This is a genomic window from Colwellia sp. SU-HH01217 (genome assembly GCF_057543495.1).
Map to the genome: position 1 here is coordinate 1 of NZ_BAAJLX010000004.1, position 57,671 is coordinate 57,671.

Annotated in this window: 50 protein-coding genes (1 of these 50 running past the window's edge); 10 read left to right on the forward strand and 40 right to left on the reverse strand. The window is 37.8% G+C overall.

From position 1 onward, the window contains the following. Positions 1–668: hypothetical protein (locus AC27G3_RS06675; protein WP_487119983.1), on the reverse strand; the 668-nt coding region annotated here is incomplete at its 3' end. A gap of 155 nt (positions 669–823) precedes the next feature. On the opposite strand from AC27G3_RS06675, the gene AC27G3_RS06680 reads away from it, so the two are divergent. Both AC27G3_RS06680 and AC27G3_RS06685 read left to right on the forward strand, forming a co-directional pair. Continuing rightward, positions 824–1,408: a TetR/AcrR family transcriptional regulator gene (locus tag AC27G3_RS06680; protein ID WP_487119984.1), complete on the forward strand. Its 585-nt coding sequence runs from the start codon at positions 824–826 to the stop codon at positions 1,406–1,408. Positions 1,409–1,635: 227 nt separating this feature from the next. Further along, positions 1,636–2,256, forward strand: a complete 621-nt coding sequence (locus tag AC27G3_RS06685; RefSeq protein ID WP_487119986.1) for an MlaC/ttg2D family ABC transporter substrate-binding protein — start codon at positions 1,636–1,638, stop codon at positions 2,254–2,256. A gap of 216 nt (positions 2,257–2,472) precedes the next feature. Here the strand turns inward: AC27G3_RS06685 and nhaD are convergent, their stop codons facing one another. From nhaD to AC27G3_RS06700, 3 genes are all read right to left on the reverse strand, one after another. Next, on the reverse strand, positions 2,473–3,849 hold the full coding sequence (gene nhaD, locus AC27G3_RS06690; protein WP_487120402.1) for a sodium:proton antiporter NhaD: 1,377 nt from the start codon (positions 3,847–3,849) through the stop codon (positions 2,473–2,475). Positions 3,850–4,118: 269 nt separating this feature from the next. Further along, a complete protein-coding gene (locus AC27G3_RS06695) occupies positions 4,119–4,694 on the reverse strand; it encodes a CBS domain-containing protein (RefSeq protein ID WP_487119988.1) in 576 nt (191 codons plus the stop codon). Positions 4,695–5,012: 318 nt separating this feature from the next. Then, positions 5,013–5,261, reverse strand: a complete 249-nt coding sequence (locus AC27G3_RS06700) for a hypothetical protein (RefSeq protein ID WP_487119990.1) — start codon at positions 5,259–5,261, stop codon at positions 5,013–5,015. A gap of 519 nt (positions 5,262–5,780) precedes the next feature. On the opposite strand from AC27G3_RS06700, the gene AC27G3_RS06705 reads away from it, so the two are divergent. Together AC27G3_RS06705 and AC27G3_RS06710 are read left to right on the forward strand one after the other, a co-directional pair. Continuing rightward, the gene (locus AC27G3_RS06705; RefSeq protein WP_487119991.1) at positions 5,781–6,758 is read left to right on the forward strand and encodes a DUF1852 domain-containing protein; all 978 of its coding nucleotides are present in this window, start codon (positions 5,781–5,783) and stop codon (positions 6,756–6,758) included. A gap of 62 nt (positions 6,759–6,820) precedes the next feature. Beyond that, positions 6,821–7,849 (forward strand): methionine synthase, encoded by a 1,029-nt coding sequence (locus AC27G3_RS06710; RefSeq protein WP_487119993.1) that lies wholly within the window; start codon positions 6,821–6,823, stop codon positions 7,847–7,849. Positions 7,850–7,993: 144 nt separating this feature from the next. Here AC27G3_RS06710 and AC27G3_RS06715 read toward each other — a convergent pair whose 3' ends face one another. Then, positions 7,994–8,824 (reverse strand): sulfite exporter TauE/SafE family protein, encoded by an 831-nt coding sequence (locus AC27G3_RS06715; protein ID WP_487119995.1) that lies wholly within the window; start codon positions 8,822–8,824, stop codon positions 7,994–7,996. A gap of 265 nt (positions 8,825–9,089) precedes the next feature. Between AC27G3_RS06715 and AC27G3_RS06720 the strand changes: the two genes are divergently transcribed. Further along, complete coding sequence (locus AC27G3_RS06720; RefSeq protein WP_487119997.1) at positions 9,090–9,974, forward strand: LysR family transcriptional regulator; 885 nt, start codon at positions 9,090–9,092, stop codon at positions 9,972–9,974. A gap of 14 nt (positions 9,975–9,988) precedes the next feature. Here AC27G3_RS06720 and AC27G3_RS06725 read toward each other — a convergent pair whose 3' ends face one another. The 10 genes from AC27G3_RS06725 to trmJ all read right to left on the reverse strand — a co-directional run bounded on the left by AC27G3_RS06725 (position 9,989) and on the right by trmJ (position 17,486). After that, positions 9,989–10,150, reverse strand: coding sequence for a diguanylate cyclase domain-containing protein (locus tag AC27G3_RS06725; RefSeq protein WP_487120403.1), 162 nt, complete (start codon positions 10,148–10,150; stop codon positions 9,989–9,991). A 64-nt stretch (positions 10,151–10,214) separates the two neighbouring features. Further along, entirely contained in the window at positions 10,215–10,553 is a 339-nt protein-coding gene (gene fdx / locus AC27G3_RS06730) for an ISC system 2Fe-2S type ferredoxin (protein WP_487119999.1), read from the reverse strand. 6 nt (positions 10,554–10,559) lie between these two features. Beyond that, the gene (gene hscA, locus AC27G3_RS06735; protein WP_487120001.1) at positions 10,560–12,419 is read right to left on the reverse strand and encodes a Fe-S protein assembly chaperone HscA; all 1,860 of its coding nucleotides are present in this window, start codon (positions 12,417–12,419) and stop codon (positions 10,560–10,562) included. A gap of 45 nt (positions 12,420–12,464) precedes the next feature. After that, positions 12,465–12,992, reverse strand: a complete 528-nt coding sequence (gene hscB / locus AC27G3_RS06740; RefSeq protein ID WP_487120002.1) for a co-chaperone HscB — start codon at positions 12,990–12,992, stop codon at positions 12,465–12,467. Between the two features lie 135 nt (positions 12,993–13,127). Further along, positions 13,128–13,451 (reverse strand): iron-sulfur cluster assembly protein IscA, encoded by a 324-nt coding sequence (gene iscA / locus AC27G3_RS06745; RefSeq protein WP_487120004.1) that lies wholly within the window; start codon positions 13,449–13,451, stop codon positions 13,128–13,130. 10 nt (positions 13,452–13,461) lie between these two features. After that, a complete protein-coding gene (gene iscU / locus AC27G3_RS06750) occupies positions 13,462–13,845 on the reverse strand; it encodes a Fe-S cluster assembly scaffold IscU (protein WP_487120006.1) in 384 nt (127 codons plus the stop codon). Positions 13,846–13,871: 26 nt separating this feature from the next. Next, the gene (locus AC27G3_RS06755) at positions 13,872–15,086 is read right to left on the reverse strand and encodes an IscS subfamily cysteine desulfurase (protein ID WP_487120008.1); all 1,215 of its coding nucleotides are present in this window, start codon (positions 15,084–15,086) and stop codon (positions 13,872–13,874) included. A 34-nt stretch (positions 15,087–15,120) separates the two neighbouring features. Beyond that, on the reverse strand, positions 15,121–15,636 hold the full coding sequence (gene iscR / locus AC27G3_RS06760; protein ID WP_487120010.1) for a Fe-S cluster assembly transcriptional regulator IscR: 516 nt from the start codon (positions 15,634–15,636) through the stop codon (positions 15,121–15,123). Between the two features lie 214 nt (positions 15,637–15,850). Next, a complete protein-coding gene (gene cysE, locus AC27G3_RS06765) occupies positions 15,851–16,651 on the reverse strand; it encodes a serine O-acetyltransferase (RefSeq protein WP_487120012.1) in 801 nt (266 codons plus the stop codon). 25 nt (positions 16,652–16,676) lie between these two features. Next, positions 16,677–17,486: a tRNA (cytosine(32)/uridine(32)-2'-O)-methyltransferase TrmJ gene (gene trmJ / locus AC27G3_RS06770; RefSeq protein ID WP_487120014.1), complete on the reverse strand. Its 810-nt coding sequence runs from the start codon at positions 17,484–17,486 to the stop codon at positions 16,677–16,679. Between the two features lie 406 nt (positions 17,487–17,892). Here trmJ and suhB point away from each other — a divergent pair, with 406 nt between their 5' ends. Both suhB and cobA read left to right on the forward strand, forming a co-directional pair. After that, positions 17,893–18,696, forward strand: a complete 804-nt coding sequence (gene suhB / locus AC27G3_RS06775) for an inositol-1-monophosphatase (protein WP_487120016.1) — start codon at positions 17,893–17,895, stop codon at positions 18,694–18,696. A 218-nt stretch (positions 18,697–18,914) separates the two neighbouring features. Continuing rightward, positions 18,915–19,724, forward strand: a complete 810-nt coding sequence (cobA, locus tag AC27G3_RS06780) for a uroporphyrinogen-III C-methyltransferase (RefSeq protein WP_487120018.1) — start codon at positions 18,915–18,917, stop codon at positions 19,722–19,724. 82 nt (positions 19,725–19,806) lie between these two features. On the opposite strand, the gene AC27G3_RS06785 is transcribed toward cobA, so the two are convergent. Next, a complete protein-coding gene (locus tag AC27G3_RS06785; RefSeq protein WP_487120020.1) occupies positions 19,807–21,078 on the reverse strand; it encodes a DEAD/DEAH box helicase in 1,272 nt (423 codons plus the stop codon). 335 nt (positions 21,079–21,413) lie between these two features. Between AC27G3_RS06785 and AC27G3_RS06790 the strand changes: the two genes are divergently transcribed. After that, on the forward strand, positions 21,414–22,022 hold the full coding sequence (locus AC27G3_RS06790; RefSeq protein WP_487120022.1) for an outer membrane beta-barrel protein: 609 nt from the start codon (positions 21,414–21,416) through the stop codon (positions 22,020–22,022). 119 nt (positions 22,023–22,141) lie between these two features. Here the strand turns inward: AC27G3_RS06790 and lgt are convergent, their stop codons facing one another. From lgt to AC27G3_RS06815, 5 genes are all read right to left on the reverse strand, one after another. Continuing rightward, positions 22,142–22,936 carry a prolipoprotein diacylglyceryl transferase gene (lgt, locus tag AC27G3_RS06795; RefSeq protein WP_487120024.1) on the reverse strand — a complete coding sequence of 265 codons (795 nt, stop codon included), beginning with the start codon at positions 22,934–22,936 and terminating at the stop codon, positions 22,142–22,144. Between the two features lie 307 nt (positions 22,937–23,243). Continuing rightward, positions 23,244–25,454: a M20/M25/M40 family metallo-hydrolase gene (locus AC27G3_RS06800; protein WP_487120026.1), complete on the reverse strand. Its 2,211-nt coding sequence runs from the start codon at positions 25,452–25,454 to the stop codon at positions 23,244–23,246. A gap of 73 nt (positions 25,455–25,527) precedes the next feature. Beyond that, entirely contained in the window at positions 25,528–28,074 is a 2,547-nt protein-coding gene (locus AC27G3_RS06805; protein ID WP_487120028.1) for a M4 family metallopeptidase, read from the reverse strand. 554 nt (positions 28,075–28,628) lie between these two features. Then, on the reverse strand, positions 28,629–29,720 hold the full coding sequence (locus tag AC27G3_RS06810) for an AI-2E family transporter (protein ID WP_487120030.1): 1,092 nt from the start codon (positions 29,718–29,720) through the stop codon (positions 28,629–28,631). A gap of 50 nt (positions 29,721–29,770) precedes the next feature. Then, complete coding sequence (locus tag AC27G3_RS06815) at positions 29,771–30,430, reverse strand: potassium channel family protein (protein WP_487120032.1); 660 nt, start codon at positions 30,428–30,430, stop codon at positions 29,771–29,773. A gap of 312 nt (positions 30,431–30,742) precedes the next feature. On the opposite strand from AC27G3_RS06815, the gene AC27G3_RS06820 reads away from it, so the two are divergent. Continuing rightward, positions 30,743–31,180, forward strand: coding sequence for an META domain-containing protein (locus AC27G3_RS06820; protein ID WP_487120034.1), 438 nt, complete (start codon positions 30,743–30,745; stop codon positions 31,178–31,180). Between the two features lie 8 nt (positions 31,181–31,188). Here AC27G3_RS06820 and AC27G3_RS06825 read toward each other — a convergent pair whose 3' ends face one another. From AC27G3_RS06825 to queA, 19 genes are all read right to left on the reverse strand, one after another. Further along, positions 31,189–32,505, reverse strand: a complete 1,317-nt coding sequence (locus tag AC27G3_RS06825; RefSeq protein ID WP_487120036.1) for a tetratricopeptide repeat protein — start codon at positions 32,503–32,505, stop codon at positions 31,189–31,191. Positions 32,506–32,513: 8 nt separating this feature from the next. Continuing rightward, on the reverse strand, positions 32,514–33,119 hold the full coding sequence (locus AC27G3_RS06830) for an energy transducer TonB (protein WP_487120405.1): 606 nt from the start codon (positions 33,117–33,119) through the stop codon (positions 32,514–32,516). A 29-nt stretch (positions 33,120–33,148) separates the two neighbouring features. Further along, a complete protein-coding gene (locus AC27G3_RS06835; protein WP_487120038.1) occupies positions 33,149–33,562 on the reverse strand; it encodes an ExbD/TolR family protein in 414 nt (137 codons plus the stop codon). A gap of 81 nt (positions 33,563–33,643) precedes the next feature. Then, positions 33,644–34,171, reverse strand: coding sequence for a MotA/TolQ/ExbB proton channel family protein (locus tag AC27G3_RS06840; protein WP_487120040.1), 528 nt, complete (start codon positions 34,169–34,171; stop codon positions 33,644–33,646). 2 nt (positions 34,172–34,173) lie between these two features. Then, on the reverse strand, positions 34,174–35,559 hold the full coding sequence (locus AC27G3_RS06845) for a MotA/TolQ/ExbB proton channel family protein (protein WP_487120042.1): 1,386 nt from the start codon (positions 35,557–35,559) through the stop codon (positions 34,174–34,176). Between the two features lie 25 nt (positions 35,560–35,584). Further along, positions 35,585–36,376 (reverse strand): DUF3450 domain-containing protein, encoded by a 792-nt coding sequence (locus tag AC27G3_RS06850; RefSeq protein ID WP_487120044.1) that lies wholly within the window; start codon positions 36,374–36,376, stop codon positions 35,585–35,587. Between the two features lie 445 nt (positions 36,377–36,821). After that, the gene (locus tag AC27G3_RS06855; RefSeq protein WP_487120046.1) at positions 36,822–37,301 is read right to left on the reverse strand and encodes a hypothetical protein; all 480 of its coding nucleotides are present in this window, start codon (positions 37,299–37,301) and stop codon (positions 36,822–36,824) included. 377 nt (positions 37,302–37,678) lie between these two features. Continuing rightward, on the reverse strand, positions 37,679–39,001 hold the full coding sequence (locus AC27G3_RS06860; protein ID WP_487120048.1) for a M20 metallopeptidase family protein: 1,323 nt from the start codon (positions 38,999–39,001) through the stop codon (positions 37,679–37,681). Positions 39,002–39,118: 117 nt separating this feature from the next. Beyond that, positions 39,119–39,280 (reverse strand): YqaE/Pmp3 family membrane protein, encoded by a 162-nt coding sequence (locus tag AC27G3_RS06865; RefSeq protein WP_487120050.1) that lies wholly within the window; start codon positions 39,278–39,280, stop codon positions 39,119–39,121. Between the two features lie 291 nt (positions 39,281–39,571). Next, positions 39,572–42,256: a TonB-dependent receptor domain-containing protein gene (locus AC27G3_RS06870; RefSeq protein ID WP_487120407.1), complete on the reverse strand. Its 2,685-nt coding sequence runs from the start codon at positions 42,254–42,256 to the stop codon at positions 39,572–39,574. A gap of 194 nt (positions 42,257–42,450) precedes the next feature. Next, positions 42,451–45,270, reverse strand: coding sequence for a hypothetical protein (locus AC27G3_RS06875; RefSeq protein WP_487120052.1), 2,820 nt, complete (start codon positions 45,268–45,270; stop codon positions 42,451–42,453). Between the two features lie 207 nt (positions 45,271–45,477). Next, entirely contained in the window at positions 45,478–46,299 is an 822-nt protein-coding gene (locus tag AC27G3_RS06880; protein WP_487120054.1) for a PhzF family phenazine biosynthesis protein, read from the reverse strand. Between the two features lie 333 nt (positions 46,300–46,632). After that, positions 46,633–48,108 (reverse strand): serine hydrolase domain-containing protein, encoded by a 1,476-nt coding sequence (locus tag AC27G3_RS06885; protein ID WP_487120056.1) that lies wholly within the window; start codon positions 48,106–48,108, stop codon positions 46,633–46,635. A gap of 238 nt (positions 48,109–48,346) precedes the next feature. After that, positions 48,347–49,510 carry a helix-turn-helix domain-containing protein gene (locus tag AC27G3_RS06890; RefSeq protein WP_487120058.1) on the reverse strand — a complete coding sequence of 388 codons (1,164 nt, stop codon included), beginning with the start codon at positions 49,508–49,510 and terminating at the stop codon, positions 48,347–48,349. 591 nt (positions 49,511–50,101) lie between these two features. Continuing rightward, positions 50,102–51,049 (reverse strand): protein translocase subunit SecF, encoded by a 948-nt coding sequence (gene secF / locus AC27G3_RS06895; protein ID WP_487120060.1) that lies wholly within the window; start codon positions 51,047–51,049, stop codon positions 50,102–50,104. 23 nt (positions 51,050–51,072) lie between these two features. After that, positions 51,073–52,920 (reverse strand): protein translocase subunit SecD, encoded by a 1,848-nt coding sequence (gene secD / locus AC27G3_RS06900; protein WP_487120062.1) that lies wholly within the window; start codon positions 52,918–52,920, stop codon positions 51,073–51,075. 137 nt (positions 52,921–53,057) lie between these two features. Beyond that, positions 53,058–53,393, reverse strand: coding sequence for a preprotein translocase subunit YajC (gene yajC, locus AC27G3_RS06905; protein WP_487120064.1), 336 nt, complete (start codon positions 53,391–53,393; stop codon positions 53,058–53,060). Between the two features lie 82 nt (positions 53,394–53,475). Further along, positions 53,476–54,591: a tRNA guanosine(34) transglycosylase Tgt gene (gene tgt, locus AC27G3_RS06910; RefSeq protein ID WP_487120408.1), complete on the reverse strand. Its 1,116-nt coding sequence runs from the start codon at positions 54,589–54,591 to the stop codon at positions 53,476–53,478. A gap of 102 nt (positions 54,592–54,693) precedes the next feature. Then, entirely contained in the window at positions 54,694–55,740 is a 1,047-nt protein-coding gene (gene queA / locus AC27G3_RS06915; protein ID WP_487120410.1) for a tRNA preQ1(34) S-adenosylmethionine ribosyltransferase-isomerase QueA, read from the reverse strand. A gap of 215 nt (positions 55,741–55,955) precedes the next feature. Here queA and aceK point away from each other — a divergent pair, with 215 nt between their 5' ends. Beyond that, positions 55,956–57,671: the 5' portion of a bifunctional isocitrate dehydrogenase kinase/phosphatase gene (aceK, locus tag AC27G3_RS06920; RefSeq protein ID WP_487120066.1), read on the forward strand. Its footprint extends 18 nt past the window's final position; 1,716 of the gene's 1,734 nt are visible here — the first part of the coding sequence; the start codon lies at positions 55,956–55,958; its stop codon lies off the right edge, out of view.

Below are 57,671 nucleotides of genomic sequence, written 5' to 3' on the forward strand. Positions count from 1 at the left end.
CCATTCAACGCAAACATGCTTAACTGAATGCTGTTGTTTCGAATAGGGGCTTTTTCTTTAGCAACAAAACTAGTGTTTTCATCCATTAACTTAATACATTTTCTTACCAATGATGCATATGTTGCAGACAATGGCTCAACTTTGATACTCACGTTATATGGCGCTTCTTTTCGCTTCATATCAACATGTAATGGTTGGCCCATTGTGATTTGATGAAATGCTAGTTGTGCGTGATCTATAGTTGGTGCAAATAAAAAGTGATTTCGTTTAATAGTATCTTGCTGCCAACTGTCTTTGTTAGCAGTCAGTGTCCCTGTTTTATATATAACGTCATCTATTTCTTTAGCCCAATAACGACTATTTTCATCAATATAAAGAGACTTGATTTGAAAGAATGGTAGGATTAATCCATCATCATCAGTAATTAGGCTTAACTCTCCTGAGTAAGTATTGTAAAAATCATCATCAGCACTAAAAGTCAATTGACAAGATGTGGCACTGGTAATTTCTGAAGCAGATTTCAGATATCGACCAAAGTGAAGCTTACCTGTGTTATCTCGTATGTCGAATTGAAACTTACTTTTAAGTTCAATAGATTCTGGAACAGTTGATTCTGCATTTACATTTGACGCTAATAAAAGGGAGAAGAGCAAAGTCCTTTTTTTCATGTGATTTCCATTCTAGTTATTTTGGATTTTTGAACTGCTCTAATAGCATTGGACACTTTGATAAAGGATAATAACCTAAACAGACGAACTTGCAACATACCGCTCGGTTGGTTATTATTCAGCTGTTATCAAACCATTGAATTAAGAGCTGTAAAATGAGTGATGCTGAGCAAACCCGTCAAAAGATTTTAGAAGTTTCTGCCGATGAAATTCATCAGCATGGCTTTAAAGCGACTAGCTTGTCTATTATTCTTAACCGATGTGGTATTTCTAAAGGTGCGCTGTATTATCACTTTACCAACAAAATAGAATTAGGTTATGCGGTATTTGAAGAAATATTTGTGCCCGCTTTTCTTGAAACATGGCAACCAGCGCTAGCGGCAGATGATCCTATTGATGGTTTGTGTGAATTCTTTACCTCTATGTGCGAAGAAATGACTTGTAGCGAAGTTGTTTGTGGTTGTCCATTGAATAATCTATGTGAAGAAATGGCGAATGTAGATGAAGGCTTTCGACTGCGTATTTTAGCGATGCAAGAAAAACTCAATCAATTAATTATTGATGCATTAACCGACTTTAAGCCCCAATTAAGAGATGACATTGCCTTTAGCCAAGTCGCCTATTTTATTGTTGCTACTTTTCACGGCTCTACCAGTTTAAGTAAAAGCTCACGAAACAAAGTGTTGTTTGAACAAGTAATCACTGAACTTTGTCTTTATTTACAAAACCTTAAAAAATAATTTGTATCGAAAAAGTTATTCCCACTCATTGATTCTCTGCGCTCATATTCCTATTTAGTATAAATTAAGCTAAAAAACATTTACAAACCAGTTACAAACCAACCGGTCGGTGTTATTATCGCTTTTAATTTAAACCGAGCGGTCGGTTTACAGTAAAAATACGACACAAATTTGTTTTTGCTTTCGTTTAGCAACAACCATTAACTTATTAAATTGGACAATACACCATGCTAAAGCTCATGCAACACTACCATTATATTTTGCTCATCATTATTACATTAGTTATCAATTCGGCACAGGCGAGCAGTCAAGAAATGTCTCCATACATCGTACTTGAAAATACAGGAAATCAACTTTTTGCTCGTATTTCATCAAGCCAATCTGAAATCAATAAATTTCCAGAATATATGAGAGTGATTATTGAAGAAGAGCTAATGCCTTCAATCGACTATAAATATGCCGCGTATAAAATTTTAGGCAAACATTTATCTAAAACCACTAAAGAACAACGCGCCGCCTTTGTTGAGTCAATCAGAAGTTATTTAATTAGAACCTACGCAACAGCACTCACTCAATATAAAAATCAACACGTTATTTTTGAACCACAAAAACCAACAAACGGTAAACGCATTGTCGCTATCAATACTAAAATTATTGACAATGATCGTCCTGACATTGATTTAGTATTTAAAATGCGTCAAAACAAAAAAACAAAACAATGGAAAGCCTTTGACATGGTAGTAGAAGGGATTTCACTTTTAAGCTCTAAACAAGCTGAAATAAGCAGTAGAATAACCAAACAGGGAATAGATCAAGTAACGATAGAGTTAGCATCTATCGCTAAATAGCATCTAGTAGTTTGTCCTTTCAGAAAAACGTAGCTGGATTACCTAAACAGTAATCCAGCGCTAGAATAACCTAACGAACTATTTTCACTCTATAGTTTTTGATTAACAAGGTTACCTCTGAAAACACAGAACCTGTACACTGCTAGTAAACTAAAAAGGATAACAACATTGAATGCTATTACCCCTTTAGACAATACGATCTTCGTTTTTTAAATGTTAACCATTAATTAAAAAATGCACGTAAATACTTGCGCCATAACCTAAAGCAATCGCCCAACTCCATTTAAGGTGACCAATAAACGAATACTTACCTTTAGTTTGTCCCATTAACGCAACGCCTGCTGCAGAGCCAACAGAAAGCAAACTCCCGCCTACTCCTGCAGTCATAGTGACTAAAAGCCATTGTTGAAGGTCCATTACCGGATGCATGCTAAGCACAGCGAAAACAACGGGAATATTATCAATAATTGCAGACAATACACCGACAGCAATATTGGCATACGTTGGGTTCCAATGAGTATATAAAGCTTCGGAAACTAAACTTAAATAGCCCATAAAACCAAGGCCACCCACACACATTACCACCCCATAAAAGAATAATAATGTATCCCATTCGGCACGTGCTATTTTATCAAAAATATCAAAAGGCACGATATTACCTAATCGCTTCAAAGCTTTCTCATCTTGGGTTATTTGAGCTTTAGTCCTTTTTTTGTTTAATGACCGAGGTAAACTTTTTCTTAAATAAAAACCTAAAAACTGTAAATATCCTAAGCCCATCATCATGCCTAATACGGGAGGCATATTGACAAGACTATGAGTAAGCACAGAGGTTGCTATCGTTAGAACAAACAAAAATATGATACGTTTAGCCCCACGTTTAATCACAAAATCATCATCGATGATTGGTGCCGATTTTTCATTAGAAATAAACAAACTCATAATTACCGCAGGCACTAAAAAATTAACGAATGATGGGATAAGTAAAACAAAAAATTGTTCAAATTTTACTAATCCTGCTTGCCATATCATTAAGGTAGTAATATCACCAAAAGGACTAAATACACCACCAGCATTAGAGGCTACAACAATATTAATACAGGCAATATTAATAAACTTTAAATCTTTAGGCGCCACTTTCAGTACAATCGCGCACATCAACATCGCGGTAGTTAAGTTATTGGCAAAGGATGAAATAGCAAAGGCTAAAAACCCCGTTACCCAAAACAAGCTACGTAAGCTTAGTCCCTTAGATATCATCCAAATGCGTAAGCTATCGAATACCCCTCGTTCTTCCATAGCGTTTATATAGGTCATTGCGACCAATAAAAACAGTAGTAACTGAGCATACTCCAGTAAATTATGATTAAACGCTTCTTCTGCCGCTAATGGCATTCCATGTTGTGTATAAACCCAGCCAATAATTAACCAAATAATACCTGCAGCCACTAGCACAGGTTTTGATTTTCTTAAATGAATGAACTCTTCACCGATTACCAATAAATAAGCAATAATAAAAATAGTTAATGATGTTAAGCCGAAAACAGAGCTAGTGAGATCAATCTCCCCAGCTTTAGCAGCCATTACAGGCATTGAGGTTAAAAAAAGTAAGACAGTGGATATGATTTTTTTCAAAATTTTTCTCTGGTAGTTAAATTAATTTTCAAGTTAGTTTGAGAGGAAGTGATAATATTCACTAAAGCATTATTGGCATTATTTCATGTTAGTTAACTACCTAGTTTTAAATAAGCATTTATTAAAGTAGGGGCTTAGCATTCTTAGCAGTTAATTCAGAGAAATTCATTTAAAATCAGCTAAATAATACTAAGGCTCCCTACACTGTATAAATTCAAGAGCTTAAGTTAATTTACAATCTCAGGCTGATGAATCGCACTAAATATCTTGCTAAAAGAAGTTCCCATATCAATTTCTACAGGTAACTTTAATGTTCTTGCTATATCGCTAGAAGATATTACCCCTCGAATATGGTGATGCTTTTTATCCAGTACTAAACAATGTCGAACTCTATGGTTTTGCAAAGCATTTACTACATCTGCCACTGTCGCTTCTTGTAATGCAGCAAAATCAAAAGCATGAAGAGTGTTTCTCGTTAGCATTAAATCACTAACTCGTAACTCACTACGTGCTATGCCTTTACTGATTTCATGGATAATGTTCTGTTCTTGTAACTCATGTGTGCTTATTATTCCTAAAAAATCACCATCTTTAGATATAACAATTTTCATATGAACGTGAGCTTCTCTCATTAACTTAAGGGCATCTACAGCTAAAGTTCTCGCCTCGACCGTTAATGGGTTAAGCTCATGAAAATCGGTAAATATACTTTCAGCAGGTGAATCAAGCGTAATATCGTGCCATTGCTCAGGCGTTACAATTTTGTCTATTTTTTCCAGATCAACTAATGCTAAATTTTTCATCATCATCTCAATTTTATATATTGAGGTATGTTTTAATGTTTTAACTGAGCAGCTATTACTAAATTCTTTTGAGCTTTCATGTTGATGAAGCTAATGATTTTTTGAAAACGTCTACTCAAGTTCATTAAAACTCTACCTTTTTTAAAAGAAATTTTGGCTTGGCAATAAAATAATATTAAATTCAAAATCAATAGTAGCCAAAACAATAAAGGACAAAGGTAAATGTTTTCATGTAAGCGTAAAACTGAGTACTTCAACTACCAACTCAAATTACTGCCACTTTCATAATGATTTAATGAACACGCTTAACATGAAACATTAGATCAAAGGTGGAGCTCGTTGATTGGTATAATCAAGAAATAGATCTTTTAGGTAAAACTTCTCAAAAGAGGGAGCAACTATTGCTAAGCAATTTACTGATATTTGCTGTTTAGCAAGCGATAAATAAAACTGAGGTTCATTATCAAGCTCGTCTTCTAACGATAAATCAAAACTAAATTGAACACCTGACGTCAAACTATTTTTATCAGCAATAAAAGCATTTTGCTCAGCAAAAGAGTGAGTCATTACTATTATTGATAAAGCGGCTAAAAGCCTAAGTATTGATTGGTAATTCATAGTTTTAATTTTAATGTAGGCTATGAAAATAGTAAATTAACTATTAGCAATAAGATATGTCATATTATAATTCAGGATCTGATTTTTACAACTGAGTTCGCAATATCATAAACTAAAGAAGCCGCTGTTAACGCGGGTAGGCTAACTTTAATTGGCTTTATTTAAGTTAAGCTAACTAATCTTCCTCTTCAATAAAATAGTAATGTCCCTTTAAACAATACCAACCAAGGTATATGAGTAAATTTCATCTATTAATGAAATAAAATCAATTTTATTCATCAATCGTTCCGCGTATAAATCACCTTATGTTTTCATTTACACCAACTTGGTAATGATTTCTTCATGACATTTATGATCAATATTACAACAGTGTAAGTGCTCTATTAGCTGACCAAAACTAATTAATCTTGAGAACATTTCGCAGGAATAAAAATTGGTTTACTTTCAACAACAGGATACCTAATCACAATGAGTAAAGATTTTACATTTTCTATTAAAAGCATTTCTTTTGATGAAAACTATCAACCCGCTAACAATACGCGCATCACAACTAATTTTGCAAATTTAGCGAGAGGAACCAGTCGTGGAGATAATCTACGTAGGGCGTTAAAGATGATAGATAATAGCTTTAATGCCCTAGCGCATTGGGATAACCCAAAAGGCGATCGCTACTCTGTAGCGCTCGAAATCATATCTGTTGATATGAAAGTGAAAAACAATGATCAAAGTTTTCCGTCAATAGAAATATTAAAAACCAATATAATTGATCATAAAACTAATAAACGCATTGAAGGTGTTGTCGGCAATAATTTTTCTTCTTATGTACGAGATTACGACTTTAGCGTATTGCTGCACGATCATAACAAAAACCTGTCAAAATTTAGTATTCCAGATAATTTTGGAGAGCTACATGGAAAGCTCTTCCAATATTTTGTTAATTCAAGTAGTTACAGTAAAAACTTTAACAAGCCTCCTGTAATATGCCTAAGTGTTTCTGATAACAAAACGTATCATCGAACTGAAAATCAGCACCCTGTACTAGGCGTTGAATATCAGCCAAATGAATCGTCTTTAACCGAACAATACTTTAAAAAAATGGGCTTGCAGGTTCGCTACTTTATGCCTCCTAATAGTGTTGCCCCTTTGGCTTTTTATTTTTTTGGTGACTTATTAAATGATTACACTAGCCTTGAGTTAATAAGCACAATTAGCACGATGGAAACATTCCAAAAAATATATCGCCCTGAAATTTATAATGCGAATGCGGTTGCAGGAAAGTCTTATCAACCTAACTTAAAGAATGTAGATCATTCATTAACTCAAATTGTTTATGACCGGGAAGAACGAAGCAAGCTAGCTAATGAGCAAGGAAAATTTGCTGAAGAAAACTTTATTAAGCCTTATCAAACAGTACTCGAACATTGGTCGGCCAACTACGCACAATAACGCATTAGCACTTTTACAATACACCGTTAGTTAAAAACACTTAACAAATAAGACAATTTATTATGAATACATTATTACCAACATCAATTGCAGGCAGCTTACCAAAGCCCTCTTGGCTTGCAGAGCCTGAAACTCTATGGTCGCCGTGGAAATTAAAAGGTGAGGAGCTTATTGCTGGCAAACAAGATGCGTTACGGTTGTCACTACAAGATCATCAACAGGCAGGTATAGATATTGTGAGTGATGGTGAGCAAACACGCCAACACTTTGTCACTACTTTTATTGAAAACCTTAACGGTGTTGATTTTGAAAAGCGTAAAACGGTAAAAATTAGAGATCGTTACGAGGCAAGTGTCCCCACAGTAATTGGCCCTGTCTCTTTATCAACGTCTGTGTTTTTAGAAGATGCCAAATTTTTACGACAACAAACCAACCAGCCGATTAAATGGGCTTTACCGGGCCCAATGACGATGATAGATACGCTTTATGATAACCACTATAAAAGTCGAGAAAAACTTGCCTGGGAGTTCGCCAAAATACTTAACCAAGAAGCCAAAGCATTAGAGGCTGCAGGTGTAGACATTATTCAGTTTGATGAGCCAGCATTTAATGTGTTTTTTGATGAAGTTAATGAGTGGGGCATCGCTTGTTTAGAAAGAGCGGCTCAAGGCCTAAAATGTGAGACTGCAGTACATATTTGCTATGGTTATGGCATTAAAGCCAATAACGACTGGAAGAAAACCTTAGGCTCAGAATGGCGACAGTACGAAAAGGCTTTTCCAAAACTACAAGAATCTACTATCGATATCATCTCACTCGAATGCCATAACTCGCATGTACCTATAGAATTACTTGCACTTATTCGTGGAAAAAAAGTTATGGTTGGAGCGATTGATGTGGCGAGTAATACCATTGAAACACCTGAAGAAGTAGCTGAAACCTTGAGAAAAGCTCTGCAATTTGTCGATGCAGATAAACTTTACCCTTGTACTAACTGTGGAATGACTCCCCTATCGCGAAAAGTCGCACAAGGTAAATTAAAGGCATTGAATTTAGGCGCCGACATAGTAAGAAAAGAGTTACTTGCCTAAAGCCACCTGTTTCTCGTATTAATCAAGAAACAAGTAAAACAAGGGGCTGTTGCCCCTTAAGATTTTGTCATATAGCGTAACTTGCACCGTCACACCACACAAACAGCTCACAAACAATATAACAATTATGATCATATGAAAGGGTTAAAGAAAAATTTGCATTAGCATACGCAAACCCGTTAATAGTAATACTATCGCAAACACTTTCTTCAACTTTACAGCATCTAATTTCGCAGCAATCGATACACCTACAGGAGCGAAAAACACCGTTAACGGCACAATACAAATAAAACCAATTAAATTCACTAACCCCAATGTTCCTGCTGGTGCATCACTTGGTGTGCTGCCAATTAATAACATAGTTAATGCTCCAGGCAACGAAATAATTAAACCTATAGCCGAAGCAGTACCAACAGCCTTATGCGCTGGATAGTTGTATAAAGTAAGTAATGGCACAGAAATAGTGCCGCCTCCAATGCCAACCATCGCACTGAAAAAACCTATTGACGTGCCAATAGCCATTTGGCCGGGTTGGTTAGGTAATTGCTGAAATATTGCTGATTTTTTCGTTCTAAACAGCATATTTAACGCAGACAGTGTTGCGATTACGCCAAAAAGCAATGTAAGTAAACTACCGTTAACTCGGGTCACCAGAAAACTTCCAGCTAAAACTCCTATTAAGATAAATATTGACCAACGCTTTAATAGTTCAAAATCTACATTACCTTTGAGATGGTGAGAGCGAATAGAGCTAATAGAGGTTGGCACAATAGTCGCTAAAGAAGTCGCGGTAGCAATTAACATTGCTGACTCTGGTGAAACGCCAAAACTCTGAAATAAAAAAAACAACACAGGAACAATAACAATACCGCCACCTACGCCCAATAATCCGGCTAAAATCCCGGCAAATACACCAGTACCAGCTAATGCTAAAACGGTAGAAAAATTACCCGTTATAAATTCAATGATATTCATTAATAACTTCTTTTATTTTAATGTTTGAAAGCTCACTCACAGCACGAAAGTTCGCATGTTTTATCAGGTAGGTAACTTACAAAGAACACGAATAATCGACCGATTAACTGACCATCGCCTATAACAGTCAATTTAGGAACTATTGGTCTTTAAAAAGTTTTACTACATATAATCAATTAATTTTAAATCTATATGACTCATAAATAAAAGTGATATAATTTCATTAATTAGTGAAAAGTGCTCATAATTAAAGTTGGTGTTAGCAATGTTGGAAAGGATCCATTTAGAAATACTCACTGCAATAAAAGAACATGGAACTTTAACAAAAGCCGCCGATTCTTTATATTTATCTCAATCAGCATTAAGTCATAGTATCAAAAAACTAGAAGGCCAAATAGCTACCCCTATATGGAAAAAAGAAGGCAGAAATTTACGACTAACGGCTGCTGGGGAGCGTATTCAAACATTAGCGAATAGAGTTTTACCTCAATTTACACACACCGAACTTTTATTAAACCAAATTGCGAAAGGTGAAATGGGCTCGTTACGAATAGGTATGGAGTGTCACCCCTGTTATCAATGGCTACTTCGAGTAATACAACCCTATTTAGTTCAATGGCCAGATATCGATATGGATGTGAAGCAGGAATTTCAGTTTGGCGCTTTAGGTGCACTTCTGAGCTATGAAATCGATGTACTTATTACACCAGATCCACTATTTAAGCCTAAAATTGATTATATTCCTGTGTTTGATTACGAGCATAGACTCGTCGTTTCAGAGACTCACAAACTAGCAAAACAAAATGCTGTGCTGCCACAACAATTAAGTGAAGAAGTGTTGCTTAGTTACCCAGTGGAACCACTTAGGCTTGATATATTTAGCCAATTTCTTAACCCTGCAAAATGTTCAGTGAAAAAACATAAATATATTGAAACCACTGAAATAATGTTACAAATGGTAGCGGCAGGTCGTGGAGTTTGCGCTTTGCCAGGATGGCTAGTAGATGAATACTCAAAGTCAATGCCTATTAAAAGTATCCGTTTCGGAGAAAAAGGGATAAATAAGCAAATTTTTATCGGCATTCGCAAAGACGAGCATAAAATTAGTTATTTAAACGACTTTATTACCCAAGCTAAAAATACAAAATAGCTAGCTAAAATCATTTACTGAAACCATTGGCATTGGTAATGATTCATACATTCTCTTTTTCCAACTTCACTAAGCATAGCGTCACCAGCAGAATGCGATAAACTATCATTAATCGGCTTAAACTTATTGAGATCAAGAAATAGATTCAGTATTGAGACATTAAGAATTTTAAAAATTCACAAAAAAGGGTAATAACATTGCAGCTATTACCCTCTATTATATACTCTAAATCAAAGTCAATTAATGATTTTCAGATACCATATTTACTGTATATTTAGGAATTTCAACAACTAAATCTTCGTCAGCTACAATAGATTGGCAGCTTAAGCGAGATTCAGGCTCTAAACCCCATGCTTTATCAAGCATATCTTCTTCAAGCTCATCACCTTCTTCGAGTGAGTCAAAACCTTCTCTGATAATGACGTGGCATGTAGTACAAGCACACACTTTTTCACACGCATGCTCAATATCAATATGGTTTTCTAATGCAATATTTAAAACACTATCGCCAGTGTTTGCTTCTACTACAGCCCCGTCTGGGCATAATTCTTCGTGGGGTAAAAATATAATTTTTGGCATTGTCGATTAAACCTCGTCTACAGAGTGACCGCTTAGAGCGCTACGAATGGACGAGTCCATACGGCGCTCTGCAAAGGTAGCGGTGGCGTCATTTAATATTTCGATGGCCGCTTCAATATCGTCAGCAACATCACTAAGCGCTATTTTTTCTAATGATAAAATAGCATTTTCAATAACTGTAATTTCTTCTTTTGATAACAAGTGGCCGTCGTCAACTAACGCGGCTTGAATCGACTCAATAACACGAGAGGCTTCAACTTGCTGCTCTTTAACCATACGAGCTTGAATATCACCCTTAGCGTTTGTCATAGAATCGACAATCATTTCTGATATTTTCTTATCATCTAAACCAAATGATGGTTTAACTTCAATTCTTGACTCAACACCTGTGGACTTCTCCATTGCGCTAACTTCTAATAAGCCATCAGCATCCACTTTAAAGGTAACGCGAATATGCGCAGCACCAGCGGCCATTGGTGGAATACCGCGAAGCTCAAAACGCGCTAAAGATCGGCAATCTTCAACTAACTCACGTTCACCCTGTAATACATGAACAGCCATAGCTGTTTGACCATCTTTGAAGGTGGTAAATTCTTGTGCTTTAGCCACAGGAATTGTGGTGTTTCTATCTATTACTTTTTCCACTAAACCACCCATGGTTTCTAAACCAAGTGAGAGTGGAATAACATCTAACAGCAGCATATCAGAATCAGGCTTATTGCCAGCCAATATATCAGCTTGAATAGCAGCGCCAATAGCAACAACTTTATCAGGGTCGATTGATGTTAATGGTGTTTTCTTAAAGTGTTTTTCTACTTCACTACGCACTAATGGTGTACGAGTAGAGCCCCCCACCATTACCACTTCGATCACATCATCAACACTAATATCTGCATCTTTTAATGTACGTTTACACGCTCGAAGTGTTTTATTAACTAAAGCGGCAATTAAACGATTAAAAACGTCTTTAGTTAATGTCATCGACCATGGTTTGTCATCAAGTGTTAATTTAATTTCTACACTTTCTTTTACGGACAACTGCTCTTTGGCAATACACGCTTGCTGTGTAAGTTGGCGCTCTAACGATGTTGATAAGGGTCTTGTTAAGTTTGCTTGCTCAACAATATGGTCAACCAAAGCTACATCAAAATCATCACCGCCGAGTGCAGAATCACCACCAGTAGCTAATACTTCAAATACACCTTTGTTTAGTCTTAAAATTGAGATATCAAAAGTACCACCACCTAAATCATAGATAGCAATAACACCTTCTTGTCCAGAATCTAAGCCATATGCAACAGCCGCGGCGGTTGGCTCGTTCAATAGTCGAAGAACATTTAAACCAGCAATTTTTGCCGCATCTTTTGTACTTTGACGTTGTGCATCATCAAAGTGTGCTGGTACTGTAATAACAACACCTGTCAGTTCACCACCTAATGCTTGTTCAGCACGTGTATTCAAACTTTTTAATATTTCGGCAGACACTTGTATCGGATTAATTAAGCCTTGGCGTGTTTGTATTTCAGGATGGTTTTCATCGCCATCAAAAGTATAAGGTAAAGAGGGATATTTGTTTTTAATATCCTTGAGTGAGCGACCAATTAAGCGCTTTGCCGACACAATAGTATTTTCAGCATCACTGACCGCATAAGCTTGCGCTTGTTCGCCCACTAATACATCTGATGTTTGATAACTAACAATAGAAGGAATAATATCCTCGCCTGCTTCATTAGTTAACGTTTGTGCTTCGCCACTTTTTACACTAGCAACTAAAGAGTTTGTGGTACCTAAGTCAATCCCTGCTGCTAATCTATGTTCATGAGGAACAGTACTAAGTCCAGGTTCTGCAATTTGTAATAAGGCCATATTTATATCTTTTGTTTGTTGTTTCTGCTGTTTGCTAGCAAGGAGTTAATCGTCAAATAAAAGTTCTTCTAAGCGTTCGAGTTCTACATGCAATTTTTGGTAAAATTTAAGCTTGCGTAGATCTTCACTCGCTAATTTGTCAGCGTCTTGAGTATTTTCATTTAACTTAAGCTGTAGTGCATTAAATAATAATGAAAACTCACTATCGAGTACTTGATTAACGTCAAAAATAGCAGCATCTTTATCTTCTGAATGCTTAACGTCTTCTAGCATTTCCCGTAATTCCATTTGACGCATCAAAAATTGATTATCGCTAAAAGAGGCTTGTTCGCTGGGCATATCAGTGCCGCGTAATTTCAACATATACTCAGCACGCTTTAAAGGGTTTTTCAATGTTTGATAGGCGTCGTTGATCATCGCCGACTTTTGAACAGCAAGTAACTTTTCTTGATCAGATGAATGAGCAAAGCGATCGGGATGAACAGCTTTTTGCAATGTTTGATAAACCTCTGATAGCTTATTGCTATCTAAAGTAAAGGTGGCTTGTAAACCAAAAACTTGGAAATAATTCAAAACAAACTCGTTTATATCTTTGTATTTAAAACCTAAAAATCGACCAGGTGGCCGACTTTTAATGTGTAAGTTAATTAAACGCTCATTAATCAATAAACGAGCGCTCGCTTAACTACACGACTTGTTTAGATAAAGTTAAACGTTAAAACTTTCACCACAACCACACTCGCCTTTTGCGTTTGGATTGGTAAATTTAAAACCTTCGTTTAACCCATCTTTAACAAAGTCTAATTCGATACCATCAAGGTAAACCAAACTTTTTGCATCGATAATAACGTTGACGTTTTCAATGTTAAACATTTGATCGTCTTCATTTAAATCATCTACAAATTCAAGTACGTAGGCCAAGCCAGAACATCCAGTCGTTTTAATACCTAAGCGTAAACCAAGGCCTTTGCCTCGATTTGCCATAAATGATTGAACACGCTCTGCTGCGGCAGAGGTCATGGTTACTGACATGTTATACTACCTAACCTTGATGTTTACTTTTGTAATCTTCAATTGCTGCTTTAATAGCATCTTCCGCTAAAATTGAGCAATGAATTTTTACGGGTGGTAAAGCTAACTCTTCTGAAATATCAGTGTTTTTAATTGCACCTGCTTCATCAATAGACTTGCCTTTAACCCACTCAGTAACTAACGAGCTTGACGCAATAGCTGAGCCACAACCGTAAGTTTTAAACTTAGCATCTTCGATAATGCCCGTATCTGAAATTTTTAACTGTAATTTCATTACATCGCCACACGCTGGTGCACCAACCATACCAGTTGCTACTTGTGGATCTGCTTTATCAAATGAACCTACGTTGCGTGGATTTTCATAATGATCAATAACTTTTTCTGAATAAGCCATGTTGCTCTCCTCTGGACTATAACGCTCTAGTGAGCAGCCCACTCAATAGAATCTAAATCAATACCGTCTTTAAACATTTCCCAAAGCGGTGACATATCGCGTAAATGACCAATCGATTTTTTAATTAAATCAATGGCAAAATCAATTTCTTCTTCTGTGGTGAAACGGCCAAAACTAAAACGAATTGAACTGTGTGCCATTTCATCATTTAAACCTAATGCACGTAGTACATAAGAAGGCTCTAAACTAGCTGAAGTACAGGCTGAACCAGACGATACAGCTAAGTCTTTAAGTGCCATAATTAACGATTCACCTTCAACGTAGTTAAAACTAACGTTTAGGTTACCTGGATAGCGCTTATCCGCGTCACCGTTAATGTAAACTTCTTCCATTTCATTGATACCGTTCCATAAACGATCTCTCATGGCCGTTACATGTGCTAAATCTTTAGCCATGTCTTGTTTTGCTAAGTGGAATGCTTCACCCATGCCAACAATTTGATGAGTAGGTAATGTACCACTGCGCATACCACGTTCATGACCACCACCATGCATTTGCGCTTCTAAGCGAATGCGAGGCTTACGGCTTACATATAACGCGCCCATGCCTTTAGGACCGTATATTTTGTGCGCTGAAAAAGACATTAAGTCGACTTTCAAGGCTTGCATGTCGATGTGAATTTTACCGGCACTTTGTGCGGCATCAACATGGAAAATAATTTTACGTGCACGACACATTTCGCCGATTTCGTTAATATCTTGAATAACACCAATCTCATTGTTTACGTGCATAATGCTAACAAGAATTGTGTCATCGCGCATTGCCGCTTCAAGCTTATTTAAATCGATTAAACCGTTGCTTTCAGGATCAAGGTAAGTAACTTCGAAGCCTTGACGTTCAAGCTCACGACAAGTATCTAAAACAGCTTTATGCTCTGTTTTAGAGGTAATAATGTGCTTACCTTTTTTATCATAAAAATTAGCTGCGCCTTTAATCGCTAAGTTATTTGACTCAGTTGCACCTGAAGTGAAAACAATTTCACGAGGGTCGGCGTTAATTAAATCGGCAACTTGATTACGAGCAATATCTACCGCTTCTTCTGCTTGCCAGCCGAATTTATGTGAACGCGACGCAGGGTTACCGTAAATGCCATCAGTGGTCATAAACTGAACCATTTTATCAGCCACGCGTTGGTCTACTGGTGTTGTTGCTGAATAATCAAAATATATTGGAAGTTTCATTGATTAGCTCTCTCTAAAAATTTCTATACGCTGGCTATTGCCATTCGTGAATAATGTTTTTGGTTGCAATAACAGTTTGTAAAACATCTGATTGTTTTTTCTGTTTATTGGCGATAATGCCGTCTTGCCTTAAGGACACAGACTTCACTTCTCTTTGTTCAACGAGTTCTGACAAAGAAATACTTTGTAAAAAATCTTCTATGCGATGACTGAGTCCTTCCCATAAATTATGAGTTAAACATTGCTCACCGCCTTGGCAATTTCCTTTTCCTGAACAACGAGTTGCATCAACACTTTCGTTAACTGCGCTAATCACGTCGGCAACAGCAATTTGAGCTGAACACTTACCTAAACGATAACCGCCACCGGGACCACGCACGCTGCTTACTAAACCATGTTTACGTAAGCGAGAAAATAATTGCTCTAAGTAAGATAATGAAATGCCTTGTCGTTCAGAAATGTCTGCTAACGGCACAGGCCCTGATGCTGCGTGAATAGCAACATCTAGCATAGCTGTAACAGCGTAACGACCTTTTGATGTGAGTTTCATTTTCTTACCTGCATTTAACTTAATTTATCCGTTAACTATTCTATAGGGTTATATAAATTAGCGGCGCAATTTTACATAACCCTATAGAATAGTCAATTAAATACCCTAGCAATTTACTCAGGTATTTTAACTCAGAGAAAAAATGAGTCAACTAATACTTGAGTATTTTAGTCAAGTATTAATAATAAATGTTAATTTTAGATAAATTTAAGAGCTAAATTTCAGGGTCGAATGACTCTATAATATCTTCTCGACGTTTAGCTGCAGCTTTTTCGTCTTCAACAAACTCTCCTACCCGTAGTTCTGGTAGAGATTCACTACAAACGTTTCCGCCTAATTGATTAATCTCTTTACACAAGTCTTCGACTTTACTATCCATTAAATGCATATGATCAATCATTCTGCCAATGGCTTTTGCTACCGGATCATCTGTGGCTACTGCATAAGCATCAAAGCCTAATTTTTTCGCCATCGCTTGTCTGTTATCGTCTTTTTCACTAGCTTTACTATTTACAATGCGACCAGGTATGCCAATTACGGTTGCCCCGTCTGGCACATCTTTCACCACAACAGCATTAGAGCCAATACGCGAATTTTCTCCGATCATTAAAGGTCCTAATACTTTTGCACCCGCCCCAATTACCACATTGTTTCCTAAAGTAGGATGACGTTTACCAGCACTCCACGAAGTACCACCTAACGTTACGCTATGATAAATCGTGCAATCGTCGCCTATTTCGGCTGTTTCACCAATAACAATTCCCATACCATGGTCAATAAAGAATCGTCGGCCTAAAGTTGCACCTGGATGAATTTCAACACCGGTAAGCCAGCGAACCAGTGTTGATATTGTTCTTCCTAGCCATTTAAAACCTCGACACCAAAACCACTTAGCCAAACGATGCCCCCAAATAGCATGCATTCCAGGGTAATTAGTTAATACTTCAAATACAGTGCGGGCTGCGGGATCTCTATCAAAGACACTATTAATATCTTCTTTGATACGGCTAAACATGTTGCTTCCTTTTTACTTTCTAAGATTAATCTTTATCTTTGGCGGCTCTTTCTACTGAGGCTAAAATACCGCGCATCATTTTAATTTCTTTAACATCCGGGCGTGCACGATTAAATAAACGGCGTAGCTTAGTCATAATTAATCCAGGATGACTCGGTGTAATAAAACCAGTTTTTTTCATTGCTTGTTCAAAGTGAGCATAAAAACGTTCGGTCTCTTCAACAACAGGGTATTCTTCATCATCAGCTGTTTCATTGACTTTTTTATCCGTATATTGGGCATTTTCTTCAGCAAGAAAACTGGTTCGTACTTCGTAACTTAACGTTTGTACCGCCATCGCTAAATTTAATGAACTATATTCAGGGTTTGCTGGTATTTGTACATGAAAATGACACAACTGCAGCTCTTCGTTACTCAAACCACTGCTTTCACGACCAAAAACAATAGCGACTGGATAATCGTGCGCTTCTTTAATCAGCTTTTCGCCACAACCTCTTGGCTCTAGCATTGGCCAAGGCAGAGTTCGAGAACGTGCACTTGTTCCAACAACTAAACCACAGTCAGTTATTGCTTCTTCTAAAGTGTTAACTACCTTAGCACCATTTAATACATCCGACGCACCTGCTGACAAGGCTTGCGCTTGACCATTAGGTAACTCGATAGGGTCTACTAAAACCAAATCGGTTAACCCCATGGTTTTCATAGCACGAGCGGCTGAGCCAATATTTCTGCAGTCTGAAGTATTAACTAATACTATACGAACACGATCTAATAATGAGCCTGTAACGGTGTTATTTGTATTTTCTGAATTTGTGTCTATTGTTGAACTTGTCATTGTAACTATCTAGATGGCTAAAACTGCTAGCAATATTAACATAGAACAGTAACGAAGTGACGAGAAAAAATCAGCTCATTTACCTTATTTCGCTAGCCGATTTGTGAATTTGATAGTTAAATTGCTTATAAGTGAAAATTCACCCAAGTAAAATTATAATTTTATTATTAAAAATCAATAACTAGCATTACACACAAACATAAAGTTATGAAAATAAGAGGAATAAATTTTTCGCTAATAGCTTATTATTTTATAGTTTGCTATAATCTGCGCCGCTTGATTTTCGTGATTGGCTTTTATCTTGATTAGCTTTTTACTTTACTTCATCTTACTCGATTAAAATGAAGCTATAATTGCAAGCATGTTCTTTGACAATCACATATACACCAAAAATAGGTAGGCTATTATGCATCCAATGTTAAATATTGCTGTGCGCGCTGCACGCGCTGCAGGTAAAGAAATTGTTCGTGCTTTTGAACAACTTGATAAGGTTGAAATACAATTAAAAGGCACTAATGATATTGTTACTAATGTTGATACTGACGCTGAGCATATCATTATCGAGACTATCCGTAAGTCTTACCCTAAACATACTATTATTGGTGAAGAATGTGGTTTGTTAGAAGGTGAAGATAAAGACTATCAGTGGATCATTGATCCTCTTGATGGCACTACTAACTTCATTAAAGGTATTCCTCATTTCTCTGTTTCTATTGCTTTAAAAGTTAAAGGCAAGCTTGATCAAGCTGTTATATATGATCCAATTCGTGGCGAACTTTTCTCGGCAAGCCGTGGTAAAGGTGCTCAATTAAATGGCTTCCGTATACGTGTTAACAAAGCGAAAGAATTAAACAGTTCAGTGTTAGCAACAGGCTTCCCATTTAAACAAAAACAACATACCAACGCTTACATGAATATGTTTCAGTCATTGTTTCTAAAAACAACTGATATGCGTCGTGCGGGATCAGCGGCACTAGATTTAGCTTATGTCGCAGCTGGTCGCGTTGATGGTTTCTTTGAAATTGGTTTAAAACCTTGGGATACCGCAGCAGGTGAATTACTAGTGATTGAATCTGGTGGCCTAGTAACTGATTTTGTTGGTGGACATAACCACGAAAAATCAGGCAACATTGTTGCTGGCAGTAGCTTAATATTAAAAGATATCTTAAAAGATATTCGTCCACATTTAGGTGACGCGCTTTCTAAGTAGTTTATCTATCAATAAAAAGCGCCTCAGGGCGCTTTTTTTGTCTCTATAATTCTTATAAAGAGCTGTTGAACTCACTGACGATTTTTTTCACTCCTCGAATTTATATAACCAAACCTCTCATATAACTAAATGAAATATAAAATCTTAAATTCCTGCTAGGAATGCATAGTAAAAGTAAGATACACTCTTTATATAACGTAAATGAGAGCAAAATCCCCGTGCAACATTCTTTTAAAGATTACATTAAAAACCATAAACAAGACTTTATCTCAGGAGAGGTTGCTCTTATTGGCGCAGGTCCAGGAGATCCTGACTTACTCACCATGCAAGCTTACCGATTTATTCAACAGGCAGAAGTCGTTATTTACGATCGGTTAGTTAGTGATGCCATCATGGCTTTACTTCCTGACAATTGCCAACGGGTTTACGTAGGGAAAAAGCAAGCAGATCATCGTGTTCCACAAGAAGGAATAAATCAGTTGTTAGTCGACCATGCTAAACAAAATAAACGCGTGGTGAGGCTAAAAGGTGGTGACCCTTTAGTTTTTGGTCGCGGTGGTGAAGAAGCACAATACTTATTAGCCAACAAAGTTGCTTGTCATATCGTGCCCGGTATGACCGCAGCTTCAGCGTGCACAAGCTATGTTGGTATTCCCTTAACACACAGAGAAGTAGCACAAAGCTGTACCTTAATTACAGGCCATGTTAAAGATTGTGGAGAATTAGCTCTGCCGTGGCAAACATTAAATGATGCAAAACAAACGGTGGTATTTTACATGGGAGTGAAAAGCTTACCTGTTATTGCCAAACAACTAATCAATGCAGGTCGCAGTCCTTCAACGCCCGCAGCCTTAATCAGAAAAGGAACGCAGCCTGATCAACAAGTATTTCGTGCGCCGTTAAATGAGCTTGAAGAGTTAGTTATTAGTAAAAAAATTACACCGCCAACTCTGATTGTAATTGGCGATGTAGTGAATACTTTTGATGAAAAGCATTTGAAAAACTTAGGTTATTTATCGGCCAGTTAAATGCTTTTCAATAAAAAATAGCTCAATAAAAGATTCAATAAAATAGCGCTTAAGGTAGCCCCCCAAAAGCGCTATTAAATAATTATCTTCTTCTTACTGGCTGATGACCTCTTGAGTTTTCAGCACTTCGTTGACCATCTTTATGCTCAACTTTGTTCGCCTTAGGCTTTTTAGGTTTCTTTTTCTTCATCGGTTTTAAAGCACGTGACGGCGCTAATTCGTTAACAGGTAAAAACTTAGCAATTGGTTTGCGATCGATGATCTGTCCGATTAAACGCTCTACATCACACAATAATTTATGTTCATCCGCGCACACTAACGAAACAGCTTGTCCACTGCTACCTGCACGACCCGTACGTCCTATTCTATGAACATAATCCTCTGGTACATTAGGTAATTCAAAGTTTACTACTTGTGGCAGCAAGTCAATATCAATACCGCGAGCAGCAATATCTGTTGCCACTAATACTTGCACAGAACCATCTTTAAAAGCAGCAAGCGCTTTAGTACGAGCACCTTGACTTTTATTGCCATGAATTGCTGCAGCTTTAAGTCCTTCAGCTTCTAAATGTCGGGTTAATTTATTCGCGCCATGTTTGGTTTTAGTGAATACTAAAACTTGTTGCCAATCATGCTCTTTTATTAAATGAGTGAGTAAAGCGGGTTTACGTTTTTTATCAACAGCAGTGATCCACTGTGTTACTTTTTCAGCTGTGGTATTACGTGGGCTAACAGAGATCTCTATTGGATCATTAACCAACCCTTTACCTAACTCACGTATTTCTTTTGAAAAAGTCGCTGAAAATAACAAGTTCTGGCGCTTTTTAGGTAAGGCTGAAATAATTTTTTTAATATCACGAATAAATCCCATATCTAGCATGCGATCAGCTTCGTCTAAAACAAGCACTTCTAGTTCGGTAAATTTAATGGCGTTTTGGTTATATAAATCAAGTAATCTGCCAGGAGTTGCCACTAAAATATCCACCCCTTTTCGCAAGCGCATCATTTGAGGGTTTATTTTTACCCCGCCATAAACTACTGCAGAGTTTACTTGAGTATACTTGCCATACGTTTCCACACTTTCTAATATTTGTGCGGCTAATTCGCGTGTTGGTGTTAACACCAAAGCACGCGCTTGATTCGCTTTTGCTGGCTGTCCTTTAGCTAATCTATCTAATAAAGGCAGAGTAAAACCCGCCGTTTTTCCTGTTCCAGTTTGCGCAGCAGCCATTACATCACGGCCTTCAACAACGGCAGGAATAGCCTGTTCTTGAATAGGTGAAGGTTTTTCATAGCCTTGTTCGCTAATGGCTTTAAGTAGAGGCTCTGATAAGCCTAATGAAGTAAAACTCATAAAATTATCTCTGTTTCGTTATTTGTACAATGATTTTTATAGCGTTATAGCTATAAAGTGAGTTGTATCAACACAGCAATAATTAAAGGCTGATACCATGAAAGTGCGAGGGCGTGCAGCATACAGGAGTTAACATGTTAGCGCAATCTAAGCCTGATAAACGTAGTTTTTTATCTGACTTTGCAATACCCATTATTTAATTTCAATAACTATCCTTTATCTTTTTTGTATATTTACTTTACATATACAATCCCCTAGAATCTCCCCTGCTTTAACCACAGCATAGCCAATTACTGGTATCTTCCGTGGTCATTATTTATATAAGGATATAAAACATGAATAAAACGCTTAAACTTTCCTCACTTTTTGCTGCATCATTACTTTCGAGTAGTTGTGTATTAGCAGAGCAAGCTCCAAAATGGGATTTTGTACAAGCAACCTATGCGACGATGGAAATGGATGATCTAGACATCATTGATTTAGCTGGTTTTGGCTTAACTGGTTCAAAACTTATTAATGAAAATTTCTTTATTAGCGCAAATTATCAACAACTTTCTGATAGCACTGTCGTTTATAATAGTAAAATTAAACTTGATATGAACATTTTATCTGCAGGTATCGGCTATCGTCATGGTTTATCTTCAAATACAGATGTTTTCGGTATTTTAGCATTTGAACGTGCTGATCTCACCGCTTCATTTAATGGTTACAAGGAAGACGAAGATGATACTGGTTACAGTTTATCCGTTGGTGTACGCTCTATGATTACAGACTCATTTGAACTGAGTGGTTCAGTTGCGTATGTTGATATCGCAGATGAAAGTGAAACTGGACTTTCAGCCAATGCATTCTATCACTTCAATGCTAACTTTTCAGTAGGTGCTGCATACAGTATTGCTGATGACGCTGACACAATAAGTGCTTCAGTACGTTATTCTTTTTAACTAATATCTTTAGTTATCTGCTGTAATAAATGAATTTTTATACCCTTTTATTACAGCAACTTACCTAGTAAACTCCATTAAAGATTCAATAGCAAATAATCAATAACTGACTAAGCTTTTTATCCAGTTTTTTCTTTTTTACTGATAATAAACGCTCTGATCACTAACGCTAATCCGACAAGAAAAAATGGAATACTCAGTAATTGTCCCGTAGAAAAAGTGAGTTCGCTGCTATAAGCTGCTTGCTTAATTTTCACAAACTCAATAGCAAATCTAGCGGTAAAAATTAGCACTAAAAAACTACCTAACAAAGCTCCTGAATAGTCTTTAATTTTCGTCAAACGATAGGCAAGAAACAATACAGCAAAAATGCTTAAGTAAGATAAGGCTTCATACAGTTGTGCTGGGTGTCGAGGTAAGTTATCGATTCTTGAAAAAATAACCGCCCAAGGTACATCGGTTTGAATACCAATGATCTCAGAATTCATGAAATTACCAGTTCGAACAAAAAAACCAAACAAAGCAGTTGATATGGCAAGTCTGTCTAACAGCCACATAAAAGACATTTTATATTTTTTTTGATAAAAATAAGCAGCAATGATAACCCCTAATCCACCGCCATGGCTAGCTAAACCACCTTCCCAAATCGCCAGTATTTTTAAAGGGTTACTTAAATAATAACCTGGATCGTATAACAAACAATGCGCTAACCTTGCGCCAACGACTATGCCAACGACCGCATACATTAATAAGTTATCTAAAGACTCTACATCCATTTTCTCTTGAACATAACACCATTTCAACACTTGCAAACCTGACAAAATGGCAAGGGCAAACAATGCACCGTACCAATGTACAGTAATCGGCCCTAAAGAGAATAAAACCGGATCAGCATTCCAAACAAAAAATTCCACTAAGTTGACTCTCACATTAATAATTAACTAAAGGCGAAATATTATTTTATTGCATTGCGCATAAAATTTATCTTACCAAATAAGGCAAGCAGCTTAATAGGCATCACAACTAAAGTCCATTAATTCTCAGGTGTTAAATCTTATTAACGACAGCAATTTTGTAAGTTAATATTTAAAGATAAAAAGTAACTTCTTTTCTTAAGTTATACCAATTCCAATAATTTTATTCTCACTCAGCGAAACATAATGAACTGGGTATTAAATAAAAAGAGGAGCTAAAGCTCCCCTGATCTATAAACTTTTTAAACTATGGATTAGCTTCTAAAGTCAAGGTTAAACCAGAAACTGCTTGATAACCGTATACATCAATGTACCAAGTTCCTTCAGCTGGTGCGCTAAAGCTGCAACTTTCTGAATTACCATTTTTATATGGACGACAATCGTAAAGTGACGTTGTTGACTGTGCACCATGACGAATATACAAGTCAGCATCTCCTGTACCGCCTGAAATGCTAATGGTCATGTCCGTGTAACCTGCTGGTATTACTTGGCTGTAACGTTGCCATTGACCTTGTGAAATCGACACATTATCAACCGAATCGTAAATAGGATCATTGTTTCCAGTTGACCCTTCTGTGTAAGAACCCGTTAACGATAAGCCAGCAAATGTTGAGTAAGCTTTCAAGCGTACATAGTAAGTGCCACCTGAAGAAGTCACTGCACAAGACTCACTATTGCCATTTTTATAAGGTCGACAATCGTAGTTTGAGTCAGTAGGTGCTGAACCAAACTTAACATACATGTCAGCATCGCCCGAGCCACCACTCATTACAAAACTAATATCACTCGCGCTTTGAGGAACATCCATAGTAAACACAAGCTCTTCACCTGTAGCAGCATTCAATTCAGTTTTACTAACACCATTTTCTAACATGGTGTCATTCGGGGGAACCGTAGAATCTTCAACAAAACTACCTATTAAACTCAGGCCACTAATTGCGCTCCATGCCTCTACTAACACATAGTAAGTACCTACTTGAGCATTACTTATGCTACACGTTTCACTGTTACCACTTGAAGTACTTTTACAGTCTGAAGTAGTTAAACTAGGTTTTGCACCAAATTTGACATACAAGTCAGCATCGCCCGTACCGCCCGTTGTAGTAAACACTAAATCTGTTGCATTTTCAGGTACGGTAAGCGTATAAAACAATTGCTGTTTGGCACTTCCTGAAATACCCATTTTGGCGACGCCGTTTTCTAATACATCATTGCTAGGCGGTATATCGCCTTCCATATTTCCTTTTGCAAGTTCTCCAAGGTATGCCATTGATAATTTAGAAAAATTCTCCATATGATTAACATCATAAGTATCATCTTCACTGGTATGAATTTTACCATTAATATCATTCATATTAGACTCAAAAGGCATAGATGCCGCATAACCTTCATTGTGCCATGACGCATGATCAGAACAACCATAACCACATTGATCAAAACCATAATTAACGCCAGGAAGATAGGTATCAATTAATTGCGCCAAAAATTGATTCTGTCCGTTATTGGTATAATCGGTCATAAAGACAATGTCTTTGTCAGCCGTTCCTTTGTGAGCACTCATATCAAACTGCACAACACCAACGACATTTTTACCTTCAGCCTTATAACTTTGCGCTATAGCTTTTGAACCTCTTAACCCTACTTCTTCCGCGGCATAAGCAATAAACTTAATGGTTCGTTCAGGTTTGTACCCTGTCGCAATTAGCGTGCGTAAACTTTCGGTGAGCACTGCAATGCCTGAAGCGTTGTCGTCTGCTCCCGGTGATTTTCCAGTGGAAGGGTTTGATTGATTAATAGAATCAAGATGTCCGCCAACAATTACAATTTCTTCAGCGTTTGTCGTACCTTCAACCGTCGCAATTACAGACGACTGTATCCAACTATGTTGAAAAAGTTCAACATTAATATCATTTCGCTCGCTTGCCATACTCGCCCATTGGTTTTTTAACCAAATTGCCGCGTCAGCACCTGATTGCTGTGTGTAATAACGGTTATGGTAACTGGCTAAGCTGTCAATGGTATCGCCAAGATTGCTGACAGATAACGCTTCTAATAACGTATCTACAGTTACTGCATTATTAATGGTGTAGTTCATGGCAACCATTGGCATAACTTGCGATGTACTGTGTGTGTAGGCCTGAGCCTCTGCTAAACTTTCATGGTAAACAAAACCGCCACAACGATTAAATTTATCATGCATAAATTCACTTAAACGATCAATTTGCGATGCCGATAAATGAGCGACTGTTGTTGTTGTTGAGGTTGACGCGCTAAAACCAGAAAGGTTTTCAACTGGTTTTAAATTAATAAAATCACTGTACTGAGTATCAATTAACTGTGCGGCATCTGAACCTATCGAAATCCATACTTTGTCTTCCACTTGTTCTGTTTGACTATTAGCAAAACTTGAAAAAACGGAAACGCTTATCAAGCAAAATCCAGTAAATAAATTTTTCATACTTAATTCCCTGCACTTAAATTTAAAGAAAAAAAAGAGGAGCCTAAGCCCCTCTTACCTTTTAGTTTTACTTTTATGGGTTAGCTTCTAAAGTTAACGTTAAACCAGAAACTGCTTGATAACCGTATACATCAATGTACCAAGTTCCTTCAGCTGGTGCGCTAAAGCTACAGCTTTCTGAATTACCATTTTTATATGGACGACAATCGTAAAGTGACGCTGTTGATTGTGCGCCATGACGAATATACAAGTCAGCATCTCCCGAACCACCTGAAATGCTAATGGTCATGTCCGCGTAGCCTGCTGGCATTACATGTGTATAACGTTGCCATTGACCTTGTGAAATTGACACATTATCAACCGAATCGTAAATAGGATCATTGTTTCCAGTTGACCCTTCTGTGTAAGAACCCGTTAACGATAAGCCAGCAAATGTTGAGTAAGCTTTCAAGCGTACATAGTAAGTGCCACCTGAAGAAGTCACTGCACAAGACTCACTATTGCCATTTTTATAAGGTCGACAATCGTAGTTTGAATCAGTAGGTGCTGAACCAAATTTAACATACATGTCAGCATCGCCCGAGCCACCACTAGTGATAAAGTTAATATCACTTGCGCCAGCTGGTACTTCCATAGTGAAAACAATATCACTGCCTGCTGAAGCGCCTACATTAGATTTAGTGACACCGTTTTCTAATACAGTATCATTTGGGTTAGTGGTTGAGTCTGGTGTGAAACTACCTGTTAAGCTAACACCGCTAATCGCACTCCATGCTTCAACCATGACATGATAAGTACCCGCTTGCACATTGTTTATAGTACAATTTTCTGTATTTCCACTAGATGTGCTCTTACAGTCTGAAGTATTCAAACTTGGTTTTGAACCAAACTTCACGTATAGATCAGCATCACCACTACCACCAGAAGTAGTAAAGCTTAAATCAGTTGCTCCTGCTGGAACCTCTAATGTGTAGAAATTTTGTTGTTTAGCAGTTCCTGAAATTCCAGTAATGGCGACATCATTTTCTAATACATCGTCTGTTGGCGTTGTGCCACCATCCGGACAAGTACCTACCCCAACTGCACACCATGCAGTTTCTACAGCGGTTTTTTCAGTTTCACCGTATAAATCAATTGCAGCTTGAGCTGTAGCTGCGCGTGCGCCAGCAAAATTTGTGTTTTGGCTCATATAAGTAACTAATGCGCGATAAAAGATTTTTTCAGCTTTTAACATGCCAATACTAGGTACTTGTGCTGTTGACTTATTACGTGGATGAGTTCCGCCATCAACTAAAAGTACATAAGCAAGGTTAGCAATACCTGAGTTACCATGAACGCCACCTTGATCATTATTATTATTTGGGTTACTCACGTAAGGAATACGATCAGGCCACCAATCTGTTGAATAATTATCCTGTGTAGGATTATCCATGTATCTTAGTGCTTTGCCCGGTTGGTTAATGTATAAGCCATCACCTAATAACCACGTTGACGTTGTTGTGCCATTTTTATAGCTTTCTGCTGATAAACCTAAAATATCAGACCAAGCTTCGTTTAATGCACCTGAGGCATTGGCATAAACTAAATCTGCAGTTTTGTCAGTAATACCATGGGTAAATTCATGACCAATAATGTCAAAATCTGAAGTAAAATCGTTTAAACCACTTGATGCTTGACCGTACATCATTTGACTACCCGTCCAATAAGCGTTAACAACCCCCATATCAACACTAGAAACTAATGCCATACCATTGTTATCTAACGAATCACGACCAAATTTACTTTGATAATAATCATAAACCTTTGAAGCACCGTCATGTGCTCGCTGAGCCGCCGCATTGCTGCCACAACTTTGATTATTAGTACACACTAAGCTTCCTGGTGCCGAATTAGCAGAACCACCATTTAAGGTGTAAGTACGCCAAGACTTAGCTGAATGAATTTGAGGATCACGCGTTAGTACGTCAAAGTTAGTCGCATCAAAATAGATGAAGTCGCGGCCGAAATCTGCTCCGCCATTATCCCAAGAAACCTCAATACGGTAAGCAAGTTTGGTTTCATCATAAAATGGTAAATATACGTATACTAATTCAGGTTCACCAGACACGTCACCAATACTTTGCGCTGCAGCCATAGCTTTATTAGCACTACTGTTTCGAGAGCTGCTCATCACCGAAGCCATACTCGCTTGTTCTTGATGTGCTAAATGTCCCGTCACCGAGTACACATCACCTGAACCACTGCCATTACTTAAAATACCTGCATTTGAATCAGCATGAATGATCATACTGGTTCCGTATACTTTAAGGCCGTTAATGGTTTGGTCAAAATGTGTATGACTTTTTCCTAATTCATCAACCCACTGGCGGCGAACTTTAAAATTTTCATTACCATTAGCGCCAAACTCTGGCTGACTATCAATTATTGACTTTAATGTTTGAATAGCTGAGTTATTTGACATGGTGCCAAGCTCACCAGTGACAAATGAAGGGTTACCATTTGCCGTTTGCGTTTGAATATTCATTGACGTTACGTCAGTTGCCAAAACGTTAAATGATGAAGCGGCAAGTGTAGCGCCCACCATTAACGATAGCCTTGTAACTTTGTAATTTTTATTCATTTTGTGCTTCCTATGATTTGAGAGGTTCAATTGAGTAGTGCATTCAATTGCCATTTTTATTTATTTATTAAGAGGACTGTCCCACTTAAGAAATTTGTAATCAGTCTTCGCTGACCAAATCAAACTAGCAGTAAATATTTTAATTAACAAAATATTTACAATAAATTCACAAATAAAAAACAACAGCAAATGTAACGAAATGTGTCCACAAAAAGATTGCAGATTGTATAAACATATAAACAACTATTTTTCATAAGCTTAAAGCCTATAAGTAAAATTGCATGCATTATCTTGTCACTAAAAAATAGACAAATAGCACAAAATTTATCAGATAAAATCGACCGAAATTTATAACAAAAAGAGCATACTCGAATAAAAAACACTCAAAACAAGACCAAAAAATGAACAAAACTCAAATAAGTTGAACATAATGGATTAAAGACTTTATTGAAAATCACGCATTAAAAAAGCGCAATATTAATATTAATATTGCGCTTTTATGGCGATATTTATAGGCGTTATTTACACGCCATTATTTACACGCCATAGGGAGGCTAGCTTTCTTGTTTAATGATCTCTTTTGTATGCGCTAACCAATCCATCATTAACTGATAACCTAACGCTAACGCGACTGCACCGACAAACAAACCTATAATTCCTGCCCATAGCATTCCACCAATCGCACCAAGTAAAATAACGAGCATGGGAATATCCATACCACGCCCTAAAAATAATGGCTTTAAAAAAGCATCGCTGCTGCTAACAATAATACTAAAAATTAAGAAAACCACCGCAGGTGTCGTATCAGCTACTGAAAAATAATAAGCCGCAATTGGCCCTAAAATAATAATTGGCGGTAATTGCGCAATAGCTAACATAAGAACAGCTATAGCCCATAACCCAGCGCCTGGAATACCGGCAATCATTAAACCAGCGCCTGATAGTAGCGATTGAATAGCAGCCACACCTAACACGCCAGTAGCTACGCTGCGAATAGTCGCTATTGTAGTGTCTATCGTTCTTACTCCCGACTCATCCATTAAACGAATCATTAGCGCGCTGATCCCTTTATGGCAAGCTTGCGATTTCGTCATAAAAACAGCGGCAATAATTAACGACACAATAAATTGCAAGATACCGCCACCTAAGCCAATTACAGCTTTTAACACCCAAGCTGATGCATGCTTGACTTGAGCTCTATATTGTTCTGCAACTTTCGCCAAATCTTCTGAAGAATTCTGCCAAAACACATACGTTTGTTCGCCAATTAGTGGCCATTCTTTAACGCTTTCATTCGGTCTTGGAATTTTCAAAGTCCCATCTTCTATGCCCGTGTATATCGTATGAGCAGAATCAATAGAAGAAGAAGATAATTGAATCGAAGGTAAAGCAATCATCGCGATACCTAATATTGCAATTACCGTAGATGCTAATGCTTTTCTACCTTTCAGTATTGATGTCAGTTTCTTATGAACTGGGAACAATGCCACTGCCATAATTGCCCCCCAGATCACTAATAAAATGAAAGGTTCAATAATTTGAAAACACCAGAAAAGTATCAGTGTTATAGCCGCTAACTTTATAGCGATATCAATAATTCGACGATTAAACTCTCGACTACTGTCAACAGGTTGTTCTTGACTCATACTTGCCTCTTCTATTTTTAATTATTTGGTGTAATACAGTGTGTAAAAAATTAGCGCTTATTCGATACCGCTGACATATGCGAACCCACTAAGCTAGCCACTAAAATAGCTAAATAAAACTGCCCAACAACGGCTTCTAAGTATACTAAAAATCGTGCCACTGGCTGAGTAGGCGAAATATCACCGAAACCAACGGTTGTTAAGGTAATAAATGAAAAGTAAATAAAATCAGGAAATAAAGTGAACCACTCTTTGCTATTTTCTAAGCTTAGAAAGGCGCCCTCAAATGATAACTGCATAAGGGTATAAAGTATTGCCCAAATAAGTCCCATTAATAAATACAAACAGATAGCGCCTAATATTTTATTTCCATCAACATCTCCAGTAAATAATACCTGCTTTGCGGTTTTATGGGCAGTAATAACAAAGAAAACGAGCAGGGAAAACAAATGCAGATGATCTAAACCTCTCATATCGAGCCAATAGCTTAACAAAGCAATGATCACAATTGCACATGGAAATATTAATGCCCGACGAAAAAGCAATCGCTCAGATTCTACTCCCCAAACAGCAACAATAAGTGTAAGTACCATAGTCGACTGCATTAAATGTTGAACAGAATGTGAAAAAAATTGTTGCGCGAGTGCAGTACCGAGTAAAAGAAGTATCAATGAAAAAGTTAAATAAACGAAGTTGTCGTTTTTGCTCATTTTTTTCAAGAGATTACCTTAACAGTTTTAATTATTTTTTAGATTCTACATGGTCTTATAAAAGATTAATAGCTACAAAACTCCATGTTAATAAACGATTTTAGAATAAGTGAGCCAGTCGGTTGTGCTTTAAAAATCATCAGGTTAAATTAGATTTATAGAAGCTATCTAGTTGAAATCTTACTGCGTTGTCAGCTCTATTTGTGACACAATCATGAACAGCCCTTAATATTTAACTGTTTGTTGTAACAATTTTTTCGAAAGCACAACAAGTACAAATCATTCAAACTTACCCTTAATTTGAGGTTACCCATGAAAAAACAAGTCATTTTACTACTATGTACTGCCGGCATATTTTTAGGTTGCACTAATAAAACCAATACAAATTTAACTTTGGTATCAGAACAAAGTTTGCAAGGGTCTTGGCAAGTGGAGATGATAGATAACTTACCCGTGATGGATCGCAGTCCTGCAACGCTAATATTTAATGAAAATGGTCGGTTAGCAGGTAATAGCTCTTGTAATAGAGTCACGTCAAGCTATCAGTTATCAACAGATAACAAAGCAAATACCAGCAAATTAACACTTGGTCAATCTGCTGGTACAAGAATGATGTGTACTAAAGCGCAAATGCATCAAGAGCAACGTTATTTAGAAGCTCTCCCTAAAGTCACGCAAGTTAGCATTGAAAACGGTATTTTAACACTAACTGATGATAATCAGCATATTCTGTTTAAAGCCAGTAAATAGCCACTTACCTATCTTAGCATTGCCAAGCGTTGTGCTTGGCCTTGCTCTCGATCAACATAATGAAACCATTGTTGAGCGGTTTTTTTCACTTGATTATATTTTTGCGCTTGGGTAAAAGCAATTTTTGATAACTCATATTTCTTCAAGTTAAAGTTCGCCATTCCTTCAACTAAATACATAGTACCCGTTTGTGCTTTAAAGCTGTCTCCATTATCTCTTTGTAATGCTTTTTTAGCCGAGTTTATAGCATATTCCCATTGCTCTAAATTTAGGTAAGCTTGGGCTAGTTGAGCGTCAAATTTACCAGAGTCTGCAATATCCGACGCTTTAATTAACACGGGGATCGCTTTTTCGTCATCTTTCGCGGCGATATAAGCTTGTGCCAACAGGGCTAAATACTTTTCTTCGGCGGTTACCACACCACTAGCAATCGACTCTTCTAATAACTTAGCCGCTTTGTAAGGCACATTATGAAAACGATAAAGTTGTGCGAGGGTTAAAATATCTGATGATTTAGTGATATACCCTGCTTGCCACGCAGCTTCCATAACCGCTAATTGCTTATCTTCTTGATCAATTTCGCCGTACATTGCACTTAATTGTAACCAATATTCAGCTTTTGAATAATGTCTAACAAGTTGCTCCATGACTTCGGTGACTTTTTCAGGTTGCTTTAATTCAAAATAATTAGCACGTTGTAAAACCAACCAATTTTCCTTGGCTATTTTTTCAGGATCAATCGATAAAGCCTGCTCAATATGGTCTAACGATTTTTGAAACGATTTATTCTGATAGTAAACTTGAGCGAATAACATTTCTTGGTTAGCAGTTAATTTTTTGCCATTAACCTCTTTCCATTGAGTTAAATACACTAAGGTTTGATCAAAGTCTTGCTGTTGCATTGAAAGCTGTGCTAACGAATATAGTGTTGAAAGATATAAAGAATCAGGGATCCCATCTTCAGCGATAACCTTTTTAAAACTATCAACAGCTAGCGAAATATCATCATTCCCGTAATACATAAAACCATAAAAGTTAAACAGCATGGCGCGTTCATAACTGTTTAAGCTATCTAAACGATCTTTTACAGCATCAAGAACATCAAAACCCTCAATTTTATCGCCTTCATCTGCAAGCTTCTGAGCTCTTGCTAGTTGAGCATAAACACGATTTCGCATTGCCGGCACTTTTTTTGACCTCTTTGCTACGTTAGCTGTTGGCTTGTCTTGCTTAGTTTCTGCCGCTTGTGCTTGCCCTTGCTCAAAGGCAAGACCTGATATCATCAACAAACTTGTTGCGACTAATGAACCGATAACTTTAATCATGAGACCTCCTAACCGTCTATTTCAAAAGATATTTTGTTTTGTACACCTGCAACTTCCATTGCTACGCCATCCACAACTCTTGGCTTATATTTAAATTTCAGTGTTGCTGCTATTGCTGCTCGATCAAAGATGTCAGCGGGTTCGGCTTGTATAACTACAGGATCACGCACTGAACCATTTTTAGTGACAACAAACTCAACAATAACAAAGCCTTCAATTCCTCGGCTTTGTGCTCGACGAGGGTAAACTGGTGCAACTTTAACTATGGGTAAGTAGTCACCGTCATTGCTGTCTAAGCTTAAACCGCCCGATAAACCTACATCTGCTTGAATGTCTGCAGAAAAATTAGCACTTACGGCTTCAGCATTCGGATTAGTTTGCTGCATTTGTGGTTGCACCATTGGCGGTGGCGGCTCTTTAGGCTTTGGCGGCTTTTGAGGTTTGCGATCTTTTTTCACTAGTGCTTGTTCTTTTTTCAAACGAATAAAGTCCAACACATTGCCTTTAGGAGCTTCTGTCATTGCATCATTACCACCTGCAATCAGTGTTTGCATACCAAAAAGTAAGAAAAAAGTCGTGATCATCGCCAACACCAACCCAATGGCGTAACGCACATAAATATTGGCTAACATGTTTTGCATAATTAAGCCTCTTGAGCGGCAATCGATACATCAAATACACCGGCAGCACGAGCTGCATCCATTACTTTGATTAAAGTATCTGTCGTTGATTTTTTATCTGCTTGAATCACCACGGTTCCTTGTGGGTTTTCAGCTTTTAAACGCTCAATATTGGCTTGTACGGCACGAATATCAATTTTACGTTTATTAATCCAAATATCGCCTTTATCACTAATCGCAACTAAGATATTTGCGCGTTGCTTTTTAACGGCTGTAGCAGCATCGGGGCGATTGACATCAATACCTGCTTCTTTAACAAATGAGGCAGTCACAATAAAAAATATCAGCAGAATAAACACCACGTCCAACATGGGAGTCATATCGATGTCTTCTTTCTCGTCTTGTTCTTGTAATAATTTAGCTAAAGGTGATCGCATGATCTTTTCCTTAAAATTTTGTTTGGATTACGTAAACCTAAGCGTAATCAAAACTTTTATTTATTAACTATCAATCGCTTCTTAATGAGCAATTGGCATACTATCTTCAAGTAATTCGGTTTCTCGTTTCGCTTTTCGTTGTAACCAAGTCGAAGCAAATACCCCAGATAGCGAACCCACCATGCCCGCCATCGTAGGGATAGTGGCTCTTGAAACTCCTGACGCCATAGATCTCGCATTACCACTACCCGAAACAGCCATAACATCAAACACTTCTATCATTCCTGTTACCGTGCCTAACAAACCTAACAACGGACACAGCACCACTAACGATTGAATTAAGGGTAAATTATTCATTAACTTGGCATGACCTTGTGCGATAAGCCCAATACGAATTTGCTCCGCATTCCATGACACTTGCTCACTTCTGCCTTCCCAAGTAGCGCGTAATTGCTTTTTAAGACCACGGTAACTGAAAAAGAAAAAACCGATACGCTCAAAAATAAGTAACCACATCAAACAAACAACCCCAGCGATAACGGTCAGTACCTGACCGCCAGTGTCTAAAAACTCAATGATGGTTTGCATCATTTCGCTAAGCATGACCATGGTTAAGCTCCTTGCTCTGCTCGCTGAGCAATAATGCCGGCACTTTCTTGTTGTAAGATATTTATAATGCCGCGACTACGGGTATTTAGCATTGTTGAGATAAATACCATTGGAATGGCAACGACTAACCCAAGAACAGTTGTAACTAATGCTTGCGAAATACCGCCCGCCATTAACTTAGGATCGCCAGTACCAAATAAAGTAATCGCTTGGAAAGTAACAATCATCCCCGTCACCGTACCGAGTAAACCAATAAGCGGCGCAACCACTGAGATAATTTTTATTACCGTTAACTTCTTAGACAAAACAGGCACTTCACGTAAAATAGACTCTGAAAGTTTAAGTTCTAATGTGTCGGTATCAGCATCAGGGTTTTCACTTTGTACTAACATGACTCGACCTAGAGGATTATCGTTACTTGGCACACTTGCTTTTAATTGACGTTTTACTTTATTACCAATAATGAACAAGCTGATAAAACGTTCAATAGCGATAAGTAGTCCGATAGCACCGATAAGCAAAATAATATAACCAACTGTACCGCCCTGCTCGATTCGCTCAACCACATCAGGTGCTTGCACAAGTAAGTTTAAAATTGAACCACCCGTTGGGTCTAATGCGAACGGTACTAATTGACCTTTGTTGTTGGTTAGTTGTTTAGCACTTTCTAAGTAGCGAGCAGAAGGTTGTCTAATTAACTCAGCTACCGTACCCGTTTCATCTATGTATTCTAAATACTTACCATTAGCAGCAAGGTTAAAACCACCTACTCGTGTTACTTGTGCACTTTCTTTGTCACCGTTAGCTTTAACAATTTCACGATTAAAGGTGGTGACTTTGCCGCTTTGTGTCATTTCGCGCTGTAATTCAAACCACAAACGCTCAATTTCTTCAATAGAGGCAAGTTTTGAGCTTGAGCCCATGCTTACAGCTAGTTCATCTAAAAATAACGTACGGTCTGGAATTTGAGCTGAAATAACCGATGTTTGAAACTTACTACGAGTATCGCCAGCCACTTGCTGCAATACACCAAACAATTCTTTCAACTCACCCATTCGTTTGTTAAGTGCGTCGGTTTTATTAGCCAGAACGATTTCATTATCTTGAAAACGAGTTTCAAGTTGGTTACTGACAACAATCGCTTCATCTCTTTGTTGTATTGCTTGATTTAAATATTGATTTTGTAAATTCTTTTTAGCTGTAAACTCAGCCTCACGAGCTTTGTTTTGTTCACTTTGTGCAATATTTCCTTGCGCCAGTGTTGCTAACAATTCATCTAAACTTGCGGCTTCTTTTGCTTGAACAGACCAACAAGTTGCTGCTAAACAGACCAAAGCAGTTAACAAGCTGTAGCCTTTATTTTTTTTGATAGTTAAACGTGTTTTCATCATAATTCCTTCGTACAGTCAGCCGTTATTGTTGTTCAATAATTGGTACAATCATTAAGTCTGGGGCAAGTTGTTTACGTGCTATTCGTAAACCTTTGTTAATACCCAAGCGGTAATCACTGTCTAGTGGTTGCCAACTTTTACTCGATTTTTGCCATACGCCCATCGTGTTACCATCGCGCGTTTTGTACACTAAACTCACACGACCTATACGAAGAAAATCAACATCTTTTTCACTACCATCAACAGTTAAAATGCCAGTATAAGCTTCAATAGTTCGACCATAATCCACCTCGACCTGGTAAGCTTCTAATACGCGGCGAAATTTTTCAGACACGGCAATATCAGAACGCGTAATCATCTCTTTTAAATCGGTAATACGCTTTGCTCTTTCTTGTTCTAAAAAAGGCACATCAAGCGCGACAAAAGACTCAAGTGTCGTGATCATACGAGACATTAATGGCGAGATTTGTCGTTCAATAATGCTCACTTGCTCCATTGACGTTGCTAACTCATCCAACTGTGATAATTGATGATCTATTTGCTGCTGCATTTGCAAGTTGTACACTTGCAAACCATCAAATTCTTTATTAACCGTTTTAAACTGCTGCAATTTTGTTTGGGTTTGTTCGGTTAACTTATTAACTTTTTGTTGAGATTTATTGGCCGATTGATTAATTTCTTGCCCTGCGTTAACCACACTATTAAGTTGGTTGTCTTGTGTAACGTCGGCTTGTGCAAAACAAAACGCAGAACTAACACTTGCGCCTATTAACAAGCTCGCTTTAAGCACTTTCGCTAATGGGTGATATTTCATGAGTAAACCTAATTGAGTAAACCTTAAAAATAAGGTTATGTTTTAATTTATAGGCTCAGTTTAATAATGAAATGTTACAGTTGGGCGTCATAAATATTGCAGATTTATTAAATGACAGATTAGTGACAGATTTTTTACAAAGGAGGAAAGGTGATGATGACTTCATCACCGGTTTAAGTTGAATTTAGCGTTATGATCGTACGCAAGAGTTGGCATAAAAATCCTTTTGATATGCACAATGATAACTAACATAACCTGAGCTCGGCTTAACAAATATTTCTCTAGCAACTATTTTTCCTTACTTCTTCGTTAAATTTTTTGCAATAGGCCAGCTATTGACGCGAAATTTGCCTTGAATTAAGAAAAACTATCGAGCTAGAGTGGAGTAATTACAGCTAAGCGCTCTAGTACTTACCAAGATTTAAAACGATGACTAAATTAGTGACTAAAATTGATAACCCACTTGGAACATACTGCCGATACTCATGCCGTCATCGGTATTTCCTGCGGTCACGGAAAAACCTACATTAAATCCAGAATCAGCAATACCGCTAAAAAAATAATGATAACCTAAGCTTCCACCGTATACTGCTTTACGATCATAATTATTAGACTCGCTGCCTATAACACCAACATATACGCTGGCACCATGCTTTGGAGTTTGAAAATCAAAAATATCTGTGCTGACCCAACCAATGCCCGCACCACAGGTTTCACCGTAAATAGTTGAATAGCTAACACAACCTACGGAAATATATTTGATATCAGTAGCTGATTGCATACCGGCATTAATGCCAATCCCACTATAAAAACTGCCTGCGCCTAAACCAAAAGTTAACTTGTTATTGGCTAATACAGAAGATGAAATAACGAGGAGGGTTAAACAAAAAAATAATTGACTAAAAGCTCTTTGAATAGTGTTCAAAAATAATCCTTACTTTATAAAAATGTTAATTTTGCGCTTTATAATTTTTCCTATTAATTTTGCAATTTGGATCAACCTTTTGGGTATCACAAAATGGCTTTTCTGGTTTAACTAATACCTCTTGTCCGTTAGCTCCCACTTTAACGCCTGTACAGGATATTAAAAGGCATGAAATTAAAATAACGAAAAGTGTATTCACTTGCATAAAACGGCTCTCATCCATGTGCAAAAATTAATAAGATCAGAAAGATACACTATTATTGAAATGTTTAAAATAGTTTTTAAGCAATGGCTTAAACGACTGAATTACTCAATAAAGATAAATTTCAGAGTTAAACCATTGCTCAATAAACGTTTAATGAAGTGATAAAAGCCACTTAACTTTTAGGCATCAAATCTAACAGTGCATAAACCGTCGCTTCAACACCCGCCTTTACTGAAGGCTCTGGTGATACTTTAAACTGTGGACTATGATGACTACCCACTTTTTCTCCGCCTGCTTCTGCTCTATCAAAATCAGCTTTAGGTGTGCCACCTACAGAAAAATAAACACTAGGAATGTATGGTTCCATAGTAAAGAAACCAAAATCTTCTGCACCCATGCCCGTTGTCGCTGGAGCAATAAGTGCATCATCCCCCATTTTGTTTGTTAATACTTTTTTTACTCGCTTAGCCATCGCTTTATCATTCATGGTGGGCGGGTAAGAGAATTCATCAACAACCACTTCCGGTAATTTATCTTCGGGCATACCTGCTGTTCGAGCTGTACCTATGGCGATTCGCTCGATGGCAGAAAGTAATTGTGCTCTAACTTCAGGGTTTAAACTTCTTACCGTTAACTGAAGCTCTGCTCGGTCTGAAATAATATTATGTTTAGTTCCTGAATGAAAAGCACCAACCGTTATTACACCAGCATGACGAGGAGCAAGCTCTCTGCTAACAACGGTTTGTAAGTTATTAACAATTTGAGCGGCAATAACAATAGGGTCTTTGCCTTGATGCGGATAAGCACCATGCGCACCGATACCATGAACTATGATGTCGACCATGTCAGCGCCTGCATACGGTGAGCCTTCATCAACGGTAACTTTTCCTGCTACAGAATTAGCATCAACATGAAAGGCTAAAGCATAATCAGGCTGACCAAAACGCTGCCAGAGATTATCATTCATCATGGCGGATGCGCCTGGGCCTTTTTCTTCTGCAGGTTGGCCAATCAACATTAACGTACCTGACCACTCATTTTTGATCGATGCCATGTATCTGGCAGTGCCTACTAAACCTGTAATATGAACATCGTGGCCACAGGCATGCATAACAGGTACAAGATTGCCATGCCAATCTTCCATGATAACTTTTGAAGCATTAGGTAAACCTGAAAGCTCCTTAACAGGTAAGCCATCCATATCAGCACGTACCATTACCGTGGGTCCAGGGCCATTTTTCATCAAAGCAACAATGCCAGTACCACCTACATTTTCAGTCACTGTAAATCCAACGTCAGTTAGCTCTTTTGCTAATCTTTTTGCCGTTTTATGTTCCATTAAAGATAATTCAGGATTCTGATGAAAGTGATCCCACAAAGGGCCTAAATGCTGTTGATAGTCTTTATCAATCGCATCAGATATTTCAGAAGCATAAACGCCGGCTGATGCAGTTAACAATGTACTTAAAATTAACGCTGTATAGGTTTTTTTCATTATTATTATCCATGGTAGAAGAAGGAGGCGTTACAATATTGTTTAAAATTAATGCTACCTCAGTAGCATTAATTAACAGGTAACCATTTTAATCTTGTCGTTATTGGTACGCATTCGCTAATCTTTGGTGATTAGCCATAGCGCATGTAAAACTCCGGGTATATAAAAGATAAGGCATAATACGATATTAATTACTAAATCTTTACCAGCACCACTTTTAAGAAAAACCGCAATTGGTGGTAATAAAAGCGCTAAAAGAATGTGTATTAATTTATTCATGAATACTCTCCATTTTAAACTTAATTAGTGTATACATTTTTTGTTTTTAGATTTTAAACGTTTAACCGTCACCTAACATTGTCTAGGCGTTATTCTACTGTAACAGGTTATTCAACAATTTCTACTTTATGAAAATTCAAGCTTTAGTGAAAGTAATCTGTTCGTGCTTTAAAAACAAAAAAGCTAAAGATAACTATCTGTCATCTTTAGCTTTTTTAGTTCACTATTATTATCGAATTAACTTATCGAATTAACAATAGCTACCTGCGCTATCGCTTAACTGACAAAGCGTTATTCAAAATTCCATTTCAATGCCACTTCAAAACCTACGCCGCGCGTTTCACTGCGAAGTAAGGTATCGTCAAATTCAATACGTTTTTCTTGATCAAGGATGTTAGTCACCTTAAACCTTAACGTTGAAGAGTACGTTGGGTAATAAGTGTAAACTAGATCGAGTGAATGAAACGGTTTTTCGTAGGCATCATCTTTTCCATCAATTCCTGGAATGATAATTCTGTCGCCAAACACGTTATACGCGAGTGTTGCTGAATGATTACCGTTCGGTGCGTCGTAACCAAGGTTAAAGTTAACAACGTACTTAGAATGCCCTGTCATTCTACGATCAGGGTTGGTAATCGTGGTAGATACACCCGTTTGGTCAACAACATTTTGGGTATCGATGCTAATATCAGAATCGCTTAAAGTTAAGTTTCCTGACATAAAGAAGTCTTCGCCAAACTCCCCTAAAAAAGTCACATCTTTTAAAAACTCTAATTCAACACCGTACACTTCACCGTTTTCAGCGTTAGCAATACGAATAAGCGGTGGGCCATCTTGCGCTGGTGATTGAACCGCTTCAATCGGTTTATCCATATCTTTGTAGAATAAACCCACCGAGACATTTTCACCTGTTGTTAAATACCATTCCCAACGCAAATCGTAGTTAAGAATATCGGTACTTTCGACACTTGGCGTACCGCCTATCGGAAAACCTGTTAATGGGTCAAGGTAAGTAGCAGGTGCGACTTCTCTAATATCAGGACGAATGATAGTTTGTGCAACTGATGCACGAAACTGAACTTCTTCGCTCATCATATAGGTTAGTGCAAGTGCTGGGAAAAAATCATCTTGCGCATAAGCAAGCTTTTCTAAATCTTCAGTCGTTGGTTGCGCGGGTAAGTCAAACTGCCCAGTGGCAGGATCAAGCGGAGCAACAACTTGACGGTAATCTTCCCATCGAACACCACCAGTAACACGCCATTGTTCAGCAAATATAACATCGGCTTCGGCATAATAAGCATCTACTAATTGTGCCGAATAATAGTCATCACCGGCAATAGACGTATCACGAATAATCATTTCGTTACCGCTAAGTGCATGATTTAAGATCACTTCATCGGTTAAAATATCACTCATTTGATGACCACTTAAATCAATAGAGTCAAACGCTAAGGTATTAAGATCAATTCGGCGAGCAAATGAATCACGCGATTTCTCAATAAAATCGGCGCCTACTTTAAACTCAATGTCTGCGCTGTCGAGTGTTAATGGAATTGACGCATTAAACCCGTAGTTTTCAACTTTGTCGTTTAAGTCTTGAAAACTATAACGAGATGCCGTAGTGGCTTTTCGTAATGAGCTTTCAGCAACTAAGTCGAACTCTCCATTTTCAATACCATCGCTTGAACCGTCGGCGATAATATAACGGGTTCTAATATTACCGGGTGCATAACGATTAGCAGTGGCATGTGAGTACTTCCAATCTAGCCCTAGGTTAAACAATTGTGGAAAATTATGCGTACCGCGCAATTGATTTGCGATCATTTCACGCTCTTCATAATTAACTTCACTGTCGCGCACACGTAAACCATCGCTTAGCAATACATTATTGGTATTTCCTAATTTTTCTTTAACTTCATCGCGTGTGTCACTTAAATAAGTTGAACTAAAATCAACGCGATGATTGCGTAAGTATTCAAGACCTAAGTTGAGCGTACCCGCCAAACGTACCGAGTGCTCAGTAACTTGTACATCGTCAAAACCTCGCACTAACGACCAAACATCATCTCCTTGATTAACAAAGTCTTGGCCTTCGTATTGGTCTGAGACTTGCCATTGATTATCATAAGAAACTGACGTTAAATAGCCGAATCTGAAATCGCCTGATTCAAAGTTATCACCTAAACTTAAATCGATACCAGTGGTTGGCGAAATCGACTCTAAATAAGGGTCATAATCACGATTTAATTGTGCCGCAATTTCGCGATTTTCTTGCTGCGACAGCTCATTTAATGGGTGGTAGTTCTGCCATAAATTTTTAAGATCAGCTGGTGCAGCTCGAGTACCATCGTCTTTGCCATACCAATCGTTACCGCCACCGTCATAGACAAAGCCATCATCTAAGTTATCTTTGTTGTTGCCTATATTAGCGGAGATATTAAACACAAAATCACTAGGGATAGTTTTCAATCGAATATCAACATTACCGCCACCAAAATGCGCTGGCATTGACACCGAGTATGACTTTTGAACCGATAACGATTCAATAATAGTTGAAGGAAATAAATCTAATGGAATAACGGTGCGTGTTGGATCAGGGCTAGGCACTGCGGCACCATTTAATTGAGTGCTTGAATAGCGTTCCCCTAAGCCACGCACATAAATAAACTTTCCATCAACTAAGGTTAAGCCAGTCATACGACGCAATGCGCCTGCTGCATCACTGTCACCTGTGCGTGCAATTTGTTCAGCACCTAAAATATCAGCGATGAAGGCTTGAGATTTACGCTCTTCAATCACGGCACTCGCGGTGCCTTTTAAGCGGCTAGCTTTAACTACCACTTCTTCTATTGCTTGTTCTTCAACACCATCAAAACTGTCATTAGCCAATGTTTGAAGGCTAGATAAACTAAGCGCGCTAGTCAATATTGCTACTGTTAAACGCGTTAAACTAAATGCTTTAGCGTTGGAGTTCATCATTTGTCCGTTAGGGAGTTTTTGCTTGTTCATTTTTAACCTCATGATAAGGAGAACTGTAAGGTAATTATTGCTTGGGCAATGAATTAAATAAGTAATACATAAATCGTTAATATTCAGCCGTTAACGATGTGCTCGGTAACGGCTGAAACCTTGTGTGACCCCTTTAACTTAAAGGCTTATCACTTTATCCATTACTCTAAACCTACCGTCCAACCTTGCGTCCAGTTATTCTCTGAACTTACCGCACCAACGTGGTCAGCATTGTCAAAGAATGCATCGCCAGTAAAATCTTTAGGTGTAGTCGTATCTATGGTGAAAATACCATTAACCACATCATTTGCTGCTGTCGCGGTGCTATTTGCTGTATTCTGATTTAACACCCAATCTTGCGTATCAAGTAATACAGTGCCATCACTCGCTTTAGCCGATTTGAAGTTTTCATCACAAGCAAATACTGAGTTGCTAATTACCGTGTCGCCAGCAATAGCTTGGTCAACAGTTATTGATGTGGTTGCTCCACCTTCAATTTCAAAACACTCACCCATACCACTTGCGCCTGTTACCACAAAGTTGAATAACTGCGCTTTAGTACCTTCGCGTAAATAAACGCCTTCTGAGTCTTTATCTGCACTGTCGAAACCGTTACCTATAATCGTCATGTTGGCGATTGTTGGGTTAGATTGAGGTAATTTATTAGGTGTAGAACCGTCGTTATCACCCTCAATACCGCGATTTGCTTCACCATTATTTGGTGCATGCTTAACAAGTACATATTGCAGGTTACCGCTAAAGCCGTTATCCCAATCAACACTGTCATCTTTGTTTGATGTTAAAACGACATATTTTGCATTGACCGCGCCACCGAAAAATTCGATACCGTCATCGGCGTTTTCATGTACTTGAATAAATTCAACCTTAGTGCCCGAGCCAACGCCACCAAAGGTAATGCCGTTAAGTTCGTTATCAGGAGCTATTTCATAACCGGCATGCTTAACAACAACGTAGCGTAATGTTCCAGAACTATCGCTGTCATCAGTTCCACCAAATACCGCACCTTCTTCAACACCTTCTACTTGAAGCGCACAATCACTTCCATCTGTTGGACATTTGTTTGATTGAGCATTACCAAGTAAAACAATACCGCCCCATTGCCCAGCACCTGTTGTGCCACCAGCGATATCTTCACTAGAAGTAAAAGTAATTGGTTTAGTTGCTGTGCCATTGGCTTCAATTTTTGAGTCTCGGCTAACAACAAGATAATCGTTACCAGAGCGACCAAAAACAGTTGTGCCTGCTTCAATCGTTAATGTCGCTGAATCAGCTTTATCGTCACCAACAAAAACTGCTCCACTTAAGGCATAAAGGTTGTTAGAGGTTAACGTTAAATCTGAAGTGATTTTCCCTGAAATTTGACAAGTAGTTGTCATGCCATCAGCAGGAGAAATAGCGCTTGTGCCTGTTGGACACCCTTCTACTTCGGCCGTTGCTGTAACTACACCGCCGCCGTAACCAAACGCCCAACCTTGTCGCCAGTCGGTTGTTCCATCAAGTGCGCCAATGTGGCTAACTGTGTCAAAAAATGCATTCTGCGTTGTCGCTACATCTTGCCCGGCATCTGCCGCAATTAGTAAAGACCCACTATCAGGAACACCTGACTCATTAATTAACAATGATGTGCTTATTGTGTTTGAAGCTTCATCAGTAAACCATGTCGCTAAGTCAAGCAATACAGAACCATCGTCTGCTTTTGCATTTTTGAAATTTTCACCATTGCTACAACCCATTACTGAGTTTTGCATAACAATTTTACCGCTATTAGCATTATCAACAGTTACAGAAGAAGTTGCTCCGCCTTCAATTTCTAAACATTCGCCCATTTCCGTTGGACCAGTCACTACGGCATTAATAATGGTTGCCGCTGTACCTTCGCGTAAATAAATACCTTCAGAGTCTTTATCAGCGGTATCAAAGTTATTACCAATAATGGTCATGTTAGCGATAATCGGGCTTGATTGAGGCTCTTTGTCAGGACTTGAACCGTCATTATCACCTTCAATTGCACGGTTAGCTTCGCCAGCATTTTTTGCATGTTCAATGTAAACATGCTGCAACATACCTTTATAACCATTATCCCAATCAACACTGTCATCTTTGTTGGCAGTTAATACCAAATGTTTAACATTTACTGCACCACCAAAGAATTCAACACCATCATCTGCATTCGAGTGAACTTGTAAGTAATCAACGTTAGTGTTTGAACCTACACCCGCAAAAGTTACACCATTTAATTCGTTATCAGGAGCAATTTCATAACCTGCATATTTCACAACTACATATTTTAAGCTACCAGAGTCATCTTCCCAGTCTGTACCGCCAAATACTGCCCCTTCAGATACACCTTCTACTTGTAGCGCACAATCACTTCCATCAGTTGGACATTTGTTTGAAGGCGCACTACCTAGAATTACCACACCACCCCATTGGCCAGCAGCGGTATCTTCACCTTTTACATCTTGTACCGATGTCATAATAATCGGTTGAGTTTTCGTACCCTCAGCCATTATTTTACCGTCACGGTGTATCACTAAATAATCGTTACCCGATTGGCCGAAAATAACAGCACCTGGTTCAATAGTTAATACCACATCATCGGTTGCATCAGCGCCCTGTCCGCCTACTTCTAATGCACCACTTATGGCATACATCACAGGCTTACCGTTGGCACTGGCAACTAACGTGGTGTTTTCTGTAAGTTTTGCATCAAGTACTTGCACTTGAACATCAAAACCTAATGCAGCTGAAACTTCAGTACTTAAGGCCGTATTAGATTTACCTGCAAGCGTGCTATCAGGATCTGTTGGTGTTGTAGGAGCGGGGTTGTTGATAACGGTATCACCAACTGAGTTGTCTACATCTGACGTTAAATTTATATCACCACCACAACCAACTAACGCCAAGCTTAAAGTTAACGCACTAGCAATTGCACTTGTTTTAAATTGTTTTATTTGCATTTTATCTGCTCCACAGTATTACACTGCCATTAAGAGGATTTAAATTTTGCAAACATGTTAAAGTGGAAAAATGACAGTAATGTGGAAGTTTTGTTTCGGTTTTATTGCAATTAGATGGCAGTTAGATTGCAACAATTATTAAAAATTGCTACAAAATATAATAGCTCAGAGATGAAGCTGTAGATAAGACTACCACAGCCAAATAGGTTAAACGGTAATTTTACCAGCTAAATACTGTACCGCTTGGCCAGATATAACAACCTTATCATCAATAACTTGGCAGTAAAGAACACCACCTCGACTGGACGCTTGATAGGCAATCAGATTATTTTTATTTAACTTTTCAGCCCAATAAGGCGCTAATCCCGTGTGTATTGAGCCAGTTACAGGATCTTCATCACCACCATTAGCTGGCCAAAAGTAACGAGAAATAAAATCGTACGCTGTTGATTGTGCCGTTACAACAACATCAAACGGTGCTAATTCGCTTAATAATGCATTATTGGTGGTAACCATTCGAACATCATTTTCGTTTGGATAAACAACAAAGTATGCTTGGTTATTTAATAACACTTCGCTTGGTGCAATCGATAAGCCATTGAGTAAAGCCGCTGGTACATCATCAATTAATTGTGGGCAAGTATTAGGAAAACACATTTCAAAATAACCGTCTTCTTTAGCGGTTACCACTAAATTACCAACCGCTTTCGCATAAAAATGAATCGTATTTACTTCGGTGTTTTTGTCATTATTGTGACAAGACTTAACCATGTTAGCAAAAATAACAAAAGAAGCCGCTAAGGTTGCATGACCACAAAAGTCAATTTCAGTGATTGGCGAAAACCACCGAATTTCATAATGTTGTTGATCTATTATTTTAACAAAGGCGGTTTCAGATAAGTTATTTTCTATCGCAATTTTCTGCATTAACTCATCGTTTAACCAGTGCTCAGTTATAATAACAGCGGCAGGGTTGCCTTTAAAAATAGAGTGAGTAAATGCATCAATCACATTTATGGTTAATTCCATAGTTATTCCTTTAATTGTTTTTTAAGCGGACATTAAACCTTTACAAATTCAGGAGCATATTAAAAGAAATATTAGCCAAAACTTTCTGCTCACTTGTGGGGCTGGTTTAAGCTCATAACGGTCGGTGATATTTAAACTCAGTAAGCTAACATTTACCACAGATGATACCTAATTTAGATACGAATTTTTTTTAATAAATATTCCGCTTCATTATTAAGAGTAAAAAAGCGGAATAATAAAATTACAGATACGAATATACTCAGTAACTGGATTTTAAGATCATCGTAAACAGTCAATGACTACTCACCAGTACATAAAGAGTTGCTTTAAAGATTAGTTACTCATTAAATCTTTAATTAACGTAATTTGTTTTTTTGCTACTTGGTTCTCAGGTTGTAATAAAAGTACTTTTTGGTAGTTGTCTAATGCTTGCTTGTATTGCTTCAAAACAGCATAAGTTTCACCTAGGCTATCAAAGGTATTTGCCACCTCTGGATGCATTTCTGTATTTAATGTAAATACAGCTAAAGCACCCTCGATATTGTTTTGGCTTATTAGTTGATAGCCCCATTCGTTTAATTCACCCACATTAAAAAATATGCCAAATTTATTTTCTATCCTGACAGTTATGTCCATTATATTTTTAAAATTATGTTTAGACACTTCTTCTTTCAATAGCTCAAACGGTACTTGCCATCCATTTTCTTTTTTCATATCCGCTAAATAGATGCTCGCTATTTCATCAACAAATTGAATGGGTAAAGCACCCATCAAGTTGGTCAGTACAATAATCGATAAATCGTCTTCAGGATAAATTATTAGTGTATTTGCATTTCCACCACTGGCACTGACACCTCTATGAGCTTTTCGATTTTCCACTTGCCATCCTATAGCGTAGCCATTTTCAAACGAACTAAACCCTGCTGTACGGCCATTATTTAACACAACAGGGGTCCATAAAGCGTCTAAATTTGATTCATTAATCAAAGAGCCATTTTGTAAAGCAATGACATAATGTGCAAGCTCGTTCGCATTAGTACTCATCCCTGCTGCCGTTCTCATCAGTGGTGCAAATTCACCATTTACTGTCCGTAGTTTACCGTTTCGTCTATAACGGTATTGGCTTGCTTGATTTGGAATTACATCTTCAAGATAAGCAAAACCTGCTTGCTCAGTAAGTGGCATACCGACTTTAGAAAGTTGATTGTGTTTAATGAAATTGGTAAATTCTTGCTTAGCCAACTTGTTAATTATCATCCCTAAAATCACATATCCTGTTTGATTGTACTGAAACTGAGAGTTAACTTTGAACTTTAATGGCTTAGTTTGCACCAATTTCCATGCTGCATTGGGAACATTATTAGCAATTAAATCGATATTACGTCCACTTAGAATATTCGGTAAACCCGAAGTATGAGCAAATAACTGTTTAATTGTAAAGTGGTGCCAAGACATGGGCAGTTCAGGTAAATGCCTACCTATTTCGTCATCTAGGTTGACTTTTTTTTGTTCAACAAGTTGCATGATAGCAACACCGGTAAACAGCTTTGTCATTGAATTGATAGGAAATATTGTTTCGTTAGTAACATTGACAGCATGCTGTAGGTTCGACTGACCATAACCTTGTGATTTAATGATTTTTCCGTTTTGAACTACAGCTAATTGTAATCCTGGAATTTTTCGTTCCACCATGATTTTCTGTATTAAGTCATCTGTTTCATCAGCGTAAACTAGTTGTGCAAGCATATTGCTCATTAAAGCAATTGCGCCAATAGCCGTAATTTTTAATATTTTCAATTTCTTCAGCATTCAATTTATCCTTTATATACTAAACATGAATTCCAATAATAAATATTCCTCTTCTGGGATCATCAAGAAGAGAGTCGTTATTGGATTATGTGTTGCCATACGAAAATTCGAAACAACGTTAACAAAAAGGGGATAATGGCGTAGTTCGAATAAACATTCGACCGACTAAAAAAGTCGAACCTTCCATTTATATTGGGGTAGAGAGGGTAATTGAAATTAATTTACTAATTTTGATAATTTATGAATGTAATTTTCTATATTGAGAAGGTGTCATCAAAAGGTGCTTTTTAAAGGCGGTATTGAACGATGATTTTGAATTAAACCCAACTTCGTACAAGATTTCTAATACCGTTTTTGGCTGTTGCTCATTTGCGATTAGCATTTCGGCAGCTAAATTTATTCGATACAAGTTTATGAAATCAAAAAAGTGTTGTCCTATTATTCTGTTGATTGTGATTGAAAGTTCACTGCTAGGTATATTAATTTGCTCTGCTAAAGTCTCTACGCTCAAAGAGGGATCTAAAAAAGGTTTATTCTGCTGCATGTAGCCCCTTAATCGCGTAACAATCGCTTGGTATTTTTCAGTTTCGATAATACTAGTTTTACCAGCAGTTGAGTGTTCTTGCCTTGCAGTTAGTTCATCCATCACTTCTATGGTGGAGCTGACTCCAGTAAATAGTTCGGGCTTGTGCAACGCTTGCCACAATATCCAACAAATACTCAATAACATCGAAATAATCATGATTAGTTGTACTAACCTTTCATATTCATAATTATGATAGATGGAGAACCTAAAAAACGCTCTTCCTAAGCCTATGATATAGATCAGAGTAAACAGAGATATTAGTTGGGTTAGCCAGCGCTTGTTTAATCTATCTGCATCAGAGTAATTCTCAACAACAACTTTTCGATATCTTATTATGTCCTTAAAAATGGCTAAAAGGTACAAGCCAAGTTGTACAGAAGTCATGAAATGAATAAAGGTTAATTCAGGAACATCAGTGAAGTTGTCATACCAAAGCTGTTTTGAGGCATCATCGACACTGAAAAAATTGGGTATCATCACGAGACAGGCAATGACGAAAGGAATAGCGTGAAGCAAGTGTTTAATTTTTAACTTGAAATCACTATAAATAGCTGCTTTAACATATAGGTATAAAGTGGGTCCGAGAAATAGTGAAATGTTATACCTGAGCATATCTAAATCGGGGTAAGCTTGGTAAAAGCCGTTAAAAATAATGTTACTCAGATCAATAACAGCAACCAGTAAATAAGCCGCAAATAGCTTATGACTTAAGCGCTTACCAGTACTGAGACTACAAAGAAAGGTGGCCACTAATAAATGAGTAAAAAAGACCACTAAAACAACATTCTCAAACATTAATACTACACTTTCAACCACTTAATTCTTTCCTGTTTAAAATGCTATCGGTGATTTTGATAGAGAAATTATCAACTGTTGCGGTGTCATGAATCATAACAACGTTGAGGTTATTTTACTTTTCACAAGTTCGTCTATTTTTTCATACTGATTAAAGTTAGCGGAAAAACTATTCTAACTAAGCAGCCATTATACAGTTTGGTAGCTGGCATATAAAGCGAGTAAGCTATTCTAATTTCATTCAAGCACCAACTCGTTTATCGTTCGAAATAACCAAAACCTATCGATATTAATGTAATGATTACTCTGCTGGAGGAGCTTCGATTCGTGAAACAAAAGCTTACGCCAGCACAAAGTTAGCATTAACTGTTTGATGATGAATGACCGCTGTGGTGACTTTCTTGACTATCAAGAGGAAGGTAGTTCAATGTTTCTTGAACACTAAAATAACTCAAGAATCTATTGATGCTAACTTCCGTTTTCGTATCAAAGCAATCATTAAAACCTCATACTAAATAATAAAATCACAAATTATAAGTAATCATCTAGGCATAAAAAAACCGAACATATTGTTCGGTTTTTTATCGACTTAATGTTTAATACAACACAAGATTAAGGCATCATCTCTTCTTGATCTGCACCTTCTTTTTCAATCACTTCTGGCATTAAATCTTCTTTTGAAATACCTAAAGCTAATGCGACTAAGCTGGCAACATAAATTGAAGAGTACGTACCAACAAACACACCAAAGAGTAACGCTGTAGCAAAACCGTGAATAAGCTCACCGCCTCTAAAGAACAACGCCGCTAATACCAGTAAAGTGGTAATTGAAGTAATAAAGGTACGACTTAATGTTTGCGATAAAGAAATATTAATGATTTCTTCTGGCGAACCATCTCGTATTTTTCTAAAGTTTTCTCTTATCCGGTCTGAAACAACAATGGTATCGTTAAGCGAGTAACCAATTACCGCTAGTATTGCCGCTAATACGGTTAAATCGAACTCTAAGCCCAATATGGCAAACAAACCAAGGGTTAATAATACATCATGAAATAACGCAACTACCGAGCCTACCGCAAAGCGCCATTCAAAACGAAAAGCAACATAGAATAAAATACAGATAAGCGCCGTTAGCATCGCTAAACCACCTTGCTCTGTTAATTCGTCACCAACACTTGCACCAACAAATTCAATACGGCGCATATCAATATTTTGGCCAGTACCTTTTTGTAGCAATTCTAGTATTTCATTACCTAGCATTTCAACTTTAACGTCTTCACGTAAAGCTAAACGTATAACGACATCGCGACTACTACCATAAAGTTGTACTACAGCGTCAGGATAACCGTTACTGTCCATTATTTGACGTAATTGCTTTAAGTCTGCCGCTTGGTCAAAACCTACTTCAATTAAAGTTCCGCCTGTAAAGTCTAGACCAAAGTTGAGTTTATCCGTTGCTAATGAAAACACGGAAATTATCATTAATATTGCACTAAATATCATCGCAATTTTGCGATATTTCATAAAGGCAACAGTTTCTTTTAATTGTAAAATTTGCATAATTATTTCAACTTATCCCTTTACTAAATTGAGAGCTTTTTGAGGCTTTTTCCACCCCAAATCATATTAACTACAGCTCGTGTACCTACTACAGAAGTGAACATTGAGGTTAAAATACCAATCGACAATGTTACTGCAAACCCTTTAATCGGGCCTGTTCCAATTGCAAACAAGATAACTGCCGCAATTAATGTAGTGATGTTGGCATCAATAATGGTTGAAAACGCAGCTTCGTAACCTTGATGAATCGATTGTTGAATCGACTTACCCTCACGCATTTCTTCGCGAATACGCTCAAATATGAGTACGTTTGCATCTACCGCCATACCAACCGTTAACACAATACCTGCCATCCCCGGTAAGGTTAAAGTAGCACCTGGGATTAACGACATTACACCGACAATTAGCACTAAGTTAGCACCCAATGCTAAGTTAGCTACCACACCAAATGCGCGATAATAAACCATCATAAAAATAAAGACTAAGCCAAAGCCCATAAGAATTGCTTGAAAGCCTAATTGCACGTTTTCAGCCCCTAATGTTGGACCTACTGTGCGCTCTTCTACAATTTGAATAGGCGCGATTAATGCACCGGCGCGAAGTAGCAATGCTAGATTATGCGCTTCTGCTGGACTACCTGCCCCTGTAATTCGAAAGCTTTTTCCTAAGCGCGCTTGGATGGTCGCAACACTGATCACTTCTTGATGCTTTTCAAAAATCAAATTGCCATCAGCATCTTTTTTATCCGTCGCTTTATATTCAATAAATACTGTTGCCATTGGGTTACCAATATTATTTTTGGTACCGTTAGACATTTTATTACCACCGCCTGAGTCTAATGAAATATTAACTTGCGGGCGAGAGTATTCATCAAAGCCAGATTTTGCATCGGTAATATGATCACCTGTTAGCATAATGCGTTTTTTCAATAATACCGGACGACCATTACGTTCATACAGTAAAATTGAACTTGCTGGTACACGCCCTTTTACCGCTTGGTCGATATCACCGGTTTGATCAACTAATCTAAATTCGATAGTGGCCGTCGCGTTTAAAATCTCTTTTGCTTTTGCCGTATCTTGCACACCCGGTAATTCAATAATTATGTGCTTTTTACCTTGGCGTTGAACTAATGGCTCTGCAACACCTAACTCATTTACACGGTTACGAATAATGGTAATGTTTTGTTGAAGGGCATAGTCACGAATTTCTTTGATTTTAATGTCTGACATAGACACTTTAAGTGTAAGCGTGTCTTCGTTGTCAAGCCAAACCATGTTTTGATAGCTTTTCTCAAGTAACGAAGAACCTGCATTAAGGTCTTCTACATTACGGAACTGAACAATAACATTATCGCCTTCTTGCTTAACGCTGCGGTAACGAATTTTTTCACTACGTAAATCAGTTCTAAAGTCACCCACCATTGCATCAACCGCTTTATTGATTGCTGCTTGCATGTTCACTTCCATTAAGAAGCTAACACCGCCGGATAAATCTAAACCTAACTTCATTGGCGTTCCGCCAAGCGCTGCTAACCAAGCTGGTGTTGCGGGCGTTAAGTTTAGTGCTACTGAATATCTATCACCTAAGCTTTCATCAAGTAAATCGCGTGCTTTTAGCTGCTCTTCAGTATCGTTAAAACGCACTAACACTTGGCCGTTTTCTAGGACGACACTGCGAGACGTAATTTTTTGTTCTGATAATTGAGTGCGGATATTGTCAACAGTGGCAAGGTCAACTTCAACGCCTCTAAGGCCTGAAACTTGAACAGCGGGATCTTCACCATAAATGTTAGGTAAAGCATAGAGTGCACCAAGGGCGACAATAAACATCACCATCAGTGTTTTCCATAATGGATATTTATTTAACACAAGTTATCCTTATAAATTTTATTTCTTAAACGTTATATCAATAGCTAAAACCTAGCATTTCTTTAACGCTAAGTACGACACCAATTTAGGCAGCAACGTTTATCTATTACTACTTAAATTAGCAATACAAATAATAACTACAAAGACTTCATGGTGCCTTTTGGCAATACTGCATTAATAGCCGCTTTTTGAAGTACAACTTCTGTACCTTCGGCTACACTGATGACGATAAAATCTTTTTCATCAGAAACTTTAACGATTTTACCTACAATACCGCCTTGAGTTAACACTTCATCACCTTTTGAAAGTGCTGACATTAAGCCTTTATGCTCTTTTACACGTTTAGCTTGTGGGCGGTAAATCATAAAATAAAATACCACACCAAAAACAGCTAACATAATCAACATTTCCATACCACCACCTGCTGGTGCTGGTGCGGCTGCGGCGTGTGCTGTATTAATAAATAAACTCATAATATCCTCATATTTTTCTTTTTAATAATAAATAAACTCTTGTACAAGGTGATGTTTTTCACCCACCTTTACTTCACTTTTTTCACTTCAATTCGGGTACAGGTAATCCACGTAATGCGTAGAATTCTTCAACAAAGTCGTCTAATTTACCTTGCTCGATTGCATCACGCAAACCTTGCATCACTTTTTGATAAAAATGTAAGTTATGCAGGGTATTTAACTGTGAGCCTAGTATTTCTTTACACTTGTCTAAATGATGCAAATACGCGCGTGAATAATTTTTACAGGTATAACAGTCACAAGTGTCATCCAATGGTCCGGTATCTGTTTTATGTGCAGCGTTTCTTATTTTGATTACGCCGTTATTAACAAATAAATGACCATTGCGAGCATTTCGTGTTGGCATAACACAGTCAAACATGTCGATACCACGACGAACACCTTCAACTAAATCTTCAGGTTTACCAACTCCCATAAGATATCGGGGTTTATTTTCAGGGATCAAGGGGGTGGTGTGATCTAAAATTCTGATCATATCTTCTTTAGGCTCACCGACCGATAAACCACCAATAGCGTAACCATCAAACTCAATGTCTTTTAAACCATTAATAGAGATTTCTCGTAAATCTTCATGCATACCGCCTTGGACAATACCAAATAACGCAGAAGGATTATCACCATGTGCATCTTTAGAGCGTTGCGCCCAACGAAGCGATAGCTCCATCGATTTTTTTGCTACATCATGGCTAGCAGGATACGGCGTACATTCATCAAAAATCATCACGACATCAGAGCCAAGACTACGTTGTACTTCCATTGAGCGCTCTGGTGTTAGCATAATTTTTTCACCGTTTACAGGTGAACTAAAACGAACACCTTCTTCGGTAATTTTACGCATTTTACCTAAGCTAAATACTTGAAAACCACCCGAGTCGGTAAGAATAGGCTTGTGCCAATTCATAAAGCCGTGCAACCCGCCATGTTGTTCAATAATTTCAGTGCCAGGTCGTAACATTAAGTGAAAGGTATTTCCTAATATAATGTGTGCACCTATCGCCTCAACTTCGTCGGTTTTCATGCCTTTTACCGTACCGTAAGTACCTACAGGCATAAATGCAGGGGTTTCAACAACGCCGCGATCAAAAGTTAATTTACCTCGTCGCGCTTTACCGTCAGTAGTCATTAATTCATACTGCATTTTATTCTTTTCTTCACTTGCTTTAGAAGCACTCATAGCTTTCTCCTTGCCCACTAGCGAAACAGGCTAGCGGCATTATTTACGAATTTTTTTACGAATTGATCACACAGTTTTTCTGGTTAAAAACATTGCATCGCCGTAACTGAAAAATCGATACTTTTCAGCCACTGCATGTTGATAAGCAGCAATAATATTGTCATAGCCTGAAAATGCACTCACTAGCATTAATAATGTTGATTCAGATAAATGAAAATTAGTGACAAGCGCATCAATAAGTTGAAATTGATAGCCAGGAGTTATAAAAATATCGGTATCACCATAAAATGGTGCTAACTCACTGCCATTTTCTTGCGCTTTTTTCGCTGCACTTTCTAATGATCGAACAGACGTTGTTCCTACCGCAATTACGCGACAACCTTTTGCTTTTGTTGCTGTTATTTGTTTAATAACTTCTGCTGGCACTTCAGCGTATTCAGCATGCATAACGTGATCTGCTATTTCATCCACTTTAACGGGTTGAAACGTTCCTGCACCGACATGCAAGGTAACAAAGGCAAAGTTAACCCCTTTCGCTTTTAATGTGGCTAACATGGCTTCATCAAAATGTAAGCCTGCCGTTGGTGCAGCAACAGCACCAGGTTTTTCATTGTAGACCGTTTGATAACGCTCACGATCGCTGTCTTCGTCAGGGCGATCAATATAAGGCGGTAGTGGCATATGACCAATATTATCAAGAACTTCAAGTACCGACTGTTCGCCATGAATGTTAAGTTCAAATAACGCACCATGACGCGCTACCATAGTCGCTTTTACTTTGCCTTCTAGTAGTATTTCACTACCAATTTTAGGGGATTTGCTCGCACGTATATGAGCCAATACGCTTTTTTCGTCGATTAAGCGCTCAACCAAGACTTCTACTTTTCCGCCTGTGGCTTTTTGGCCAAACATTCTTGCAGGGATCACACGGGTATTATTGAAGACTAATAAGTCGCCCGGCTGAATTTGTTCGATCAAATTTAAAAAATTAGTATCTACACATTCACCAGTATTACCATCTAACGTAAGTAAGCGACTCGCACTGCGATCGGCTTTTGGGTAGCGAGCAATAAGCTCTTCAGGTAAATCAAAGGAAAAATCTGCAACACGCATGGCTTTCATAATGGTAAATAGTCGATAAAAAAACGCGTTATTTTAGTGCTGCGCCCTTTTAATAGCAAGTTAAAACGCGATTTACAGGCGCTAAACATGATAAGAGTAAAATTAATTGTGTTTATAATCAAAATTCAACAAAGTTTATCGCCCAAAAATATTTTTTTAACGTATGCTCAACAGAGATGCTCAGTAATAACGAATTAGGAAACACTATGATGAACCTTGCCTTTGCGATAGCTAAAACTGTGCTTAACGGCTTTGACCGCCATATATATTTATTTAGTGAAATTACTCAATCAGCGCAACAACGCTTTGAAAAATGTCAATGGGCAGAAGTGCAATTAGCAGCAAAATCTCGCAACGACTTTTATGATCTTCGAGTGGCTGAAACTCTTGATACCATTAAACAAGACTTCCGAATAGATGAACTTAATGGTGAACTATGGCAAGCAGTAAAAGTTTCTTACGTGAAGTTGCTAGAAAAACATTTTCAACCTGAATTAGCCGAAAGTTTTTACAATTCAGTTTTTTGTCATCTTTTTGAACGAGAGTATTACCATAACGCCTATATTTTTGTGAAGAGCAGCTGCCGATTATCTCAACGAAAGCCCCCTGAAATTTTTACCCGTTATTTACCTTCAGAAAAAGGGCTTTATCAGACCATTGCCGATATATTAAACCGCAATGAACTTAAAGTTCCTTATGAAAACCTGAAGCGAGATATCAATACCCTTATTCGTGCTTTTAGAAAGCAAGCACATAAAACTCGCTACCAGTTAGAAGATCTGCAGTTTGAAATGCTCAATTTTGTTTTTTATCGAAATAAAGGCGCTTATATTATTGGTAAAGTCATATCTCCAGCAGGAGAAACGCCTTTTATTGTCGCGGTATTAAATAATGAAAAAGGCGGTCTTTATATTGATGCTTTACTTACCGAAGGTGAGTCGATGGCAGTTGTGTTTGGCTTTGCTCGTGCTTATTTCTTTGTAGATTGTCAGCATCCTCATGCACTGGTTGATTTTCTAAAAGGCTTAGTGCCGCATAAAACTCGTGCGGATTTATATTCAGCTATCGGTTTTCATAAACAGGGGAAAACCCAATTTTATCGTGATTTTTTGAACCATTTAGCATCGAGCGACGACCAGTTTGTGTTAGCCGCAGGTATCAAAGGCATGGTGATGTCAGTATTTACTTTGCCCTCTTATCCTTATGTTTTTAAAATTATTAAAGATAAGTTTTCACCCAGTAAAAACATGACCAAACAAGATGTTAAAGGAAAATACCGCTTAGTTAAGTTGCACGATCGCGTTGGGCGAATGGCGGATACCATGGAGTATTCTGAAGTCGCATTTCCCAAAGATAGGTTTTCTGATGAACTACTTGAAGAACTCAACAAAGTCGCTAGCTCTATTATTCGCTACGAAGGTGATTTAATTATTATTGCCCACTTGTATATTGAACGTCGAATGGTGCCATTAAACCTGTTCCTTGCCGATGCGACAGATGACGAACTTGATATGGCAATTTACGGTTATGGTGAAGCGATTAAGCAGTTAATTGCTGCTAATATTTTTCCCGGAGATATGTTATTGAAAAACTTTGGTGTTACGCGCCATGGTAGAGTAATTTTCTATGACTATGACGAAATTACTTATATGGACGAAGTTAATTTTAGAGTTAAACCCACGCCGATGACAGAAGAACAAATTTATGCGGCTGAGCCATGGTACTCTGTTGCCCCTGGCGATATGTTTCCAGAAGAACTAGCAACCTTTGCATTAGCTAACCCTAAATACAGAGCCGCCTTTATGAAACACCATCCGGAATTACTTGAGGCATCTTTTTGGCAACATTGTCAAAAAAATGTGGCAAATGGTATTGTCGAAGACGTATTCCCCTACCCTGACCATTTAAGGTTTTGTAATTTG

Coding starts and splice junctions, on each gene's coding strand:
- AC27G3_RS06680 (WP_487119984.1), top strand. CDS start 824: ATGAGTGATGCTGAGCAAACCCGTCAAAAGATTTTAGAAGTTTCTGCC.
- AC27G3_RS06685 (WP_487119986.1), top strand. CDS start 1,636: ATGCTAAAGCTCATGCAACACTACCATTATATTTTGCTCATCATTATT.
- nhaD (WP_487120402.1), bottom strand. CDS start 3,849: ATGCCTGTAATGGCTGCTAAAGCTGGGGAGATTGATCTCACTAGCTCT.
- AC27G3_RS06695 (WP_487119988.1), bottom strand. CDS start 4,694: ATGAAAAATTTAGCATTAGTTGATCTGGAAAAAATAGACAAAATTGTA.
- AC27G3_RS06700 (WP_487119990.1), bottom strand. CDS start 5,261: ATGACTCACTCTTTTGCTGAGCAAAATGCTTTTATTGCTGATAAAAAT.
- AC27G3_RS06705 (WP_487119991.1), top strand. CDS start 5,781: ATGAGTAAAGATTTTACATTTTCTATTAAAAGCATTTCTTTTGATGAA.
- AC27G3_RS06710 (WP_487119993.1), top strand. CDS start 6,821: ATGAATACATTATTACCAACATCAATTGCAGGCAGCTTACCAAAGCCC.
- AC27G3_RS06715 (WP_487119995.1), bottom strand. CDS start 8,824: ATGAATATCATTGAATTTATAACGGGTAATTTTTCTACCGTTTTAGCA.
- AC27G3_RS06720 (WP_487119997.1), top strand. CDS start 9,090: ATGTTGGAAAGGATCCATTTAGAAATACTCACTGCAATAAAAGAACAT.
- fdx (WP_487119999.1), bottom strand. CDS start 10,553: ATGCCAAAAATTATATTTTTACCCCACGAAGAATTATGCCCAGACGGG.
- hscA (WP_487120001.1), bottom strand. CDS start 12,419: ATGGCCTTATTACAAATTGCAGAACCTGGACTTAGTACTGTTCCTCAT.
- iscA (WP_487120004.1), bottom strand. CDS start 13,451: ATGTCAGTAACCATGACCTCTGCCGCAGCAGAGCGTGTTCAATCATTT.
- iscU (WP_487120006.1), bottom strand. CDS start 13,845: ATGGCTTATTCAGAAAAAGTTATTGATCATTATGAAAATCCACGCAAC.
- AC27G3_RS06755 (WP_487120008.1), bottom strand. CDS start 15,086: ATGAAACTTCCAATATATTTTGATTATTCAGCAACAACACCAGTAGAC.
- iscR (WP_487120010.1), bottom strand. CDS start 15,636: ATGAAACTCACATCAAAAGGTCGTTACGCTGTTACAGCTATGCTAGAT.
- cysE (WP_487120012.1), bottom strand. CDS start 16,651: ATGTTTAGCCGTATCAAAGAAGATATTAATAGTGTCTTTGATAGAGAT.
- trmJ (WP_487120014.1), bottom strand. CDS start 17,486: ATGACAAGTTCAACAATAGACACAAATTCAGAAAATACAAATAACACC.
- suhB (WP_487120016.1), top strand. CDS start 17,893: ATGCATCCAATGTTAAATATTGCTGTGCGCGCTGCACGCGCTGCAGGT.
- AC27G3_RS06785 (WP_487120020.1), bottom strand. CDS start 21,078: ATGAGTTTTACTTCATTAGGCTTATCAGAGCCTCTACTTAAAGCCATT.
- AC27G3_RS06790 (WP_487120022.1), top strand. CDS start 21,414: ATGAATAAAACGCTTAAACTTTCCTCACTTTTTGCTGCATCATTACTT.
- AC27G3_RS06800 (WP_487120026.1), bottom strand. CDS start 25,454: ATGAAAAATTTATTTACTGGATTTTGCTTGATAAGCGTTTCCGTTTTT.
- AC27G3_RS06805 (WP_487120028.1), bottom strand. CDS start 28,074: ATGAATAAAAATTACAAAGTTACAAGGCTATCGTTAATGGTGGGCGCT.
- AC27G3_RS06810 (WP_487120030.1), bottom strand. CDS start 29,720: ATGAGTCAAGAACAACCTGTTGACAGTAGTCGAGAGTTTAATCGTCGA.
- AC27G3_RS06815 (WP_487120032.1), bottom strand. CDS start 30,430: ATGAGCAAAAACGACAACTTCGTTTATTTAACTTTTTCATTGATACTT.
- AC27G3_RS06820 (WP_487120034.1), top strand. CDS start 30,743: ATGAAAAAACAAGTCATTTTACTACTATGTACTGCCGGCATATTTTTA.
- AC27G3_RS06825 (WP_487120036.1), bottom strand. CDS start 32,505: ATGATTAAAGTTATCGGTTCATTAGTCGCAACAAGTTTGTTGATGATA.
- AC27G3_RS06835 (WP_487120038.1), bottom strand. CDS start 33,562: ATGCGATCACCTTTAGCTAAATTATTACAAGAACAAGACGAGAAAGAA.
- AC27G3_RS06840 (WP_487120040.1), bottom strand. CDS start 34,171: ATGGTCATGCTTAGCGAAATGATGCAAACCATCATTGAGTTTTTAGAC.
- AC27G3_RS06845 (WP_487120042.1), bottom strand. CDS start 35,559: ATGAAAACACGTTTAACTATCAAAAAAAATAAAGGCTACAGCTTGTTA.
- AC27G3_RS06850 (WP_487120044.1), bottom strand. CDS start 36,376: ATGAAATATCACCCATTAGCGAAAGTGCTTAAAGCGAGCTTGTTAATA.
- AC27G3_RS06860 (WP_487120048.1), bottom strand. CDS start 39,001: ATGAAAAAAACCTATACAGCGTTAATTTTAAGTACATTGTTAACTGCA.
- AC27G3_RS06865 (WP_487120050.1), bottom strand. CDS start 39,280: ATGAATAAATTAATACACATTCTTTTAGCGCTTTTATTACCACCAATT.
- AC27G3_RS06870 (WP_487120407.1), bottom strand. CDS start 42,256: ATGAACTCCAACGCTAAAGCATTTAGTTTAACGCGTTTAACAGTAGCA.
- AC27G3_RS06875 (WP_487120052.1), bottom strand. CDS start 45,270: ATGCAAATAAAACAATTTAAAACAAGTGCAATTGCTAGTGCGTTAACT.
- AC27G3_RS06880 (WP_487120054.1), bottom strand. CDS start 46,299: ATGGAATTAACCATAAATGTGATTGATGCATTTACTCACTCTATTTTT.
- AC27G3_RS06885 (WP_487120056.1), bottom strand. CDS start 48,108: ATGCTGAAGAAATTGAAAATATTAAAAATTACGGCTATTGGCGCAATT.
- secF (WP_487120060.1), bottom strand. CDS start 51,049: ATGCAAATTTTACAATTAAAAGAAACTGTTGCCTTTATGAAATATCGC.
- yajC (WP_487120064.1), bottom strand. CDS start 53,393: ATGAGTTTATTTATTAATACAGCACACGCCGCAGCCGCACCAGCACCA.
- tgt (WP_487120408.1), bottom strand. CDS start 54,591: ATGCAGTATGAATTAATGACTACTGACGGTAAAGCGCGACGAGGTAAA.
- queA (WP_487120410.1), bottom strand. CDS start 55,740: ATGCGTGTTGCAGATTTTTCCTTTGATTTACCTGAAGAGCTTATTGCT.